At 33.2% G+C, this 57671-nt stretch carries 54 protein-coding genes and 2 pseudogenes (2 of these 56 cut by a window edge); 21 read left to right on the forward strand and 35 right to left on the reverse strand.

Annotation, left to right across the window (positions count from 1 at the left end; translation table 11 throughout):
- Together CIT01_07780 and CIT01_07785 are read right to left on the reverse strand one after the other, a co-directional pair.
- Positions 1–1349, reverse strand: the 5' portion of a protein-coding gene (locus tag CIT01_07780) for a hypothetical protein (GenBank protein ID AXV38102.1). It extends 469 nt beyond the left edge of the window; 1349 of the gene's 1818 nt are visible here — the first part of the coding sequence; the start codon lies at positions 1347–1349; its stop codon lies beyond the left edge, outside the window.
- Positions 1350–1673: 324 nt separating this feature from the next.
- Positions 1674–4427: a hypothetical protein gene (locus tag CIT01_07785; protein ID AXV38103.1), complete on the reverse strand. Its 2754-nt coding sequence runs from the start codon at positions 4425–4427 to the stop codon at positions 1674–1676.
- 613 nt (positions 4428–5040) lie between these two features.
- Here CIT01_07785 and CIT01_07790 point away from each other — a divergent pair.
- Positions 5041–6150, forward strand: coding sequence for a hypothetical protein (locus CIT01_07790; GenBank protein ID AXV38104.1), 1110 nt, complete (start codon positions 5041–5043; stop codon positions 6148–6150).
- 123 nt (positions 6151–6273) lie between these two features.
- On the opposite strand, the gene rfbB is transcribed toward CIT01_07790, so the two are convergent.
- The 4 genes from rfbB to rfbD form a co-directional block, all read right to left on the reverse strand.
- Entirely contained in the window at positions 6274–7242 is a 969-nt protein-coding gene (gene rfbB, locus CIT01_07795; GenBank protein ID AXV38105.1) for a dTDP-glucose 4,6-dehydratase, read from the reverse strand.
- A gap of 63 nt (positions 7243–7305) precedes the next feature.
- On the reverse strand, positions 7306–7863 hold the full coding sequence (gene rfbC, locus CIT01_07800; GenBank protein AXV38106.1) for a dTDP-4-dehydrorhamnose 3,5-epimerase: 558 nt from the start codon (positions 7861–7863) through the stop codon (positions 7306–7308).
- Between the two features lie 32 nt (positions 7864–7895).
- Entirely contained in the window at positions 7896–8771 is an 876-nt protein-coding gene (rfbA, locus tag CIT01_07805) for a glucose-1-phosphate thymidylyltransferase (GenBank protein ID AXV38107.1), read from the reverse strand.
- A gap of 13 nt (positions 8772–8784) precedes the next feature.
- Positions 8785–9633, reverse strand: coding sequence for a dTDP-4-dehydrorhamnose reductase (gene rfbD / locus CIT01_07810; protein AXV38108.1), 849 nt, complete (start codon positions 9631–9633; stop codon positions 8785–8787).
- 270 nt (positions 9634–9903) lie between these two features.
- On the opposite strand from rfbD, the gene CIT01_07815 reads away from it, so the two are divergent.
- The 4 genes from CIT01_07815 to CIT01_07830 all read left to right on the forward strand — a co-directional run bounded on the left by CIT01_07815 (position 9904) and on the right by CIT01_07830 (position 13855).
- Complete coding sequence (locus CIT01_07815) at positions 9904–10896, forward strand: glucosamine--fructose-6-phosphate aminotransferase (protein ID AXV38763.1); 993 nt, start codon at positions 9904–9906, stop codon at positions 10894–10896.
- A 45-nt stretch (positions 10897–10941) separates the two neighbouring features.
- The gene (locus CIT01_07820) at positions 10942–11208 is read left to right on the forward strand and encodes a hypothetical protein (GenBank protein AXV38109.1); all 267 of its coding nucleotides are present in this window, start codon (positions 10942–10944) and stop codon (positions 11206–11208) included.
- Between the two features lie 154 nt (positions 11209–11362).
- A complete protein-coding gene (locus CIT01_07825; GenBank protein ID AXV38110.1) occupies positions 11363–11857 on the forward strand; it encodes an NUDIX hydrolase in 495 nt (164 codons plus the stop codon).
- A gap of 222 nt (positions 11858–12079) precedes the next feature.
- Complete coding sequence (locus CIT01_07830; GenBank protein ID AXV38111.1) at positions 12080–13855, forward strand: cation:proton antiporter; 1776 nt, start codon at positions 12080–12082, stop codon at positions 13853–13855.
- Between the two features lie 18 nt (positions 13856–13873).
- On the opposite strand, the gene CIT01_07835 is transcribed toward CIT01_07830, so the two are convergent.
- From CIT01_07835 to CIT01_07855, 5 genes are all read right to left on the reverse strand, one after another.
- A complete protein-coding gene (locus tag CIT01_07835) occupies positions 13874–15025 on the reverse strand; it encodes a hypothetical protein (protein ID AXV38112.1) in 1152 nt (383 codons plus the stop codon).
- A gap of 155 nt (positions 15026–15180) precedes the next feature.
- A complete protein-coding gene (locus tag CIT01_07840) occupies positions 15181–15951 on the reverse strand; it encodes a hypothetical protein (GenBank protein AXV38113.1) in 771 nt (256 codons plus the stop codon).
- Positions 15952–16090: 139 nt separating this feature from the next.
- Complete coding sequence (locus tag CIT01_07845) at positions 16091–16789, reverse strand: hypothetical protein (GenBank protein ID AXV38114.1); 699 nt, start codon at positions 16787–16789, stop codon at positions 16091–16093.
- Between the two features lie 85 nt (positions 16790–16874).
- The gene (locus tag CIT01_07850; GenBank protein ID AXV38115.1) at positions 16875–17864 is read right to left on the reverse strand and encodes an ATP phosphoribosyltransferase; all 990 of its coding nucleotides are present in this window, start codon (positions 17862–17864) and stop codon (positions 16875–16877) included.
- A gap of 402 nt (positions 17865–18266) precedes the next feature.
- On the reverse strand, positions 18267–18977 hold the full coding sequence (locus CIT01_07855; GenBank protein AXV38116.1) for a hypothetical protein: 711 nt from the start codon (positions 18975–18977) through the stop codon (positions 18267–18269).
- Positions 18978–19482: 505 nt separating this feature from the next.
- Here CIT01_07855 and CIT01_07860 point away from each other — a divergent pair.
- Positions 19483–20241: a thioester oxidase gene (locus CIT01_07860; protein AXV38117.1), complete on the forward strand. Its 759-nt coding sequence runs from the start codon at positions 19483–19485 to the stop codon at positions 20239–20241.
- A gap of 131 nt (positions 20242–20372) precedes the next feature.
- On the opposite strand, the gene CIT01_07865 is transcribed toward CIT01_07860, so the two are convergent.
- Positions 20373–20558 (reverse strand): hypothetical protein, encoded by a 186-nt coding sequence (locus CIT01_07865; protein ID AXV38118.1) that lies wholly within the window; start codon positions 20556–20558, stop codon positions 20373–20375.
- Between the two features lie 51 nt (positions 20559–20609).
- On the reverse strand, positions 20610–20813 hold the full coding sequence (locus tag CIT01_07870; GenBank protein ID AXV38119.1) for a hypothetical protein: 204 nt from the start codon (positions 20811–20813) through the stop codon (positions 20610–20612).
- Between the two features lie 148 nt (positions 20814–20961).
- Between CIT01_07870 and CIT01_07875 the strand changes: the two are divergent.
- Positions 20962–21189: pseudogene (locus tag CIT01_07875) on the forward strand (photosystem reaction center subunit H).
- Between the two features lie 302 nt (positions 21190–21491).
- Here CIT01_07875 and CIT01_07880 read toward each other — a convergent pair.
- On the reverse strand, positions 21492–22004 hold the full coding sequence (locus CIT01_07880; protein AXV38120.1) for a hypothetical protein: 513 nt from the start codon (positions 22002–22004) through the stop codon (positions 21492–21494).
- Positions 22005–22156: 152 nt separating this feature from the next.
- Here CIT01_07880 and tsaA point away from each other — a divergent pair, with 152 nt between their 5' ends.
- The 5 genes from tsaA (at position 22157) to CIT01_07905 (ending at position 25646) form a co-directional block, all read left to right on the forward strand.
- The gene (gene tsaA / locus CIT01_07885) at positions 22157–22555 is read left to right on the forward strand and encodes a tRNA (N6-threonylcarbamoyladenosine(37)-N6)-methyltransferase TrmO (GenBank protein AXV38121.1); all 399 of its coding nucleotides are present in this window, start codon (positions 22157–22159) and stop codon (positions 22553–22555) included.
- Between the two features lie 79 nt (positions 22556–22634).
- A complete protein-coding gene (locus tag CIT01_07890) occupies positions 22635–23312 on the forward strand; it encodes a cyclase (GenBank protein ID AXV38122.1) in 678 nt (225 codons plus the stop codon).
- Positions 23313–23542: 230 nt separating this feature from the next.
- Positions 23543–24028: a hypothetical protein gene (locus tag CIT01_07895; GenBank protein ID AXV38123.1), complete on the forward strand. Its 486-nt coding sequence runs from the start codon at positions 23543–23545 to the stop codon at positions 24026–24028.
- Between the two features lie 176 nt (positions 24029–24204).
- Positions 24205–24825 (forward strand): pilus assembly protein PilF, encoded by a 621-nt coding sequence (locus CIT01_07900; protein AXV38124.1) that lies wholly within the window; start codon positions 24205–24207, stop codon positions 24823–24825.
- 32 nt (positions 24826–24857) lie between these two features.
- Positions 24858–25646, forward strand: a complete 789-nt coding sequence (locus tag CIT01_07905) for a hypothetical protein (protein ID AXV38125.1) — start codon at positions 24858–24860, stop codon at positions 25644–25646.
- Positions 25647–26115: 469 nt separating this feature from the next.
- On the opposite strand, the gene CIT01_07910 is transcribed toward CIT01_07905, so the two are convergent.
- The 3 genes from CIT01_07910 to CIT01_07920 all read right to left on the reverse strand — a co-directional run bounded on the left by CIT01_07910 (position 26116) and on the right by CIT01_07920 (position 27636).
- The gene (locus tag CIT01_07910; protein AXV38126.1) at positions 26116–26490 is read right to left on the reverse strand and encodes a hypothetical protein; all 375 of its coding nucleotides are present in this window, start codon (positions 26488–26490) and stop codon (positions 26116–26118) included.
- Between the two features lie 247 nt (positions 26491–26737).
- A complete protein-coding gene (locus tag CIT01_07915; GenBank protein ID AXV38127.1) occupies positions 26738–27259 on the reverse strand; it encodes a hypothetical protein in 522 nt (173 codons plus the stop codon).
- On the reverse strand, positions 27256–27636 hold the full coding sequence (locus CIT01_07920; GenBank protein AXV38128.1) for a hypothetical protein: 381 nt from the start codon (positions 27634–27636) through the stop codon (positions 27256–27258). Before CIT01_07920 ends, CIT01_07915 begins: the two co-directional genes overlap by 4 nt.
- Positions 27637–27909: 273 nt before the next feature.
- Here CIT01_07920 and CIT01_07925 point away from each other — a divergent pair, with 273 nt between their 5' ends.
- Positions 27910–28533: a hypothetical protein gene (locus tag CIT01_07925; protein AXV38129.1), complete on the forward strand. Its 624-nt coding sequence runs from the start codon at positions 27910–27912 to the stop codon at positions 28531–28533.
- Positions 28534–28565: 32 nt separating this feature from the next.
- On the opposite strand, the gene CIT01_07930 is transcribed toward CIT01_07925, so the two are convergent.
- Positions 28566–29633, reverse strand: a complete 1068-nt coding sequence (locus CIT01_07930) for a hypothetical protein (protein AXV38130.1) — start codon at positions 29631–29633, stop codon at positions 28566–28568.
- 148 nt (positions 29634–29781) lie between these two features.
- Here CIT01_07930 and CIT01_07935 point away from each other — a divergent pair, with 148 nt between their 5' ends.
- Entirely contained in the window at positions 29782–31287 is a 1506-nt protein-coding gene (locus CIT01_07935; protein ID AXV38131.1) for a hypothetical protein, read from the forward strand.
- Between the two features lie 7 nt (positions 31288–31294).
- Here the strand turns inward: CIT01_07935 and CIT01_07940 are convergent, their stop codons facing one another.
- The 3 genes from CIT01_07940 to CIT01_07950 are packed head-to-tail and all read right to left on the reverse strand — an operon-like array spanning position 31295 to position 34499.
- Positions 31295–31492 carry a hypothetical protein gene (locus CIT01_07940; GenBank protein ID AXV38132.1) on the reverse strand — a complete coding sequence of 66 codons (198 nt, stop codon included), beginning with the start codon at positions 31490–31492 and terminating at the stop codon, positions 31295–31297.
- Positions 31493–31518: 26 nt separating this feature from the next.
- Entirely contained in the window at positions 31519–33588 is a 2070-nt protein-coding gene (locus CIT01_07945) for a hypothetical protein (protein AXV38133.1), read from the reverse strand.
- Positions 33589–33647: 59 nt separating this feature from the next.
- Positions 33648–34499 (reverse strand): MBL fold metallo-hydrolase, encoded by an 852-nt coding sequence (locus tag CIT01_07950; GenBank protein AXV38134.1) that lies wholly within the window; start codon positions 34497–34499, stop codon positions 33648–33650.
- A 157-nt stretch (positions 34500–34656) separates the two neighbouring features.
- Between CIT01_07950 and CIT01_07955 the strand changes: the two genes are divergently transcribed.
- Positions 34657–35553 (forward strand): hypothetical protein, encoded by an 897-nt coding sequence (locus CIT01_07955; GenBank protein ID AXV38135.1) that lies wholly within the window; start codon positions 34657–34659, stop codon positions 35551–35553.
- A gap of 129 nt (positions 35554–35682) precedes the next feature.
- On the opposite strand, the gene bchH is transcribed toward CIT01_07955, so the two are convergent.
- The 5 genes from bchH to hcp all read right to left on the reverse strand — a co-directional run bounded on the left by bchH (position 35683) and on the right by hcp (position 43494).
- The gene (gene bchH / locus CIT01_07960; protein AXV38136.1) at positions 35683–39321 is read right to left on the reverse strand and encodes a magnesium chelatase subunit H; all 3639 of its coding nucleotides are present in this window, start codon (positions 39319–39321) and stop codon (positions 35683–35685) included.
- An 85-nt stretch (positions 39322–39406) separates the two neighbouring features.
- A complete protein-coding gene (locus CIT01_07965) occupies positions 39407–41203 on the reverse strand; it encodes a hypothetical protein (protein ID AXV38137.1) in 1797 nt (598 codons plus the stop codon).
- Between the two features lie 253 nt (positions 41204–41456).
- Entirely contained in the window at positions 41457–41780 is a 324-nt protein-coding gene (locus CIT01_07970) for a cupin (GenBank protein AXV38138.1), read from the reverse strand.
- 63 nt (positions 41781–41843) lie between these two features.
- Positions 41844–42047 carry a hypothetical protein gene (locus CIT01_07975; protein ID AXV38139.1) on the reverse strand — a complete coding sequence of 68 codons (204 nt, stop codon included), beginning with the start codon at positions 42045–42047 and terminating at the stop codon, positions 41844–41846.
- 157 nt (positions 42048–42204) lie between these two features.
- Positions 42205–43494 (reverse strand): hydroxylamine reductase, encoded by a 1290-nt coding sequence (hcp, locus tag CIT01_07980; GenBank protein ID AXV38764.1) that lies wholly within the window; start codon positions 43492–43494, stop codon positions 42205–42207.
- Positions 43495–43822: 328 nt separating this feature from the next.
- Here hcp and CIT01_07985 point away from each other — a divergent pair, with 328 nt between their 5' ends.
- Entirely contained in the window at positions 43823–44587 is a 765-nt protein-coding gene (locus tag CIT01_07985) for a 4-vinyl reductase (protein AXV38140.1), read from the forward strand.
- 19 nt (positions 44588–44606) lie between these two features.
- Here CIT01_07985 and CIT01_07990 read toward each other — a convergent pair whose 3' ends face one another.
- The 3 genes from CIT01_07990 to CIT01_08000 form a co-directional block, all read right to left on the reverse strand.
- Entirely contained in the window at positions 44607–45071 is a 465-nt protein-coding gene (locus CIT01_07990) for a tRNA-specific adenosine deaminase (GenBank protein AXV38141.1), read from the reverse strand.
- Between the two features lie 36 nt (positions 45072–45107).
- Positions 45108–47696, reverse strand: coding sequence for an ATP-dependent helicase (locus CIT01_07995; protein AXV38142.1), 2589 nt, complete (start codon positions 47694–47696; stop codon positions 45108–45110).
- Between the two features lie 75 nt (positions 47697–47771).
- Positions 47772–48518 (reverse strand): phosphoesterase, encoded by a 747-nt coding sequence (locus tag CIT01_08000; protein AXV38143.1) that lies wholly within the window; start codon positions 48516–48518, stop codon positions 47772–47774.
- Positions 48519–48777: 259 nt separating this feature from the next.
- Here CIT01_08000 and CIT01_08005 point away from each other — a divergent pair, with 259 nt between their 5' ends.
- From CIT01_08005 to CIT01_08015, 3 genes are all read left to right on the forward strand, one after another.
- A complete protein-coding gene (locus tag CIT01_08005) occupies positions 48778–49362 on the forward strand; it encodes a PBS lyase (GenBank protein ID AXV38144.1) in 585 nt (194 codons plus the stop codon).
- A gap of 29 nt (positions 49363–49391) precedes the next feature.
- Entirely contained in the window at positions 49392–49610 is a 219-nt protein-coding gene (locus tag CIT01_08010) for a hypothetical protein (GenBank protein AXV38145.1), read from the forward strand.
- A 68-nt stretch (positions 49611–49678) separates the two neighbouring features.
- Positions 49679–50023 carry a hypothetical protein gene (locus tag CIT01_08015; GenBank protein ID AXV38146.1) on the forward strand — a complete coding sequence of 115 codons (345 nt, stop codon included), beginning with the start codon at positions 49679–49681 and terminating at the stop codon, positions 50021–50023.
- A 42-nt stretch (positions 50024–50065) separates the two neighbouring features.
- Here the strand turns inward: CIT01_08015 and CIT01_08020 are convergent, their stop codons facing one another.
- The 4 genes from CIT01_08020 to CIT01_08035 all read right to left on the reverse strand — a co-directional run bounded on the left by CIT01_08020 (position 50066) and on the right by CIT01_08035 (position 53589).
- A complete protein-coding gene (locus CIT01_08020; protein AXV38765.1) occupies positions 50066–51406 on the reverse strand; it encodes a glutamine synthetase in 1341 nt (446 codons plus the stop codon).
- 107 nt (positions 51407–51513) lie between these two features.
- The gene (locus CIT01_08025) at positions 51514–52311 is read right to left on the reverse strand and encodes a carbon-nitrogen hydrolase (protein AXV38147.1); all 798 of its coding nucleotides are present in this window, start codon (positions 52309–52311) and stop codon (positions 51514–51516) included.
- A gap of 95 nt (positions 52312–52406) precedes the next feature.
- Positions 52407–52616, reverse strand: coding sequence for a hypothetical protein (locus tag CIT01_08030; GenBank protein AXV38148.1), 210 nt, complete (start codon positions 52614–52616; stop codon positions 52407–52409).
- A gap of 94 nt (positions 52617–52710) precedes the next feature.
- The gene (locus tag CIT01_08035; GenBank protein ID AXV38149.1) at positions 52711–53589 is read right to left on the reverse strand and encodes a hypothetical protein; all 879 of its coding nucleotides are present in this window, start codon (positions 53587–53589) and stop codon (positions 52711–52713) included.
- A 264-nt stretch (positions 53590–53853) separates the two neighbouring features.
- Here CIT01_08035 and CIT01_08040 point away from each other — a divergent pair, with 264 nt between their 5' ends.
- The gene (locus CIT01_08040; GenBank protein ID AXV38150.1) at positions 53854–54702 is read left to right on the forward strand and encodes an AAA family ATPase; all 849 of its coding nucleotides are present in this window, start codon (positions 53854–53856) and stop codon (positions 54700–54702) included.
- A gap of 35 nt (positions 54703–54737) precedes the next feature.
- Positions 54738–55879 (forward strand): annotated as a pseudogene (locus tag CIT01_08045) (VWA containing CoxE family protein).
- 150 nt (positions 55880–56029) lie between these two features.
- On the opposite strand, the gene CIT01_08050 reads toward CIT01_08045, so the two are convergent.
- Together CIT01_08050 and CIT01_08055 are read right to left on the reverse strand one after the other, a co-directional pair.
- Entirely contained in the window at positions 56030–56740 is a 711-nt protein-coding gene (locus CIT01_08050; protein AXV38151.1) for a hypothetical protein, read from the reverse strand.
- Between the two features lie 599 nt (positions 56741–57339).
- On the reverse strand, positions 57340–57671 hold the 3' portion of the coding sequence (locus CIT01_08055; GenBank protein ID AXV38152.1) for a phosphatase PAP2 family protein. It continues 268 nt past the right edge of the window; 332 of the gene's 600 nt are visible here — the last part of the coding sequence; its start codon lies off the right edge, out of view; the stop codon is at positions 57340–57342.

A 57671-nucleotide genomic window follows, 5' to 3' on the forward strand; every position in this document is an offset into this window, starting at 1 on the left:
AATTTTGGTTCTGATCGTTTCAGTATCTCATAAACAAATTCTTTATAGGTTTCTTTTCCCTCTTCACCATATAGCAATGCAAACCACATTTCATATTCGGTGAAAAATAATGGAAAAACAAAGTTTTGATGGGATATAACTCTTCTAGCAAACCACCTGCAACCAGAATGTATCTTGTTCTGGTTATACCTTTTATAACCGTCAAATCCTATCTGATATATTTCAGATTCATTTACAGGGAAAGCACCTATTGCTGGTTCTACTTTACTATCAATTAGTGGCGAAAGCCTTGATGACATTTCACGATAATATTTGGGTATATAATCTTTTGAATTCCAATCTCCTTGAGCTAAATAAAATGTTAAAGCATAATCATTATAACTTTTAGTATTGGAAAAATCCTTATTAGGGGGGATATGATGAAAATGGGGAATATTAAGAATTTTAGCCACTTTTTTAGCTAAAATTACATCCGGATGATTATCACGACCCGCAGTATATGATATTAACGGAATATGATGTTTTTTACATATTTTTGAAAGTATTGCTGCGTTTAATCTAGAATCAAATCCACCAGTCAGTCCTATGATTATATTTTTAATGTTAGGTTTTAAGCTAACTAAACTTTTTTCTGTAATATTTAACAGGAATTTATAGTAATCATCATACAATCCATTTTTATCTTTATTAAAAGCATTAATAAACCATTCAGGGATATCTATTGAATTTATTTCTATGATTATTCTTCCTTCATTAAAATATTTGATATCTTGGGGAAATATTCTTTTTATCTCTTTAAAAATTGTATTTTTCGGGAATTTTCTGGGTTTCCATTCTCTGAAAATTGAATCTTCCATAAAATCAATATCAAAATGGTGAACGAAGGTTTTTTCTCTGAATTTTTGTATTCCATCTACTATTAGTTTTATTTCAGTTGCAAGCACTTGGCAGTTTTCGTCTTCATAATAGAATAACTGTCTTAAACTTAGAGGCGGAGTTTTAAGAAAACCATTACCATCTTTATCTATGGAAATAAGTTGATAATCTCCAAAGTAGGTTGAATTAGTATTATCATCAAAAAATTTACATATATCCCGATCTCTTTGAGAGTTATTAATATAAACAAGCCCATTACAGATTAATAACCTACCTGTGTCGTTGTAATATGAATAATCACGAACTTCATGATCAATATGGTCATATGGATAAACATAAACAATAAAATTAGAAATTTCCATCTTAACTGTTTCCCTAGATATTAAAGATGGAGCAGTGGATGAATTTAATAAATCTTGGTTTATATATTCATCTTTAAAACATTCCTTTTTTGATATTAAAATAAAATGCATTTATGACCTCTTTATTTGATTTTCTTTTTATTCCATATAACCTGTACTGAATTACTGGGTTCTAATTTGGATTTTTGACATTTTTAATGTTTTTGAATAATTATCAGCATAATGAAAGGATTAGGTCCTCTGCTCTCTTAACGTCATATATAGTTTAGGGTATTCCTATATCCCTACTGTAAATTTTAACCCTGTTGTTATATTTAGTAGCACCATATCAGTAATTATATTAAAACAATTTTTATGTTCTTTTCCATTAAAAGTATAAAAAGGGATAAATTTAGAGATAATTTTCCGATTGATAATTTCTTATTAAAGGAATTATCAGGTTTTTTTGAATTTTGCAGTAATAATTCCATACCTTTTCTTTTTATTAGAATGATCATAAGGAACATTTTCAATTAAACTTTGATATACGCCCTGTTTTATCTTTTCAAAATGTTTTTCTTCTAGTAAAAGTAATGGTTTAAACTTTTTTATAATATCAAAAGAAAAAACTATGGGCTCACAGGGTGTAGGGTCATGATTTACATCACTTATTAACAAAAATAGTCCTCCTTTCTTTATCACTCGTTTTATTTCGGTAATGGATTTGTCCAAGTTGTCCAGATGGTCTAATGAATTAAAACTGCAAACAACATCAAAATAATTATCTGGGAAAGGCATATCTTCGCTACCTGAACAAACGTATTTCATTTCATGTTTTGTTGTCCCTAAGTTAGTGTATGAATCTACTAAAGGATCTAATCCTATTCTTTCTTTTGCACCATCTGCCCATTCTAAACTCCCTCTCGGTCCACAACCAATGTCAAGTATTTTTTTATCAAAAAAAAACTCTTTATCTAAACCGAAAAATCCTGTGTAAAAATATTCGTAGTGTTCATTTTTAAGAACGCCTTCTTCATTTTTTTTCCTTAACCAAAAATTAAGTTCACTTTCTGCTTTAGAATCTAGATTTTCATCTGAATATTCTTTGGATGAGGTTTTATCAAGATTTATAGATTTTTTAGCTTCAACCACCCAAGGCCATTTATTAATTTCATTTAAAACAATATTTGAATCTTTTATTTCTTTAGACTTTCGCAGTAATTCAGCGTTGTTTTTTGTTCGAATTTGAGGCCGGTGGTGATAAAGGTGGTATAATGTGTCATCTATTCGGTACATTTTTAGGTTGAATAGATTTGCTCTTGTCATTAATTCATTATCTTCTCCACCCCATCCACTAAAATTCTCATTTTGCATTCCAATTGATATAAAAGAGTTTTTGTTCCAAAAAACTATTCCTCCATCTGCCCAGGGTCTATTTTGTTCTTCAGATTTCACAGTCTTAAAATCATATTTTTTATCAAATTCATTTTTGTCTATAATGTCGGTTACACGATATTTAAAGGGATGCACAACATCATAATTTCTTCTTAGCAAAAATAAAGACAATGCAATATTTTTTCTTTTAGTTAAACAGTCAATATCAGAATATCCAATATATTTTGTTTCAGATTCAATAACGCCGTTATTTATTGATTTTGCTAAATTGAAGGGTTTTCCGTAGGAAGGAGTATTTAAAACTTTAAATGATTTGAATAAATCCTCATAATTTCTTTTTAAAAACTCCTTATTGGAAATGTCTGAATGTTCAGATATTATTATGTTGGGAATACCTATATGTCCTAAATATTTCAAACTAATATCTAAATTCATCTCCCTTTCAGGATCATTTGTTTTACGATAGGGTAGAATTAATGTCAGATCTTTAAAATTTTCGAATGGGTTTAAATTTACTATTTCTTTCTTTAAATTTTCTTTGTTAAAATTAGAGAAGGTAGTATCATTGATTTTTTCTTTTGTACTGGTTAATTTTAATTTAAATAAAACTTTATTTATACTTCTAAAAAAGATATTTTTTGATTTGTAAGTTAAATAACCTTTAATGGGAGAAATCTGCGCTAAATTCTTTTTTTCAGTTTTTAATCGATTCTTTAACTTCGATTTTTCTCTTTCACTGGAAATTATAATTTCTTTTAATGCATCGGCAATTAATATTGCCTCATCATATTTCTTTTCATGAATTTTGTTAAATAAAATGTTAATATACTGTTTGGTTGAGTTAAATTCTTCAAATTCTTCAAATAGACAATTTACCTCTTCTAAAAGTTCTTTTTTTTCTGTAGATGTGGTTTTGCTTAGTATGAATCCTTCCATCCAGAATTGTAGATGATTTTTAAATATAAAATCGGAATATTCTACTTTTTTGTACTTTTTCAACAATTCATATGCTTTTTTATAGGCTTGAATCATGCCCATTAGGTTTTTCTTGTTTTTGTCACGACTTATGGATTCGTCTCCTTTAGAATCCCGGATTCTATTATAGTTAAACAGAAATTGGTTATTTAAAAATAGTATTCCATTTGCTTCTAGGAAACTCTTTACTACAAAATATAAATCCTGGCCAGGTATGCCTTCTGGAAATTTAATATCGTTTTTTTCAATGAATTCTCTTTTAAATATCTTGGTCCAAACAGAGGGAGGAAGAGTAAATAAACGGGGTTCTTCTTGTATATTATCTATTTTCACTTCATTTAATTCTTCAAAAACGCTGAAACATTTAGTTTTTCTATCTTCAAAGATGTATCTGTATCTGCTGAAAACAATATCCACATCTTCCTTTTCTATTTTATTATATAAAACTTCACAGGCATTAGGTTCGTATGAATCATCAGGATCAAGAAACATTAAATATTTGCCATGTGCATTAGCCATACCAACATTGCGCGGTTTTCCAGCAGCACCACTATTATTATCTAGATGTAAAGCTTTAAAATTATTATATTTAGCAGCATATTCATTTATTATCTTTCCACTTTTGTCAGTAGAACAGTCATTGACCATTAAAACTTCTAGATTTTCCAAACCAATTGTTTGCGTTACAATAGAATCTAAAGCAGCTCTAATATAATTTTCTACATTATAAACTGGAATGATTACACTTATTTTAAATTTACAGTTGTTTATAATTGATTTCATGTATTTAATTTGTTCACGTGTATTAGCTGGATATTTATTCGACTTTTCGTTATTCATAAGAATCGACCAAGAGTTTAATTAAGAAAATTATTTACCAATTAATTGCATTAATAAACATTTTAATGAATATTCACAGCAAATTGTTTTTGATATTCATTTAATGTTTTAATGGACTTTCATTTATATTATAAATTTTTTATTATTGCTTGTTTTTATGTACTTTATATTAGTATAGTAATAGTTATGGGAGCTTATTTATCACTTATTTTTGAAAGAAGTTTTGTATAACAGTTTGGATTCCTTGAGGGTATTTTAATATTGATTTGGGTTGCTATAATAAATGGCACTTTTCTTTGATTGTGTTTAATTTAATAATAAAAATTATTTTTGAATAATAGTTTTCGATTTTTTAATTATTTATTATACATCAATAACTAATTTTAAATTCTAATCAAATATATTACCAAATTTATAATTATACTCCAAATTTCATTTTATTGTATTTTAATAATTGATTTAAAGAATTTTTTAAATCTTTAGTTCTCCATACAATCTCCGCATAGAATAATTTAATAATCCATTGATGAACAATATTATTAACCGTGTAAAATCTATATAGTTTTAGTAATTATTTGTCTAATTAAATAAAAATCAATCTTGGAGATAAATTATGAATTTTTTTAAAAATCCTTTTAATTTTATTAAAAAGGCTAATAAAACTTTTAATTTATATTTAGCAAATCACAAAAAATTAGAAGCCTTTTTAGGATCATATGGAGAAAATCGGAAGAAAACCGAAGCTTTTTGGAATGCTTTTTTGGATATTTATGGGGAAAATCAAGAAAAAACAGAAGCTTTTATAGATTATGTACAAGAAGATCTAAAAATGGCCATAGAAACATTCAATAAAAATTATAATAGCTGTAAAGAATATTTCTTTAACGGAAACGAGGATTTATTTAAACATATGGATACTGATCAATTCTTCCAGATGTGCTTTTTCAATAACATTAAGCTGTTATCATACTCACCTGCTGAAAATAGAATTTATCTAAAAACTGAAGATGGCCTTTTACTAATAACGAATAATAGATTTTACACAATTAAAGAAATTTTTGCTAAAGACGGATATTCCGTACCTCAACTTCATCTTTTTAAGGAATTTGTCGTTTTTGACATAGGAATGAATAGGGGCTATGCTGCACTGAAATTTGCAAATTTTGATGCATGTAAGGCAGTATATGGGTTTGAAATAAATGATGAAACTTATAATTTTGCTCTAGAGAACCTTGAGGTTAATCCAAGCATATCTCACAAGATAAAACCCTATAATTTTGGACTTTCTGATGAAAATGCAGATGTGGATATCTATTGTCTTCCAGGTTCAGATGGAGTTACTACCACAGAATTGCAGTTTACAGATACTCAATCGGAATGGTTAAAGAGAAAAGAGAAAATGGAGATTAAAAAAGCTAAAGTAAAAGAAGCAAGTTTGGTTATAGAGGATATTATCAAAAATGAGGACATAAATTCTAATATCGTATTAAAAATTGATACTGAAGGTTCAGAACATAAAATTATTGATAACTTAATAAATAAAGACATTTTGGACAAAGTAGATTTAATTATGGGCGAAAATCATCTTGAATCAGAAGATTTAGACAAAAAGCTAGTTGGATTTAAAAATGTCTACAAAATATACCATAATGATACCATCTATAGCTTTTGTTATGTTAAAGATAAATATTATAAAGTATTACCTCTATCTGAAGTTTATTAGTTCTAAATTTCCTTTATAAATAAAAATTCTAAAAAATTAAAAGTCAAAAATTAAATTCAATACACTAAAAAAAATAATTTAATGGATTTAAAAATAATAAAAAAATTTCAAGTGATTAAGACATTATCTACCTTTAATTTTCGTCCACCATTTTTTATTTTCACAATACCATTTTATAGTTTTTACTATTCCCTTTTCAAAAGTATATTTTGGCTTCCAACCCAACTCTTTTCGTATTTTAGTAGAATCAATAGCATAACGCCGGTCATGGCCAGGACGATCTTCAACATATTTAATAAGAGATTCGGGTTTGTTCAGATTTTCAAGAATTAATTTAACAATCTCTATATTTTTTTTCTCATTATTTCCCCCGATGTTATAAATTTCGCCATCTCTTCCTTTATGAAGAACCAAATCTATTGCTGTACAATGATCATAAACGTGTAACCAGTCCCTCACATTCAAACCATCACCATAAACTGGTAATTCTTTATCATCAAGGGCATTGTAAATCATTAATGGAATTAATTTCTCTGGGTATTGATAAGGGCCGTAATTATTAGAGCAGCGAGTAATGTTTACTGGTAATTTATAGGTTTTATGATACGCTCTAACCATTAGATCAGCACCGGCTTTGCTAGCAGAATAAGGACTGTTGGGAGATAGTGGAGTATCTTCTTGGAAATATCCATTTTTACCAAGTGTTCCGTATACTTCGTCTGTGGAAATTTGGAGGAATTTTTTCACGTCATTTTCTTTTGCTGACTCTAAAAGAACTTGAGTTCCCATAATATTAGATTTGATAAATATGCTGGGATCATTTATGCTACGGTCTACATGCGTTTCAGCTGCAAAATTAATTATATAATCCATATTTTTAGTTATTTGGTTTACCAATTCTTTATTAGTTATATCCCCTTTAATGAATGTATAATTAAGACTATCCTCAATTTCTCTCAAATTTTCTAAATTTCCACAGTAAGTTAGGGCATCTAAATTGGTTATTTCATAATTTTGATATTTATTTATCATGTATCTTAGAAAATTGCTACCTATGAAGCCTGCTCCACCAGTAATAAGAATTTTTGTCATTTTTTACCTCAACATAATTGATAAATTATACTTTAGATAATTGTTATAAAGCACATGAATTTATCAAAAATAAACGCTGGTTTCTTCAAGTGTTTTCAACTTTTTATCTTTATCTGATAAAATAACTTCATCAATATCGTTTATAGGCCATTTGATACCTACATCTGGGTCATTCCAGATTATCCCACCTTCATTTTTTCCATCATAGAAATTGGTGCATTTATATGTAAATTCTGCTTCTTCAGATAGCACTAAAAAACCGTGAGCAAATCCTTCTGGGATATAGAATTGTTTTTTATTTTTTTCAGAGAGTATAACTCCTTCCCATTTTCCATATGTTGATGAATCTGATCTTAAATCAACACCCACGTCAAATACTTCTCCTTTAATGACTCGAACTAATTTTCCCTGCGGTACTTTATATTGAAAATGAAGTCCTCTAAGAACACCTTTTTTTGATTTAGATTGATTATCCTGAACAAAATTGAAATCAAGACCGGCATCTCTAAATTCACCAGCATGATATGTCTCCATAAAATATCCTCGTTCATCCCCAAATACGGTCGGTTCTATTATGAAAACACCTTCGATACTGGTTTTTGTGAATTTAAATTTTCCCATGGAAAAGCTCCCTTAATATGTATAAATTTCAATTAAAAATGTTCATTTTTTATTATATCAGTTAAATATTTACTATAATCAGTTTTTTCCAGTGTTTTAGCTAATTTTAATACTTTAGTCTCATCTATCCAGCCGTTGTTGAATGCAATTTCCTCTAGACAAGCTATATAAAATCCTTGTCTTTTTTGTATGGCTTCAACAAAATTGCTGGCCTCTAAAAGCCCGATATGTGTACCTGTGTCCAGCCAGGCCATCCCCCGACCTAATAATTCCACCCTCAAATTTTTTCTTTTTAAATAAACGTCATTTATACTGGTAATTTCAAGTTCTCCTCTATCTGAAGGTTTCACATTTTTAGCTATTTCAATAACATCATTGTCATAGAAATAAAGACCTGGAACTACATAATTTGATTTGGGATGTTCTGGTTTCTCTTCTAGAGATAACACATTACCATCTTCATCAAATTCAACCACACCAAAAGGCCGGGGATCTCTAACATAGTAACCAAAAATAACTGCACCTTCCTTTAGAGAAGCCGCTCTTTTAAGTATTTCGCTGAACCGATGCCCGTGGAAAATGTTATCACCCAGAACTAAAGCCACGTTACTATCCCCAATGAAGTCTTCTCCTACTATAAATGCATCTGCAAGACCTCGGGGTTCATTTTGTTCAACATATGAAAAAGACACTCCAAGATTACTTCCATCACCCAGTAATTCCCTGTATTGGGGAAGATCCCTCGGGGTGGATATGATTAGTATTTCCTTAATTCCAGCAAGCATTAGCACAGATAAAGGATAATAGATCATTGGTTTATCATAGATGGGCAGTAATTGTTTAGAAACAGCTTTAGTAATGGGATAAAGTCTGGTGCCTGATCCTCCAGCAAGAATTATTCCTTTCATATGAAATCTCCTTTTATTTTTCAAGTTGTAATAATTTCATGTAATCTTTTAAAGCCTCTTTATAGCTCCTAATTTTATTAAATCCTTCCATTTTCCAATTATAATTTTCTAAAACCGAATATTTTGGTCTTGGCGCGGGACGTGGAAATTCTTCAGTTTTAACCGGAGTCAAATCCACTTCAATTCCAGCCACATTGAAAATTTCCCGGGCAAACTCGTACCATGAGCAATGTTCACTATTGGTGATATGATAAATACCGTACAACGGCTTTTTTATTAACTCAGCAATAGCAGTAGCAAGATCCACAGTGTAAGTAGGTGAACCTATCTGGTCATTGACTACGCTGATTTTATCTGTGGTTTTGGCTAAATCTAACATGGTTTTGACAAAATTAGGGCCATGGTGCCCATATAACCATGATGTTCGAACAATATAAAATTTGCTTAGAATATCCCGAATGTAAATTTCTCCTGCAAGCTTGGTTTTACCATAAATACTCTGAGGATTGGTTTGATCGTATTCATAGTAGGAACTGCCCTTAGTACCGTCAAAGACATAGTCAGTGCATATATACACCATGGCACTATCAATTTCTTTGCAGGCTACAGCCACATTTCTGGTTCCTAATGAATTGACTTTATAAGCGAGATCCGCTTTGGATTCACTTTCATCCACATCGGTAAAAGCAGCTGCATGTACAACTACATCAGGGTTAATCTCTTGCACGGTTTTAATTGTTTTTTCAATATCTGTAATGTCTAATGTGTAAATTGTTGTAGTGTTAATTTCATTTTCTTTAGATAAAATATCTACTAAATCGTGGCCCAACATTCCTTCGGAGCCAATAATCATTACTTTCATTTTTATCCAGTCCCTATGATTAATTAAGATAGATTTAATTCATTTATTATTGCTAAAATCATAATCATTAAATTATTATATTAAAATTTATCATATATATTTTAAGTCAGTAACATTATTATTATATCAAACCTAATCAATGGTTATTTGGAAGAAATTGAGTAATCTGGTTTTTATTAAATTAAATCTTAAATTTTTAAATAATAGTTAATATAAAATGAATTTAATCAAAAATATAAGATGGAAGTGATATTTTTGTCTACTTATCAAATGCACAAAGAAATACTAGAGCAACCTAATGCAATGGAACTTACTTTAGAATCTGAAAGAGATAACCTAGATAAAATAGCAGAAAAAATATCACAACTAGATAAAATTTACTTGATAGGTTGCGGAAGTTCACTTTCAACCTGTTATTCAGCCAAATCTGCCATAGAAATGGTGTGTGATGTGGATATTCAAGTTATGACCGGTTATGAATTTTATTACCATAAAAAATTAACCAATACGAATGTTGCAGCTATTTTCACCTCTCAATCAGGAGAAACTGCTGATACTCTAGCCTCTCTAAGAAGAGCCAACGAAAAAGGAATTTATACTGTAGTCATTACCAATGAAAAAGACAGTACCATGGCCCAAGAAGCAGCCAACCCCATCATAACCGAAGGTGGTAGAGAAGAAGCAATACTTGGAACAAAAACTTATATCACTCAGTTGCTGTGTTTATATTACATTCTATTTAGTGCATTTGAAACCTCAGTTTCAGGGGAGATATTAAGACAATTAGAAGAACTTCCCATCATAATTAGTAATCTGATTAAAACTACTGAAGAAGAGAATAAGGATCTTGCCTACCAGTTCAAGGATGATGACATATTTTATTGTATGGGCAGTGGCCCTAACTTCGGGCTTTCTTATAAATTAGCCATGACTATGCTGATGGAGGGCTCTTTAAAACATGCATGTCCTTTGTATTCAGGAGAATTTCGCCACGGCCTTATTGAAAGGGTAGAAAAGGATGTGCCAGTTATTTTCTTAAATGCTGATTACCCGGGGGATGAGTTAACCCAGAAATCTATAGAATTCTGTGAAAAGATAGAGACCAAAAATATCATATTTAACATGAAGGATTATGCCTCAATCAACAACCTGCTTTCACCATTCATCCTGGTTATTCCACTAGAATGGTTTGTCTATTACCAGGCCCATTTCAATGCCGAAGACCCTGGAAGTACCAGACACATTGGGAAGGTAAGATACTAAAATTTGTTTTATACTAATTTTTTACAAACTTTAAATGGTAATCAAATGGAAAATGACAATAAATTAGAAGAATTAACAGAGTCCCTGAAAGATAGGGACTGTAAAATAAATAAACAGGAAAAAGTAATGGAAATAGTATTTAACAAGGCTGAAGACGCTGATTGGTTTGAAGATCTAATGGAATCACATCGTGGAAGCTCAAGTGTAAGTTGTGTAATGTCCATGAGGCCCTTGGGACAGGATAAAAACCATAAGTTTGTTTTCAATATAAAAGATCTGGATAAATTTATAGAACTGATAAAAAATGGTTAAATTTATTTTCAGAAAATTTTTCAATAACTTTTTTTCTATCAAACATCATCAGTATTTAAATAATACTATTTTTTCTCTAAAAAAGTGAACTTATTTTTAAAAAACCCTTTAAAAATGTAATATATTTTTATACTAAACCCCAATATTATGTGTGATGATCAACAGAATATTTGGCTTAGCAGTGCGGGTAATAATCACCGATGATGAGGGGAAAATATTAATAATTAAAAGATCCTCCCATTCCAAGACCAACCCTGGAAGATGGGAGTTGCCCGGTGGAAAAGTAGATCAGGGCGAATCATTTGATCAAGCACTACTTAGAGAAGTCTACGAGGAGACCGGACTTAAAATATCCCTGGATCATGTGGTGGGAGTTTCAGAACAGAATCTCCATATTATAAGAGCTGTGCATATTATCATGGCTGGAACAGTAACTGGCGGTGAACTGAACCTGAGCAGTGAACATGATGGCTATGCCTGGGTTTATATAGATAACCTGTCCCAGTATGAACTGGCCGATTGGATGGAGCTATTTGTTCATAATTATTATAAACAGGAAACAAATGACGATCAACCAAAAGAAAATATATTAAAACCATGGATTGGATCAATGAAAAATTCTATAGACAAAATATTGAAAAATAGATAAATTTTTTAGAAAAACTTGTCTTGCTTATTACTCCAATTACCTGTTACTATTTTGGAAATGTTTTGACACACTATTTTTTGAGAGTATATTTTATTGGGCTAACCCTTACTAATCTGATTTATAAGGTTGGACTTTTAATAATAATAAATAACAACATTAAAAATAGATATTAATAGATATCCAGCATTTAAAAACTTCATTAGTTCTATGAATGGTGATGTGATGAATATTGATCCAATTATTCTGGGAATAGGTATTATTATATCATTGGGGATCTTTTTACAATGGATAGCCCGAATCATAAAGATCCCGGGTATAATACTGCTTTTACCAGCAGGGATGCTGGTGGGTCCAGTTCTGGGATTGGTTAAACCATTTGATATATTTGGCAATGCTCTTTTTCCAATAATAACACTTGGAGTGGGTTTACTCCTTTTAAAAGGTGGATTTGAGTTAAAAATAAGGGATCTAAATCCCGATGTTGGAAAAGCAGTATGGAGATTGGTGACCATGGGAGTTATCATTACCCTGGCTATTGGAGCTTTAACTGTTCAAATCTTTTTGGGCATTCCCCTTAAACTAGCCCTTCTACTGGCAGCCCTTTTAGTAGTGTCCGGACCAACCGTGGTTGGCCCTATATTGAATTTTGCCCGCCCCAAAGAACCGGTAGGGCCGGTATTACTTTGGGAGGGAATAATCATTGATCCTATCGGGGCCAGTTTGGCTGTTGCAGTTTTAAGTCTTTTAACGGCCACGGACCCAAATCCTATTTTTGAGTTAATTTTAACAATTGTTACAGGTGTGGTTATAGGGGGTATAACTTCACTGTTGTACATGATTTCAGAACGTTCTGGTCGGGTGCCTATTACTCTTAGTGCTCTGGTAGCCTTGATGTTTGGAGTTGTGGCCATAGTTGCAGGGGAGCTGGTTCTTTCAGAGGCAGGACTTTTTGCTGCAGTGACCATGGGATTAATTCTTGCTAATCAGAAACTTATATCACCTATTGGGATTCAAGCCCTTACTGAAACTCTGGAACCATTGATAATTGGTATTTTATTCATTATACTAGCAGCTCTGGTAGATCTATCTGCTCTAATACAGTACTTTGTACCTGCTCTGGGATTGGCTGCAGTTTACATTCTAATTGCCCGTCCACTGGTAGCATTAATGGCTACCTGGGGACTTAATTTCAGTCCCGCACAAAAAATCTTTATAGGATTTATGGCTCCCCGGGGTATTGTAGCTGCTGCTACTGCATCTCTATTTGTAATAAGTCTAGCCAGTGCTAATATAGATTTTCCACAGTTAATACCAGTGGTATTTCTGATAATTTTGTTTACAGTGGGAGTATATGGTTTATTTGCACCTTTACTTTCACGTAAACTGAAAATTTCCAAACCCAGTCCCCATGCTGTGGCTCTGGTTGGTGATCAGCCTTGGGCTTTTGCCCTAGCAGATGCTCTTTATAAAGCAGGTGTAGCTGTAATGCTTTTAAAACCAAATGATGAAGGTTCTAATGATTATGAAACTCCTTTTATAATTTATAACGGGGCTATCGCTGATCTTGCTGATGAAGAGATAGTGGATGAGGCTCATGAATTCAAAAGCAGGGTTAAATACTTAGTCGTTGCCACCAATGATCACGACCGAATATTAATTGCCATTGAATCATTCATATTTTCTGTAGGTTTGCATGGATTTATAATTTTTGGAAGGGAAAGATCAAGACAGGACGCGGCTGTTTTTGGAGGCAAAGATGATATACTGGCAAAGACTCCATTCGGGCTTTTTGGCCGTGATGAAGATGAACTACTGGACATCCTGGATGCAGGCGGAACTTTTGATATTGTGGATAGAACTCAACAACCAGAACAAGGTGGAGTACCAGAAGGAACGAAACCATTTTTAAGAGTGCTTAAAGGAGGAGAACTAGCAGTCCCAGGTACGGATGCTCCTTTAAGCGAAGGGGAATATTTAATTGTTATAAAGCCTAGTTAAAATTGATTCAATGAAAACTTATTCACTAATTGAACTCTGGTTTTTAAAACTTCTATTCATCCTAATTGTACCTTGAATCAAAAATAAAATAATTCCTAAATAGTATATCCACATAGCTAAATCCATTGGCCCGGTTTCAACCCAAATTATGGTTTGAGCTATTCCTATAGCATAAACGCCAGTATATATCCCTTTTTTCACTTTTTCCACAATGTGGAATAATTCCAGAACCAATCCCATGAAAAACATCTGCAATCCCAATCCAATAAATCCCAGCTCCAGAACGGCCGGACCGAATATAGTGGAGGTAATAGACACATCATACTTAAATACAAAGCCCCCTAAAACAAGACGAGGATCTACATTTGTGAAAAATCCAGTAAGAACTGTATAAGTTAATAGTCCGGGATGAGGATTGTGCAGGTGAATGATCTTGTCAAGGACAGTCAGAGTGTATCCTGCCCGTATAAAAATGAGACTCATGGGATTCACGTGCCAGTTCTGCCATTCAATAGACATACAGGTTATATATCCGAGAATTAATCCTAAAATAAGTATTACGGGAGTTAAAATCAGGAAATATCTAAATCTGTTTCCATTAATATAATAAGTGGTTATTAAAACGCTTAAAACAATGGCCAATGTAGTGGCCCGGTATCCTGTGGCTGCAAACAGCAGAACACCAATAAAAACAATCAAGAAATATCTTTTTTTATAGAACTTGGCAATAAGGATGTTTATGGCAGGTAAGAATATGATAAAGGAGATAACAGTCAAGAAATTAAAGGCCTGAGCCTTTAAAACCCCGCTAAAAAGGGGTATGCCACCCATCAAATACAAATTAACCAATTGTAAACATAAAGGAATGAATACCAAAATAAGCATAATTTTCCTGGTAAAATATCGGTTACGGTTTATTCTATCAAGAAGGGTGTTAAAATTACTTTCAAAGTTTTTTCTCTTGAATATACGTTTTTCTATGACTTTAGCAACAATAATTCCAATAATAAATATGGAAACTCCATAAATAATATAAATATAGGTGAGGCTAGAAACTTGTTTTAAACCCATCATACCATAAAAAATGCCCAGTTGGGCTAATACTAGAAAGCAGAATATCACGCCCACTATAACCAGAGGCGAAAATATATCAATATTCCTTAACTTCATATTAAATCAATTATACACTTCTTATATAAATAATAATACTAAAATTGTATAATGTTCAAAATTTCTAATACAATTCTTTCATGGAATGTACTTATGTTTTCAAATATTTGGTTAGGTCCATCATTTTTTAGAAGATGAATTATTTTCATTTACGATTATCCAAGTTGAAATTGATCTTCAGAGGATACAGAATCTAACAGCTTTTTAGCAGATATTAACTCTTCTTTAGATCCTTCGAGTAATAACCAGACTGAACCTTCCGCTCCAGAAACTCCCCCACCAGCAATCAGATCTGCACTGCAACCTGTTAATTGTTTTATTGCTTCTATTTCAGTGAATAGCTTACCATTAACAGTTAACATGCGGGGCCCTTCCTGGGCGGGATCATTCAATTTCATCGATATCTTTTTAAGGTCAGTGTTAACACGTTTTTCCAATCCTGCAGGCAATATTAACCGGACTCTACGCCCTACAACGGCTTGTAATGAGGCAACTATAGTTCCACCTTTAGGATCCCCTATATAAATTGCAGCTTCTTTTTTTAAAGGATCAATAGCATTGACACCCTTTAAAATAATGTCTCCGGGACTTAGATCATCCACCACATCAAAAATAGTTTTTCCCCTCTCCCAGATTCCATTGGTGATTGTCACGTCACCTGGAAATCCACTCTCATCTTTAAGCCGGCCACTCTTTTTAACCGGAATTTTAGGGGGAAGAACCACTCCTCTAAAAAATCTTTCACGACTAAATCCTTTTACTTGCCCAATATTAGTTAATATTTCTTCGGCCACATATCCATTGGTTGTACCAGCAATTATGACTATTGTACCTGATTTCAGGGCATCAATTACGTGGGGATGTTCTGATAGGGCCTTTCCAATTAAACGTTTTCCTGCAGAGGGTGTTATTAAAAATTGATTCATAGAAATGCTCCTTAAAACTAATAAATCCTTTAAGTTGTTGTTTATTATTATGAAGTTTAAGTAATTAAATAATATTGATTTAATTTTTAGTTTGGAAAGATAATCAATTTAATTTTTGATAAAATTTAGAAAGATACTTTTACCACAGTAAGGGAAACAACCTGTATTTCACCTTATTAGAATATTCATGATATCCTTCCAACTCCCTTTTTAGGGTCTGATCCTCGAGGTAGGTCCTAACTATTAGTATGATGATAATTAGTCCAGAGTAGACCAAGGCCAGCGATGATCCTAATATCAAAGATACAGAAAGGTGCCACAGAATTCCAGAAAGGTATCCTGGATGCCTAATAATCTGATAGGGTCCTGAACTTATAACTCTCTGACCTCTTTCCTTTTGTAATCGTACAGTTGGTTCAAAAAAAGGATTTTTAATCATAGCCCATACAATCAGGGCACATGATACTACATAAAGAATTAAACCTATCCCTAAATAATCTAAACCTAATGGCAGCCAGTGAATACGGCCTACATCATATCCAGCAACAAAAAACTGCCCATAAACACCTAAAATAGTGTATGTTAATAATATTGGTTTATCCCATGATTTGGTGTCTTTTCTAAAAGCTTCTCCACCTCTATGGTACATCAAATCAGGTGTTGTTCTGTAGATGATAAAAATACTTGAAATATAATAGAAAATGGTTATAATAAAAAATAGCCATGCTCTTGGAATATAGAATACTTCTGCTGCAGAAAAAAAGATTATAGCCTGGGCTAACAAGCTTAAAAACATTCTTAAGATGTATCTAATTATATTTTTCTTTTTCTGGTCCATAAAGATCTAATCAGTATTCACTTTAAATTAATAATGTAATCTTCAATTTATAAAAAAAATTTGTAGAAATGTTAATATGTAAGATCTATTTCACATACTGCTTAACATCTTCTCTAACCACTGCTGAGGCACCTAAACCTTTAATTCCCCTTAACATTTGGGGGAATCTATTTTTTGGAATTAGAACATTTACCTGTGAAAAACTATTCCCTGAAACAATGGTTGGCTCATCCGAGCAGAACTTGTTAGATAGCAGGAAGTCTTTAACTTCTTCCATGTTCTGATTGGATATATTGAATTTAACATCAAAAAAGGTTCTAGCTGTGGTGGCCCCGAACAATTGTTCGTAGATCATCTGCGCCTTTTTCATTTTCTTATTTACACAGCTGGGCCCAGCATATAAGCCGGCACTGGATTCCATGATAGTTTCCAGTATCTTTAATCCTGCTTTCTTCAAACTGCTCCCTGTCTGGGTGTTATCTACGATTAGATCAGCACCTTTGGCAATGTAGACCTCGGTGGCACCGTCGGAATTTATTATCTGTACCTGTTGATTTTCTCCATCAATTAAACCTCGAACCTGGACCACAGGAATGCTGTCACCAAAAACTTCCTGGTATCCTGGGTTGGCCATAATGTGTTGTCGGGTTAAGTTTGGATACTCGGTAAAGCACAATATTGGTTTTTCACGGTTTTTATTAGCTTTGAAAAATTCAGTCAGCGAATCGTAAGGGTCTTCCTGGGGAACAGCCACAATCAGCCGGGTTTGCCCATAATCCAAGTCTCCCATTTTTACTATCTGATCCTTTTTATAGTTTACAGATTCTTCCATAACCCAGTCTTCACCTACTATGGCTATGTCTATCATTTGACGATTCAATTCTACAGGAGCACTTTGAGGCCTTGTTAGGAATGCTTTAATTTCTGGATCGTTTGCTATGGTAATTTCATAAGATTCATTACCTGGCTCGTATCCTTTAACTTCATAACCAGCATCCACGAATAATTGATAAGTATTTCCTCTGTTGACGTTATTTAAGCTCCCTTTTGGCAGTCCTAGTACTATCTTCTCCATACTTTAAGCAAAGAGAAATAACTATATAAATATTTCGATTTTTAAAGAGAAGGTTATTAAAATGATTTAACCAGATAATAAACTTAAAAATGGATTTAATGTGCACAATTCCTCATAATTTTTAATATTTTGTTATAATTGTTTCTCAAATAGTAACTATATCAAATATCAGTAGGGGATGTAAAGATGGTGTTACTTTTCTTAAAAGGAAATTTTTGATGATATTGTAAGGAAAGATGTTAAAAAACATAATATTACAATTATTTAGGTGGTGGATAATATAAAAATATTAGAAAGTCTCTGAATTAGAATAAGGTGGATTTATTATCAATAAATTATTGGATAAAACTTAGTTTAAAAGTTAAGAGGATTATTAACTGAGAATTAATTTTAAAAATTAAACTACTTTTTTCTGGATTTAATTCGAACTATGGCATCCTTTAGTGCTTTTTCAAAACCTTCTGATTCTCCTTTTGAAAGTGTTAAAGCTTCTTCAAGGTAGGGAATTGCTGATTCATCCCCAATCATTCCCAGGGCATTAGCTGCATTAACTCTGACAAAGAAATTTTCATCAGCTAAAGCAGATACCAGTGATTGAACTGCTCGATCATCCCCTAATTTACCCAGAGAAATAGCAGTACACGCCCTTAATATGTAATCGTCCTCTTTCAATATTTTAGTTAACGGTTCAACAGCCTTTTTATTCCCTAAATTTGCTAGTGCATCAACTATTTCACATCTAACATTTATACACCCATCTTCCAAAGTTTTTATAATGGGATCGACTGCCCTTTCATCACCAATCATACCCAGCGATAATGCTGCAATCTCTCGAACATGCCAGTAATCATCTCTTAAAAGATTTATTAATGGTTCAACTGCTCTTTCATCGCCAATACGCCCAAGAGAAAGTGCAGATGCCTTTCGAATCGACCATTTTCCATGTCTTAAAAACTTGAGGAGGGGTTCTACTGCTTGGGAATCACAAACATCTCCCAGGAGATAAATAACATTTTCCTGAATCTTATAATCATTTGATGTTTTTAAAACGTTTATGAGTCCCTCAACATCCTTTTTGTCCCTCATAATCTCTAGATCTGATTCATTGATCATTTTTAGCACCAATGTAGACTTTGCATTAATAAAAGCTGGTTTAAACCAACGTCAATTATTTACAAAGAAATATATAATCCTTCTTTTGAATATTCCTTAACTGCACCCACACCTGACAAGCGGAAATGGGAGACTGAAACAGCTAAAATAACGTTATCTGTTACAATTTCTCCATTTATTAGATAAGGTTACATCTATTTTTGCTGATGAACTAATGATATTGATTACCTTTTTTTCATTAATCTTTTATTTAATTATCTAAAAAATTTTTAACTCTTCAGATTTTAAAATAAATTTTCAAAATCTTTATCCCAAAATATATGCGGTTACTTATTTAATTGATGATCAATCAATAAATTCTGCTAACTAAATGGGTGCAGAATCATCAACAGTTAAATCCAAAGAGATTATAAAATAATAGCATATACCCAATGATTAGTCGCCAGCCATCATTAATACATTATTTTTATTATTCAAAAAAAACTAATTATAGGGGGATGATTTAATGAAAGATAGTAAAAAAGTTTATCAGAAGTATAGATACTTCCTAAAGGATAGTATCAGAAAAACCATTGATTTTTCCCAAACTGATCAAAACAGGGGTATCACAGCCCCGCCCTTAGAAAAACCTTATCCAAAAGACGCTGAAAAGGTAAATCTAATTATAGAAGATTGGGAAACTAGATATGATTACAGCCTGGCAGAGGCTATAAAAAATAGGAAGAGCCAACGTTCATTTACTAAAACTGAAATTTCACTAGAGGAACTTTCATTTCTTTTGTGGGCCACCCAGGGAGTCAGACAGGTAGCAGGACCCTACGCATTTCGTAATGTACCATCTGCGGGATGTCGACATGCTCTGGAGACTTATCTAGCAGTATTCAACGTGGAACATTTGGATATGGGTGTTTATCGATATCTGCCCTTAACTCATCAGTTACTCTTAGAGTTTAGAAAAGAGGATCTAAGAAATGAGATGATCACTGCTACATTTGGTCAGAGATTTGCCGGTGAATCTGCAGTGACCTTTATATGGACTGCCATACCTTACCGGATGGAATGGAGATATGGACTTGATTCCCACAAAGTTATTGCCATGGATGCTGGACATGTAGGCCAGAATATGTATCTAACCTGTGAAGCCATTGGTGCTGGAACATGTACCATAGGGGCCTATGATCAGGAATATCTTGATGAACTTTTGGGAGTAGATGGAGAAGATGAATTTGCAATTTACTTGGCAGCAGTAGGTAAAAAAGATTAATTGATAATTGAGATTAGTTTATGATGTTTTTAAGAGTTATTAATATCCAAAATTAATCTAAGTGGGTTTTAATATATCTTAAAAATAAGTTTAAGGAAGATTATAATTTATTAAACAAAAAATAAAGTATTTCAATCAATAATGCCAACTGGTTTGCCGTATTGTCTTCTTTCTATATTACCGCATGAACAACATTTATAATCAATTAAAACAAAATTAACACTGTGTTGATAACTTCCCTCAATTTCTTTAGATTCCTTTCCACATTTACTGCATTTTATGGTTTCAGGTATTTCATCTAAGTTATACAAGGCCATTTAAATCTCTCCGAAATTAAGGCGTTTACTATTAATTAGTAAAGGTGGTAGTCATTTTTGCTGTGTTCCTTCATCATCACCAGATGAATCTTCCTGTCCATCATTATCCTGTCCCTCAGATGCGTCCTGGGTTTGTCCATCTTCTTGCTGATCTCCACTTTGGTCTTCACCATCAGATTGTGAGTTTGTGCAACCAAAAGTAAAAGAAACTGCTAAAAATATGGCCAAAACCAGTATTATGGTTTTTTTATTCATAAAATGTCCCCCCTCATGTTATTTATTAAACATTTCAATTCCATTTTATAGAACACCTTAGCAAAATATAATTTGTTCAAACAACAAAATATAGTTTAGGATTAATATGAATTATTTAAAAGTTAGTGGTTTTGAAAGGGGAATAAAAATGAAGGCGAGTGAATTTATAGGAAAAACTGTAATTGATAATGATGGTGTAGAAATAGGTAAAATTGAGGATCTGGTCATTAAACCCGAGAAATGTTTAATTGATCGTGTGATTATATCCACTGGCGGTGCTATAAGAAAAGACTATTTTAGCATAGATGAAAGCGATATAGCAAATATTGGAGATTACATACTATTAAATATAGATAAACAAGCTGCTGAAGTAAAATTCGGCACTGAGGATCTGGGAAAAATTAAGAAATTAGAAATAAACTACAACAAATTTATTGGAAAAACAGTTATTGCCAAGAAAGGTGTGGATGCAGGGAAAGTTGAAGATCTGATTATAGAACCTAAAGAATGTCTCATAAACAATGTAATTGTTAAAGGCAGTACTAGATTTAAGAAAAAAAATTTTACAGTAGGTGAAGGAGAAATTACAGACATCGGTGACTATGTTCTAATTAACATTGAACCTTCAGATATTTTAGAAAGAATAATTTAATTTAAATTTTAGACATTTTCCTTTTTTTAATCTTCTTTAGAATCTTTAAAACGATCCAGGATCCTTCCCATAAAACCTTTATCTTCTAATTCTTTTATAATCTCATTTTTTGATTCTAACTCTTTTTTGACCTTAACCAGTTCCTTAACCTTGTGTTTATAATCTTCATTTAACTGGTTGAGTTTAAGTTCTATTTGTTCCAGTTTTTTTAATTTAGAATCTACATCCTTTTTTTCAAATTTTCTTAATCGAGTTTTAAGGTTTTTAATCTCAATTTCCTGTTGATTCAATTTTTCCAGAAACTCGTTGTATTCCTGTTTCTGTTTACTTAGCCGGTCATCTATTCTGAAATAATCTTCAGATTTAATTATGCTAACATCATCCTCACATTCGAAGGGTTGGTCATGTTTAAGGATGATAACGTACTGTGTAACAGTATATGTATGTGTTTCTCCTGATCTGGTTTTCTTTTTCTGCTTCCTTTGGTAGCATCTAATCTTGGAGTGGCTGATTTTTATTAAAGGCTCATGGGTTAGCATAAAGAGTCCTCTTCTTTCTATATTTACTATATGCAGAACCAGATAAAAATATTATCATAAAAAATGATACTGTCTCTAAAGAGGACTTGGCCGTTTTATTCTAAAAAATGTTTTAAAAAGTTTTATAAATTCTATTCCACAAATATGAAAATATGAATCTTAAACCTATAGGAATTATACATTCTCCCTATAAAAAAAGGGGTGATGCACCTCGACAGGGAAGAAATTCTGAGAATTTAAGTAAAATTGAAGTATTTCCTGAATTTATTAAAGGGTTAGATAATATCGGTGCATATAAAAATTTAATAATCCTCTATTGGCAGGATCGTTCATCCAGAGATATTTTAAAGGTTATTCCACCAGGACAAACAGAAAAAAGGGGTGTTTTTGCTACAAGAGCCCCTAGCCGGCCCAATCCAATTGCCTTCTGTATGGTTGATCTATTAGAAACGAAAGATGATATTTTAACAGTAAGAGGACTTGATGCACTTGATGGTTCTTCCCTGGTAGATATAAAACCGCACATACCTGACCTGGATTGTGTAAAGTAACTAAATTCAATTTAAATAAATCCCTAATTTTAGACCAATAAATTATTTACTAAATCATACAGATTAATTAAGGGATATCATGAAATACAAAACACTTTCTTACATGATAGCTGAAAACTCACCAGTTCACATAGGACTGAAAAAACCAGTCATAATACCTAATAATCAAATATCAAGGGGAGATGGTTATAACACATTTATCATAACTGTTGAAAACCATTCAGGCACCCACATCGATGCCCCTGGACATTTTATCAAGGGAGCGAAGAATATAATGGAATACTCTGCCACTGAGTTTATTTTTACCAATCCATTAATCATTGAAATTATTAAAGAGGAAAGAGAACTTATAGAAATTATTGATATTACTGATGTTGATCTCGACGGTTTTGATTGTATACTATTTAAAACAGGATTTTGCAGGTTCAGGGAAAGCGACAAGGAGAAATATCTTACACTAAATCCTGGAATATCACCAGAGGTAATAGAATATATTAGAAAAAATTTTCCTAAAATCCGCTGCATGGGCATAGATAGTGTATCTATTTCACCTTATGCTGACACAGAAACATCCATAAAATCGCATATCACTGCATTTAAGGAAGAAGAAAGTTTTGGAGAACCTGTACTGTTAATTGAAGATTTGGATTTTAATGATATTTCTGCCAGTGATAAAATCAAAACCTTAATTGTCTGCCCTTGGCAGATAAAAAATATTGACAGTGCGCCATGTTCTATTGTGGCCGAAATTGAGTAATTTAATAGAATTTAACTCAGATTCTAATCTATTTTTTAAATTTTAATGGTTTGAAAATATTTAAAGAAAATTATTTCATTATAACGAAGTTAATAGAAGATTTTTGGATAGGTATTCTTTCTATTTTAGTATTATTGATTAAATCATCAATCTATTTATGTTAGAAATAATATAATGGAAAATAACATAGAATTAGATGGGCTTGTTGAAACTTTGGGGAGGTGTATATTATGAACAATAAACTTTTCGGTATTTTAGCAATAATACTAGGTCTTATAGTAATAGCATTCCCGATTGCGGGAGTAGTAGCTGCTAGCATTCTCACTGGATTTATAATACTTTTAATTGGTATTTGGCTCCTTTTAGCTGGAATTAATGTATGGAGTGACAGTAAAGCTGCTGCAGCATTGAACTTGATAGTTGGAATTATAGCCTTGGTAATAGGTGTTGACTTACTGCTGAATATCTTGTTATTCAGCTTTTTAGCAGGATTCTTACTTTACCTGGCTGGTATATTCCTGATAATATCAGGTATAGTTTCATTATTTGCTCGTGAACGAAAATATGCCCTTTGGGGTGGTGTGATCAGTATAATTCTTGGTATACTATACATTATACTAGGTACTTATGCCTTTGATCCGCTATATCTTGGAATACTAATTGGATTATGGTTAGTTATAAATGGAATATTCCTTTTCGTGGAACCAGAAGAATAAAACCTGAAAATCAACAAGCCCATTTTTTTTAACCTTTTTTTTATTTAGATTTATTCTTATTAACAGATCATCTAATAATAACAGAAATAATTTACAGATCATCTAATACTTGCAGATATAGTTACAGATCATCTAAATCGTAGTTAAATCTAAAATTTACCAGATAAGTGTTAAAAATGAACAAATCCAATGATAATGATAATGAAAAACTAGAAAAAGTCAGATCATATTTGAGAGCTGCCAATGAGCATCTTAAAATGGATGAGGTAAGGGCGGCAGTTTACCATTATGATCGAGCAATAGAAGTCGATCCAGACAATTCTCGAATCTGGGACAATCGGGGAGTGGCATTGTCTAGAGCCAAAAAATTCGAAGAAGCACTAGAATCCTTTGAAATATCTTTAGATCTAGATCCAGCAAATTCCAAGGCATGGATCAATATGGGTGTCACTTTAGCTACTCTTAAACGATTTGAAGAGGCTATAAACTCGTTTAACCATGCAATTGAAATAGATGGTGATGATGATGAAGCATGGAATAATAAAGGTTCGGCATTATTTAGTTTAGAAAGGTATGAAGAAGCACTTTCATGTTATGATGAAGCCTTGAGATTAAATCCCAACAATATAATGGCTTGGGCAGGTAAAGGTTCCACCTTAAGATTCATGGATAAGCATGAAGAGGCCATAGAATGTCTGGAAAAATTCATCAGTTTAGCTTCCTCTGAACTCTCACCCCAAGTTGAAGAAGCCTGGTCCATGATATTTAACTTAAAACTTCAGTTAAACAAAGAATAATCAATGTAACTAATCAAATCACGGTTATATTTATGTCTGGGGAAACCAACTACGTTAAGATATATTACAATGATGAAGGTAGTGGTGAAACTGTTTTATTGTTGCACGGGCTTAGTGATAGTGCTGACATTTGGCAAATAATTAAAGGAGACTTAATCCAAGATTATCGCGTAATTTCAATGGATTTAAGAGGACACGGAAGATCAGATAAACCAGAAACTCCTTATTCCATTAAAAAATTCTCCAACGATGTTGAAAACTTATTAAATGCTTTAAATGTGAAAAAAGTGCACATCGTGGGATTTTCATTGGGAGGTGTAGTAGCTCAACAATTTGCACTGGATAATCCCGAAAAAGTTATTTCTCTGATTTTACTGTCAACATTTAGTTATGTGGATGGGGATCTGGAAAAAAACTTTCGAATACTCAGGGACAAACTATTAAATGGAGGCTGTGGATCTTTCTATGATGAAGCCATCAAACTAGTACTTACACCTCAGTTTCTAAATAAACATGAATCAGAATTAGATGCTGGCAGAAAATTATGTTTGGAAATGAATTCTGCCTCTGCATTGATTAATATAATTGATGCACTTATCAGATTCAATTTAAAAAATGAAATAGAATTTATATCCCAACCTACATTAATTATTTCTGGTAAGAATGATATTTTCACACCACCACATTTTTCTCGGCAATTGCACAATTCGATCATTAACTCACAATTAAAAATTGTGGATAATGTTGGACATAATCTGTTGGTTCCTGAAAATATTCCCTATCTATTGGAATTAATATTGAATTTTTTAAATAAACATTAAATAGATAAAAATCAGAGATATTATTCGATTAATATTTAATTTGATCCTTAAAATTATTTAATTTTAATTTTTATTGGTAAATTTGTATAAAATTAGTTTTTAAGCAGCATATCATGCTTTAATATAGAGACTTCCAGAGAAAAGATTTTTTAGGAGGGAAAAAATGGACTCTTTGTCTCTGGAAGTTAAATATCTGGTTTCAACTCGAAAAAAAGTAGTTTTTAATGGTTGAAACCATTTTTATGTATTTAGGGGGGGTGTGATGTGTGCATACTACACACATATATATACTTATCTAAAGTAGTATATAAACTTGATCTTTTCTCAAGAAATATTTAACAAAATAAAGACAGATAAAATGTTTAAACAAATATTACTCAGTAAAAAAAGGTGTTTCATGATTAAATAATATTAAATTCACTTTTTACTATTCTTAATCTTAATAATCCTTTTAAAATTTTATGATAATTTACTTAAAAAATTCACTTAAAGCTTTTTTCAGTTTCTCTAAATTTTCCTTTTTCAAGGGAATTACAATCCTTTTTTGATCATAATTGAATATGAATCTTGAAACTGGATCACCATACTCTACATTCTCTATTTTCTCCAAATAATATTTATTAACTTTGCCTGTTCTTTCTTTTCCCCAGAATTTTTTCCGGTACTCTAAAATAGCTTTCTTGTTAAGTTCCAGATCAAAAGAGTCATCTTCCAGAAATAGGATTACTTCATCTAAATTTTTCTCACAAAAAAGACAGATTTTAGCCTCTTCAGGATTTCCAACACCACATTCAGGACAGATTTGATTAAAAGAAATTATAGGTTCCTCTTTTTCATTAAACACAAAAGCACCATTGCAATATTAATAAAAAAATTTAATAAATTTTATAGGCAATTTTTACCAATTTATATGCCCATTCGTATTTCTATCTTTCATGGTATTTGTACCATTTCTTTTCTTTTTTAGTATAGTATTTAACAATTTTCACATCTTTAGGCTTACTAGTTGTAGTTATACCATATCTGAAGATAACAGTACCAATAGCTCCATTAACCTGGGCTATTTTAATATCCTAATTTACTGCAAGTGTTTATAATGGTTTGAAACTAGGATTTAGACTGTAATTTTCTAAACCAGCAATTACTGGTGTTCCATTAGTTTTTGATACAATATACTTGGTGGTTGTAGCTATCCATGAAGTATCTTTATCATTGTTGCTTTTGTAAATCATGGGAACCATCAAATCGAGCCAGTTAGCAAGTGCCCCATAATCCTGTCCATAATATTTCTTACTTGCTGATATTTCAGCTTTAATAACTGCTGATACAGCCACGTTACTTTTAATGGATTTGACTTTTTGATAAGCTTTACGGACAAAATCAGTTATAATTTCTGCCCCGTGGGGTGTTTGTTGATAGGCAGCACGATTTTTAGATGCAACACCAGAATACCGTACATAATCAAGATGAATACCATTTACGTTATAGTTTTTAGTAACGTTTGAAATAATATTTAGCAAATAATTTTGATAATCAGTGTTGCTGGGGTTAATCCAGCCGGTTGAAGATTTGCTATCATCTTTAAAACAAACTATCCAGGCATGAACTCTTATTCCACTTCCTTTGCCTTATTGATAATGGTACTCAAAGCACTATAATTTATTTCACCCGGAGATCCTTTAGTTAAAATATATATATCAGTAAAACCCTGTTTCTTTAAACTGGCAATGTTAACAGAATTGGCATAGCTGGACCACACCCAGTATCCTTTAGAATTTAAATATTGACTTTTAACAGTAGTAGAAGTTGATGATTGAATTGAATAAGTTTTGTTTAAAGTAGTGTTAGCTTCTGAAGTATTAGTTTCAGTACCAGAATCACTTTTTTCTTGAGCAGGTGGTGGAGATGTATCATCTGTCTGTTCCAGATTATTTACAGTATCTGTTTCATTGACAGCATGGGATAGGTTAAAACTAATCAGAATCCCCATAGTCAATACAGATATAATTAAAATGAGTTCTTTATAAAAGAACCCCCATCACCAAATGGTCAATTACTGGTATGCGTACCCCAAATATAAATATATTTGATCTAAATGTCAAAAAGATTGTTAGATACAGTTTTTATTAGACCTGTTTCATTTTAATACAAGTAAAAATCGGAAAAAATATTATTTAATAAATTATACTCGGATAATATGGGTAATAACTCAAAAATTAAGGGGCCACTTTTTATTGGGAGGAGCTGGCAGGAGTATATGAAAATGTTCAATTTAACCACCTCCATCCTAAAAAAGGGAAAGATTCTGGACTGTGCATCAGGTGCCAGTTCTTTTGCTGCGAAAATGAACCAGCAGGGATATGATGTAACTGCTTTAGACGTTTTATATGATAAAAAACCGGAATATCTGGAGGATAAATGTATAAACCATCTGAACATTCTTGTAGAGGCCTTAAATGATATGGAAAATCACTTTTTATGGGGATATTTCAAAGATTTGGATGATCTTAAAAGACAGAGAACTTTGGTCTGCCACGAATTTGCAGAAGATTATAAACAAAACCAGAAAAAAAGTTATATTAAAGCTGATTTAATTAATATGCCGTTTAATGATGATTTTTTTTCTTTGATTTTGTGTTCACATTTTCTTTTTATTTATGATCACCGTTTAAGCTATGAATTCCATAAAAAATCAATTTTTGAGATGTTAAGGGTGGCCAGGGAAATTAGAATTTATCCCTTAGTTAAAAGCCGTAGTATGAAGTCTGAATATGTTTCACGTATTATGGATGAATTAGGAGATACGGCAGATTTTGAGTTGGTTAATGTGGATTATGAATTTAGAAAAGGTGGTAATGAGATGATGAAATTAATCAAGAAAAATTGATTTTATAACAGATCAAGATATTAAAAAAATTTTTAATCTATTCCATCTTTAAATCTTTTAATAAATTTTTCAAAAGCATTTATGGCATTATAAGCGTTTTTTTCTAATTTATAGGCATACTCTTTTCCATGAACACTTATATTTCTTTTAGCTCTTATTATAGAAATTAATTCTTTAAGCTTATCATAATCATTGAATGGTTGGCAGTTATGGCATTTTTTCAAAATTTGATAGACAGATGGAGGTTCATTTTTAATGATTCCTTCATGAGTAGCTTTATCAAATGAGTCTTTATTAATATAGTCTTTTAAGAAAAATTCATCATAATCTGGTTTTCCATGTAAAAAAGTATCAATTTCGTCTTCGTCTAAACTTTTTTTCATTCTTTTATTAGCTTCTATTTTAAGGAAATTTTCTAAGGCACCATTAATTGCATAAATTGCTTCACGATAATGGCCTCGTAGCTGATAATCCTTAGCATCCATTAATAAAGATTTCCATAATGGAAGATTTTCATTTTTCAGGTATTTTTTCAATTTTTGCAACTCAAAATCAGATAAGTATTCAGGTTGGCTTTTAATACAGTAAATATTTGGATTTTCAATATGTCCCTTGTCTAATTTTTCTATGTCTACAATTAGTTTAAACCGGTAACTGGTTATCATCTTATAAAAAACAGTTTCAACCCAGTATTTACCAGAAACAATTCTATATCTTTCAATAAAATAGTTTAAAGCATCAATACTGTGTTGTAATAATTCAGGTATTGTACGGCAAGGGGATATAATGTTCATCTCAACTAATGTGGAGGGATCAATATGCTTTCCAATATAAAGCGTCACCAACGAACGGTTAACTATCCCATATTTGTCCTCCATAATTTCCATAAATTCTGATTCGGCCTTTTTAAAAGGGTTAAGAGGACTTTCAATCAATTTGAAGGTTATAATATGTTGAATATTTTTGTAAATAAATTTGATGGGAACATCCTCATGGATTGTAATGGGTGAGGGAATTTCAATTTCAACAATAGTCCAGTTCTTATTTTTTCCCAGTATTTCAAGGTTTGAAACTTTATTTTCACTTTTATTAAAGCTCAAATTAATCAACCTGATCGTACATTTTAATAAGTCTTTGTAGACAATTTTTATATTAATCTGTTCTGCTTAAAATCATTATCAATAAAGATATTAATAACTGAAAATAAAAAAAATATTATATAATCTTTAAATTTCGGGGATATTTCATATGACGGGCTCAGAAGAAGAAAAACTTTATGATAAACGTTGGTGGGCTTTAGGCGCAATCTGCATACCACTGATCATAGTTAGTATTGACGGTACCATCCTTAACGTGGCCTTACCTACTATTGCTACAGCATTACATACCACATCTGCCCAGTTGGTCTGGATTAACGCAGCATATATCATAATTTTTGGAAGTACTATTCTGCTGGGAGGATCACTAGGAGATAAATATGGTCGTAAATGGGCGCTTTTAATTGGTATGATCATCTTCGGCGCCGGATCCTTTGGGGCAGGATTATCTACTAATCCCCTCACCTTAATATTAATGCGGGGTATTATGGGTATTGGGGGAGGACTGCTTATGCCTGCAACATTGAGTCTCATTACCAATATATTCCCTGATAATGAGCGACAAAAAGCCATAGGAACCTGGGCTGGAATGTCAGGTATTGGAGTTGCAGTAGGACCTTTAGCAGGTGGTGTGATTTTAACCTACTTCCATTGGAGCTGGGTATTCTATGTGAACATCCCCATTGTAATCATAGGACTAGTGGCCATATCCTTACTAGTACCACACTCAAAAGCTTCTGAGGCTCCTGCACTAGATTTAAAAGGAGCTTTAATATCATTTATAGCATTAATGAGTCTGTTTTATGGGATAATCCAGGGTCCGGAGATAGGATGGTTAAATATAAGTGTTATATTTGCGTTCATACTTTCTGCAGTTCTGGTATATCTATTTATATGGTACGAGGGACGACTCAAACATCCGTTACTGGATATTAATTTTTTTAAGATCCCTGAATTTAGTTCAGGAGTAATCTCCATAGCCATATCTTTTTTCGCTCTTTTTGGTCTGATTTACATGTTAACACAGTACCTTCAATTTGTACAGGATTTTACTCCGTTCCAAGCAGGTTTAGCTCTTTTCCCATTCGCATTGGTCCTTCTATATGGTTCTCCTAAAATACCATTGTTGGTTAATAAATTTTCTAAAAGAAAAGTTGTAATTGGTGGATTTATCATCATGGCAGCGGGTTTATTTTTATTTGGAATAGAAAGAACCAGTTCTACCTATTTGATTGTTCTAGTTGGTCTTATTCTGGTGAGTCTGGGGATGACCATGGTACAGGTTCCTGCATCAGATGCGATAATGGGTTCTATCCCCCGGGATAGGGCTGGACAGGGTTCAGCTACCAATGCAGCTATAAGACAGATCGGGTCATCATTTGGGATTGCCATAATTGGTTCAATATCCCAGTCACTCTATGTCCTAAAATTATCTGGATCACAGATTCTACAGAGTTTACCCCCTGATCTAGCAAGCAGTGCACTTTTAGGGATCCCCCGGGCAATCAATATTGGCAAAGAATTAGGAAACTCAGGAGATGCACTTATAAATGCAGCATCCCAGGCATTTGTATATGGTATGGACGTAAGCTTAATATTGACGGCTTTTATTGCAGTTGCAGGGGCGCTTATTGCTCATAAATATCTTCCTGAATAGTTTAATATCAATAAAGCCATGAAAAAATAGATCCCATCATAACTTTATTGTATTCATCTTCCAAACCAAATTCATTTAACTCTTGATTTTGTAATCTCAAGATTTGTAATGAGAAGAAGAGCATAATGACTGTTACAAGAATGGTGAAATTATCCGAGCTATGGGGAAAAACTCCCCAAGCGACCAAATCGATAAAAATTCCCATTATACATTAAAATCTAAAAATGGTAATTAAAACCTTTTTCCATACTCTAATTCTTTGAATTTAATACAGAATGTTGTTCCATTTTTACTCTCAAAAGTTAATTTACCATCAAGCTGCTGAATTAGGGCTTGAATCAATTTCAGTCCAAATTTTTTGATGGAATCTATATCACTATCTTTAGGTAAACCCACACCATCGTCACTAACCATTAAAATCAAGTTTTCATCAGAATCTATCTCTAGTTTAACCATGATTTTACCTTTTTTATCAGGGAAGGCGTGTTTTATTGAATTGGATACCATCTCATTAATTATAAGACCTAATGGTATGGCCGTTTCCAGGTTTACTTCAATAGAGGGTACCTCAATTTCTGTTTCGATAGCATTGCTTACTCCATAAGAGTAAATTAGATCTTCTACTAGATTTTGAACATATTGTGATAAACCAATATGTGAAAGATCATGTGATTGGTAAAGATTTTCATGGACCAGAGCCATAGAGTGTATCCTGTTCTCAGTTTCTTTGTAAAGACTGACCAGTTTTTCATCAGAAACTTCGGCAGACTGAAGCGATATGAGACTGGATATTATCTGCATATTATTTTTAACACGGTGATGTATCTCTCGAAGAAGTGCTTCCTTCTCTTTTAAAGAAGATTTAATCTCATTTTCTGCTTTTTTACGATCAGATATGTCGATCAGGGATACTAAAATTCTTTCAGTATTGGGTATATTATTAAATGTCGCTAAGAAATCCCCTATCTCTCCTCTTTTATTCTTTAATTCTAATTCATAGGTTTCGGGAATTTTGCTAATTTTTCGTTCATTTAATATTTTATTGTGATAATTCCATATTTTATCATTATCAGGATAGGCAATCAAATCAATCCAATTCATTTTGGCTTCTAATTTTTTTTCAAAGAAACCGAAAACATTTTCAAATTCTTTGTTTACCAGAAAAACATTCAAATCTTCATCCAGTATTAACATTGAAGTTCCAGTATTTTCAAAGATATTTCGGTATCTCTCTTCACTCTCTCTTAATTTATATTCAGATTTTTCAAGAGAATCAAATGTTTCATTGATGGATCGGCCTAGATTAGCTAATTCATCATCACCTTCTGCATACACTCTTTTTGATAGATCATCGGTTTCACCTATCTTTACAACTCCGCTTACTATTTTTTCCAGTCGGTTTAAAATGTTTTTATCCAAATAATATAAGGTCAAGACTCCAAATAAAAGTCCCAACAATATAAGGGAAGCAATTAAGTAGATAATACTGCCCTGATAATCTTGATAAATTACTCTTGGTATTTCAGTTTTTAAAATAAGAGCAGGATTTCCATAAATATCATTTAAAGAAATGTATCCTGCAATAGAATTTGGCCCTAGTGCCTGTACAAATATAGGATTAGTTGTTGTAAGTGAAAAACGCGCTTTTTGGAAATCAGGGGGCATATTAGAATCATTATAATTTTCTAATGACACAGAACTATTAGTTATATTTGATAAACGGTTTAATTCAGTTTGACCTAAAAAACGTCCCATTATAAGGGTCCCTTGGGCAGGGCCGTCACCAGAACTGGTTAAAATCGGTTGAGAACTGATGATCATAGGGCCGTACTGGGTTATGATAATCCCTGCTGTACCTTCACTTGAATTACTGCCAATAAGAGGATCGTCAGATGATAACGTTCTATTAAGATTTGAAGGAAAGCTAATTTCTTTATTTTCTTCCAAATTAACGGCTTTTCCATAAACAATCTGCCTATCCTTATCCAAAAATAGTATGAGGTTAACATTTAGACGTTCAAATGTTTCGGGAAGCACGTTATTTTCAACAAATCCAGGGTAATCGCCTCCGACAAATGAGTAGGTGTCATCCCATTCGGCCCAATCCATATTTATTTTCTTTAAATTGGATATTTCATTGTTTAAAGTGTAATTAACATCTGTAACTTCTAAAGATGTGTATTGTTTTTCATGTTCATTGAATGTATTGAGAAATATGGTTTGCGAAATAACAAATAAAACCAAAATTAAGGTCATAAATAAAATTCCAATTAACATTAATGTTTTGATCCTTAATTTCATTTTAACCTCGCTTAATATCACAAACCTAATAATTATTTGGATTTTAGGTTATACTCTATTTAAATATGCTTAAGATGTGACTTTAGTGATCTGTAAATTAAAGGATTAGCTGCTGATTCTGGCAAAGCCAACTCTTTTAACACATATTTACACAGTTGGGATGCATCTATCGACTCATTTTCTTTTTTAAACTCAGAAACTAGTTGATCTATGTACTCCAAATATTCAATACTATCATCTATTGATTTTTGAGCTTCTTTAAATGTTTTAGGGTTATCCCACGATCCTAGGACGAAATCAATATTTTCCAGATCCTTTAACTTCTTAAGGGTATCAATTGATTCATTAAAATCGTCATAAATAGGCATTTCACCGGCAACAGGTAGGGCATCCCCTGTAAAGAGGACCTTCTTCTCTGGAATTATTAGTGAAATAGAGCCAGGGGAGTGCCCTGGAGTATGGATAACCTCTATATGGAGATTTTCTTCTAATTCAATAACATCATGATCTTCCAGGGCCATATCTACCTTGACTGATCCCTCAACCAGTTCATGAAATCCTGGTACAGGCCGTTCCCTAAACTGTTTTTCTGTATCTTCCAGCCAGGATGTTTCTTGGGGATGAATGGCAATAGCCAAATTGGATACTTCTTTTAAAGATTTAGTAGCTCCAATGTGATCAGGATGCGCGTGGGTATGGATTATAAGGGCCAAATCTTCACAATTTTTCCCTGTTTTTTTTAGATAACCGCAAATTAGTTCTTGAGATGATGAAACACCACTGTCAATAAGATATACTGCTTCTTTGCCATAAATTAGGTAAACATAAACAAACCTATCAAGTAGAGCACCAGTTTCCATCTTTATTTGGAATGGTATTTTTATGGCATGAACTTCTTCATTAATTTTCATTTGTATTCCTCTGAACTCTAAAAGATTTAGGATATAAATTATTTAAATATTAACTAAAATCTAACAGTAAATTGGTATTGATTCCACCACTATTAAATAGTATAACCTTAATCGAAATAAAAAAGAAAAATAAGTTATTATCTAAAAAAGGGATTTTATGAATAATTATGAAGCTTCGGAAATGTTAAACATAATAAATCAACAATTTTCTCTACAAAAAGAAAATATTGACGAGTTACGCCGGGATTTTGAAGAATTTTACCTCAAATTCAGTTCCAATCAGGTACTTGAACTGGAAAACTACTGTATTAACCACATTCATTTCTACAAAATAAAAGCCAACAATACAAAACCAGATTATGCCATCCTATTCTTTCATGGGGGCGGTTTTAATATGGGTTCTACCAAAAGTCATCTAGATTTATGTGGAAAATTATCTAAAGCATCAGGACTTAGTGTTTTCAGTCCAGATTATCGTTTGGCTCCAGAACAACCGTTCCCAGCTGCAGTTGACGATTGTTTAGACTCATATTTATGGCTTGTAAAACAGGGGATGGAACCTTCCCATATTATTTTAGCTGGTATATCAGCAGGAGGAACTCTAGCCTTAGCCACATTACTATCTCTTAAAAATAAAGGCCAGAAACTACCAGCTGCAACAGTTTGTATGTCACCTGCAGTGGACATGCTCTTTCCAGGTGATTCAATAAAAACCAATGAAGACAATGATTGGATCAGTAAGGACAGACTGGACAGGGTAAGAGAATTCTATCTCGAAGGAGAAGATCCCAAAAATCCCCTAGTGTCTCCTATTTATGCTGATTTGGAGGGTTTACCTCCAATATATTTGCAGGTGGGAGGCCATGAAATACTCAGGGACAGTATCTACAAATTTTACAATAAAGCATCTGATTCGGGCGTTGACATTTCTTTAGAAGAATGGCCTGAAATGTTTCACTGCTGGCAGATCTTTTCTTCCAGTTTAAATGAGGGCCAAGAGGCTATTGAAAGTGCAGGTGAATATATAAAAAAAATAATCCTTTCAGCTTTTTAACAGGTTTGTGATTATTTTCATTGATATTCATTGTTTGTCACATTGTTTTTTCTTAGGCTTTTGATAATGTTATATATAATATATATCCTCTAGAAGAAGATAATATAAATAATGAAGTTAAAAGCAATATTATTCCAGATTTGACTCCATATTTATTATTAAATTCCTCAACTCCTTTATTTTTTCTTCGTTTGTTCTCCAGTAACCTCGTTTTTCAGTTTCTAGCAATGTTTCTCCCATTTTCACTGCAGCGTAAGGATTGTTTTCTTGGATTTTCTTCCGCATGTCATCATCGAAGAGAAGTTTATCTGCTGCTTCATCAAACAGCCAGCTTTCCACCTGATGAGTTGTTGCAGCAAAGCCTAAAAGATGCTCTAAACTATTTTGAACCTTTTGTGCACCATGAAACTCATGTTTTAACATTCCTTCTATCCAGTTAGGATTTAAAAGACGGGTTCTAGTGGCTCTTTGTATGGTTTTTGCTAAATTTTCAACATGTATTTCCTCTTCGGTGCTGTCTACCACCATGATCTCTACCTGTTCACCTTTTTGACTTTCTATAGTACTGGAAAGACCTCCCAGGAATTCGTAGTAATGGTCCAGATCTGTAACTTCATATTCACTGTTATCTCTTTCCTGGCTGACCAGATCTACTCCTTCCATGGCACTATTAAATGCTTTCACATTTTCCTGAGCTCCATCTTCCTGATAGACATAGCACATGCTTTCTCTGTAGTTTTCTACTAATTCTTCTTCTTTTTGCCAGTTTCCATTTTCCACCAGTGACCTTATACTGGTGGCGTATTCAGTTGGAGCAGGGCCGAATACTCGTGCCAATGCCAGATTTCCAAGTTCTTCCTGATCCTCTAAATAATGCTGTCTTACATAATTTTTTCCTGAAGGTTCCTCAAGATGAGCTACCATACGCACGGCCCTATTTATCCACTCTATATGGGTGGCAAGGGTATCCCTGAAAATTCCGCAAATGGTGACGGTAACATCTATTCTGGGCCTTCCAATCTCATCTAAGGGTATTATTTCCAGATTTTTAAACCATGGCCCCTTTTGGTGTTTAATTCGAACGCCCATTAAGGCCAGTATAGTAGCCAGGGAATCACCCCCTGTTTTCATGGTTTCAAAGCCCCAAAGAACAATTCCCACCCTTTGAGGGTATTGTCCATACTTCTTATGATACGAGTCCAGCAACAGTTCAGCAGCTCTTTGACCCCTAATTTCAGCAGTTACAGTAGGTATCTGACGGGGATCAAATGCATACATGGCTTTACCGGTGGGATAGACATCCGGATCTCTTATTGGGTCACCACCCCTGCTTGGCGTGATATAACATCCATCCAGAGCATTTAAAAGTCCTTCTGCTTCTTTTGAGTTATCAATATTACTTGTTATTTCATTGATATAATCTCCATATCCTTCTGGAAGCCAAGGTGTAGCCACTCCATTTATTACATCTTCTATAATCTTTTTTGCCCTATTTTCGACTTTAACAATCATGGGAGTGTTTTTTACATTTTCCCAGATTAATCCTTCATGTTGGGCCTGTAATTTTAGGATAGAAGGGTATTCTCTATCCATACGAAGAACTCCAAGCAGATAATTAATGAGATCTTCGCCCTGAATTTGCCTATTCATAATATGAAATCCATTAGGTATGAGCTTTCTTTTCATTTTATAGATTTCATGACTTATTTCATCAATTTTAGGGGGTATATGAAGTTCATCTGCTATTTCAAAAATTAAATTCTTTGTTTTTTCATCTTTTTCTTCCATATACTGGTTTAAAAGCTCTTCCAAGGTTAAATAATCTTCATACAATCCCGAAATTTTCATAGGTGGTGATGCATATGATATGCACTGGGCATAACTGCGTCTTTTTGCTATAGTGGATTCTGACGTGTTTCCCACCCAGTAATAATAAATGTGGGGCATTGTTCCAATCAAAAGATCAGGGAAACAACAAGAAGAGAGACCGACCTGTTTTCCGGGGGTGAACTCCAGAGTTCCATGCATTCCAAAATGTAATAACGCATCTGCACGAAATATTTCCTCCAGAAAACAATAATATGCCAAGTACTGATGGTGAGGTGGTAAATTCTTGTCATGATACGAATTTGCCAGATCTTCATGAACTCCTCTGCTGGGCTGTACTCCTAAAAAGACATTACCCAAAGAAAATCCCGGGAGAATAATTTCATCTCCTTCAACCATAATATCACCTGGTGGCTCACCCCAATTTGAAATAACTGATTTTTGCACAATTTTAGGGAGTTGATTAAACCATGAAATATAATCTTGAGTTTTAAACCTTAGACCAGACTTTTGGTGATATTTAGGATTATTTACACCACCTTCCTCCAGGAAAAGATCCTTAATCTTGCCTTCAGGAAGCTTTATCTGATACCCTTTATCATGAAGTTTTTCCAGAAAAATCCCTAAACTGGAAAAAACATCGAGATAGCCACTAATGCCAAGATTTTCCTCTCCAGGAGGATAATTATAGGTTAAAATAGCCAGATGTTTATATTTGTTTTCTTTTTTTCTTAATGTCAACCATTTTCTAATCCTTGCAGCCAGTTTTTCTATTCTATCTGGCAGAACCTTGATAAATTTTACCCGCCCCATTTCTGGATCTATCACAGTTTCCAGGCCAGCTATAAAAATAGGTTCAATTCCTCCATCCAGTTCTGGTAGAGTTACTCCCAAAATAATTTCCAGTGGATTGAGTTCATATTCCTGCTTTTTCCATTCATGTACATTGGTTTCATAGCCCCTGAGGCCTATGATGTAAGGCGCATTCTCTTTCTGAAAGTAATGGATTGTGTGTTTAGGGTTTCCTCCCAGTGGTCCTCCATTTATCTGGAAATACTGCAGGTTGATGAAGAGGTCAATATCCTGTAAATACTTGTTGATAGTCTTAATATTATCCTCCACATTGGAGAATACAACTAAAATATTGGCATCATCTCGAAGATGTTCATAGATGGCCTCAGCCAGTGGTCTGGTGTCGTCAAAATGCATTCCACTATAAAATAGTACTCCTATACTTGGTTTTTCAGAGTTGTAATCTATTTTCTCTTTATAATCTTCCAGATCATGATAGATACCTTGATAGGGAAGGTAAAGTCCGTTTGATGGGTTTTGAGCTGGATCATCAATTTTTTTCAGACCATCAATATCTGTGTAATTTTTAAGGAGGAACAGGAGAAAATTTTTCAGGTTTTCAGATTCACTCTGACGGTAATATTCTCTGGCCTGAAGCCAGTGTTTGACATCTTCCATAACATCTTGATCTAGAAGTTCCTCTGTTTTTTCCCGTAGCTCATTTTCCTTACTTTTTTGCAAGTACTGGTCAAAGTTAAGTCCTTTTTCATGGAAAACTTGTAGGAGATCTAAACCTTTAAGTTTACCCATAGAAAGTAGATGAATCAATGGACTGGGCCCAAAAGCTAGAACGACCACGGTCTTGTTTTTTCCTTCTAAAAGACCAGGAAGTTCCCGAGTTAGGCGAACATCACCCATAATTTCTATTATTATTATATCAGATTCATTTATACTCTTTACAATATCATCCAGCGGCATGGCAGGATCTTCATACTCTTCCAAGTATATCTTCCTGATCTGCAATAGATCAGTGTATTGTTTTTTGATCTTATCTATTGCTTCTTTGAGAGAGAGGGTGTTGTTAATGGTTGTTATGGCAAGTATTTTCTTCATAAAAACTCTTCCTCCATTTAATGTTTTTTTACCCATCAAAAAAAATCCAATTGGTTCAAATACATTTTATTAAAGATATTAAATCCTCTGCTAGTTCCCAGTTTATCCTTTTAACTGTTTTTTATATTATTTCTTCCATGTAGAAATGAGGTGCATTGAAAGTAGAGGATATATCTTCTAAAATCCTAATACTACGTTTTTTACTTTCTGCATTAACAAAAACCAGGTTTATACCATTCACCATATTTTCAATTAATTTTAAATCATTTTCCAGGTTTTCTTCAAGGAAAACATTTCCTCTACCATCGCTGATAACGATTATGGTGGGTGTGGCTCTTTTTTCTTTACTGGCCATCTCAAGGGCCTGATAAAGAGCAGGTGTAAGAGGTGTTTTCCCTCCAGTAGGTAATCCTTCAAGAGATTCTTCTATCCTGTTTAAATTAGAGGTAGGATGTGCCAGTACTTCAGCTTCATCGCCTCTAAAAGCTAATAATGCTACTTTGTTCTTTTTTTCATACGATTCTTTCAGTAAAAGCCAGGAAAGACTTTTAGCAAATCCTATCTTTTTATCCAAACGCATAGATGAAGAAGAGTCAAGTAATATGATATAAAGCGCTTTGCCTGTATTGACTCGAATTTTCTCCATTATATGTTCTGGAAGAACCACAAATTTGCCTATTTCTTTACTTTCTCTGGCAGCCTTACGTACTGTAGCATCCACTGCAATATTTCGAGGTTTCCTACTTTCTCCGGCTTTAAAGTACATGCCCCTGTTACCTGTCACTTTAGAGCTATTTTTACCTTGTAAAGCATCCATAGCTTTCTGTCTGGTTATATTTTTTTTGAGATTGTAGTTATGGTCTATTTCAAAGACTTCTTCCTGTGGTTCGTTCTGCAAAAGAGTTTCTACGATTTCCGGGGTGAAAACTTCTTCTTTTTGAAATGGGAGCTGTTTAATCCGGTGGGGCAACGCCATTAGAGCAGCTTCCTTTATATCATTCGTATTGACTTCTTTCCGGTTATCCAATGCTGATAACACCTTTGAAGTTTTTTCCAGTACAATATCTGCCCTGTGGGTTTTGATTCCCAATTCAGTTGTGATTTTCACCATTTTTTCCAGCATTTCCAGAGACACATGAACTGTAGGTAAAATTTTTTGGGCATTTATTATTTCTTTTTCAAGCGTTTTCTGTTTTTTTTGGAATTTTTTTTCAAAATTCCGGGGTTTCTGGTCAAATTCTCGCCGATACTTCATTATTTTAAGGCGTTCCTTCTTTAACTCAAGGGCCCGGATCTCAACAGATAATCCAAAACGATCCAGTATTTGGGGACGCAGTTCGCCCTCTTCAGGGTTCATGGTCCCAATCATTATAAATTTGGATGGATGATAAAGTGATATTCCTTCCCTTTCCACGATGTTGACTCCCATTGCTGCACTGTCAAGGAGTATGTTCACAAGATGATCATCTAAAAGGTTGATTTCGTCAATATAAAGAATATTCCGATTTGCCCTGGCAAGAATACCGGGTTCTAAAGCTTTAATTCCTTTTTTAATAGCTTTTTTAATGTCAATAGTGCCTATAACCATATCTTCAGTGGCTGATAAGGGCATTTCCACGATTTCCATGTGTTTTTTCACTGAAGGAAGTCTTCCATGTTGTTGATATTTCTGCTGACAGGATCTACACATGAGTTTTTCATCCTGTGGATGACAGTTAAATGGACACCCTTCAACGATCTGGATCTCTGGCAGAATATAAGAAAGAGATCTGACTGCAGTAGATTTTCCTGTACCCTTATCCCCTTTAATAAGAACTCCACCAATATAAGGATCAATAGCATTTATCAACAAGGATTTTTTAAGGGTTTCCTGTCCAACTATGGCCGTGAAAGGAAAAATAGCAAATTTATGATGCATACATAGATCACCATCGTTATGAACTAACACTTTAAACTTTAATACTTTTTTTAAATTTTATTTTATAAATATTCAAGTTTAGTTTAAAAATGTAGAGTATAAAAAGTTTTCTCTAATTATCCAAAATCAGTATTTTTGAAATAAATGAGCCTATTGTGATATTATTCAAAATTAATAATGCAAAAATTAAGGATTACATAAATATATTAAAAATAAGTTATTTAAAAAAATAAAAGACGAATGAGTTACTGTATCAGGATTTTATCATAGTTAATATCATTTTGTATTTTTGGACAGCATGTAGGGCATGGGGAATATTGGCAGGCATAATAATCATATTTCCTGCTTTTAAATGATTTTTATCACCGGCGATGGTAATCTGGGCTTCACCATCAATAATCTGAACCATGGCATCAAATGGGGCTGTATGTTCGCTTAAGCCCTCGCCTTGGTCAAAGGCAAATATGGTGACAGTTCCAGTTTCTTTTTTTATAATTTCATTACTTACTACTGCTCCTTTCTGATAATCTATTAAATCTGCAATTTTAATAACTTTAGATAGTAATTCCTCTTTCATAATATCACCTACAACTACCTACAACTTCTTTGATAATATATTTCTTTCACTGAACATCTAATATTATTTTTTTAGTTTAATTCCACAATCGAAACAATATTCTGTTTCGCGATTGGTTTTGAATACCTTTCCACATCCCTTACAGGTCACCTGTTTTAGTTCAGTTTTTTTATCTACTACATCCAGTGAACATGCACATTTCCAGCCCATTTTACCTTTTAATTGGGCTTCAAATTCTTTATCTATTTTTCCTGAATTTTCAACCATATACTCACCATTTAAAAATTTATTTTACTTACTTAATGAGTTTTTCATTTTAGATTCAACATAGTATAATGTTATGCCCTAAAAATTTTGTTTAAAAAATGAAAAAGGTGGTATGCCTTTTGGAGAAATACCTTTTTTTTCGGATTTGTTTATTTAACTAACTTCCCATTATTTCTTTAATATCTTCTTTAGGATCGCCGATTGCTTTTAAATCATAGTTTTCAACCAATACCTTCAATATGTCGTCATTAGCCCATCCTGGGAGTATTGGGCCAAGATAGATTCCTTTCAGATCTAAGGCCAGCAGACTCCATAATATAGCTACTGCTTTTTGTTCCATCCAGCTGCATACTATGGTTAATGGTAGTTCATTTAATTCTACGCCGAATAATTCAGTTAAAGCCACGGCCACATCAACTGCAACAATGGCATCGTTACATTGTCCCACATCGATTAGTCGTGGTACTCCTTCTATATCTCCAAGATCAAGGTCATTGAAACGGTACTTACCACAGGCTAAGGTTAGGACCACAACATCTTGGGGTAAGTTTTCTACAAATTCAGTGTAGTATTTGGCATTAGGGTGAGGGGAGTCGCATCCACCTACTAAAATGAATCTTTTTATTTTTCCAGCTTCTACTAATTCTTTAATTTTAGGTGCTAAAGATAGTATGGTTGATGCTCCAAATCCAGTAGTTAAAACTGTATCTCGAGGTTCTTCTTCCAGGTCTCCCAGTTCCAGCGCTTTTTCTATTACTGGTGTAAAATCATAATCTTCTAGGTGTTGAACTCCTGGTAATTCAGCTACGCCGCTGGTAAACATTCTATCTTCGTATTCACTTTTTGGTATTAATACGCAGTTTGATGTTCCAAGTATTGCTACAGGATATTTAGAGAAGGTTTCTCTTTGATCAAACCAGGGTCCTCCTAACTGCCCTACCAAGTGTTTGTACTTTTTCAGTTCAGGATATCCGTGGGCAGGTAATAGTTCTGAATGAGTGTAAACATTTATTCCTTTTCCCTCGGTCTGTTTTAGAAGTTCTTCCAATGCTTTTAGGCTGTGTCCGGTGGCTATTATTCCAGGGCCTTTTACTGCACCTACTGGTACTTCAGTTGGAACTGGCTCGCCATAAGTTTCGATGTGTGCTTTTTTTAGAAGTTGCATGGTTTTTATGTTCATTCTTCCTGCTTCAAGGGCCAGTTCTACAAATTTTTGCGGGTCGAAGTTTACATTAGTTAATGTTGAATAAAATCCTTTTTCCAGAAAGGCATCTATTTCTGGGTCACTATATCCTAATTCTCGGGCGTGGTACAGGTATGCTGATATTCCTTTTATGGCAAATAACAGGTTATCCTGCATGCGAGCCACGGTTGGTACTTTTCCACATACACCTCTAATGGTACATCCAGTGCCTCTTGCAGTTTGGGAGCACTGGTAACAAAACATGTCTAATCCTTCTTTATTCATAATATCTCTCCCTTTTTAATTTTTCAACGAATTAATTTGGATATCCAAGATGTTAATTGTTCGAATCATCTCGAACATTCTATTATCTTCGAACAATACTATAAATAATTTTTGGTTTATCGGCTTTGTTGTTCGACTTATCTCGAACATTCTTATTATGTTAACAGCATTATTTATAAATTATGCTTATTTTGTTCGGCTGATTATGAACATTCTATCTGGATCGAACAATAGTATTTATATGTTTTCAAGATCATAATTTAATAAAAAAATTTTAACTAAGAGAGATAACTAAGAGAGATTCTTCATGAATAGTTCTAATAACGAAAAATATGCTAATAATACCCAAATAGAATTATTTGCTTCATCAACAGGGATAGTCGCTATAAAAAGTCCTATGAGACTTAAAATTTTATCAATGCTTAAAAATAATGAATTAAGCTTTGATCAAATTGTGTCCAATTCGGGTAAAGTCAAGTCAACAGTTTCTAGCCATCTAAAAAAATTGGTAGAAGATGGAATAATTGATTCAAAAAAAGACCCTAAAGATGCTAGGAAAAAGATTTTTTATATAAAATCAGAATATTTAGGAGAATTATCCCAAGTAAATCCATTTAAAGACGAAATTGAAAACTATGTATCCAGTTATCTATCCAAAGACGGCGATCCATTCGAATTTTTTAGACTAATGTTTAAAACCATCAGGATGGGTTTGATCAGTCAAGGGATCAATATTGATCCCATACTTCATGACGCAGGAATAAGAGTAGGAAAAGAACTATACCCACAACTGGCAGATGAAAAATTAGACCAATTTTTAGGGAATATTGCCACATTTTGGGATGATCATAAATTAGGTAGAGTGGAAGTTAAAAATATTAAACCGTTAGAAATCAATGTATATGATTGTTTTGAGTGCAGAGGACTTCCTAACCTGGGTAAACCTGCATGTAGTTTTGATGCAGGAATATTAAAAGCTCTTTTCACGGAATATTTCAAAAATAATGTTCTTGTTGATGAAACCAAGTGTTATGCCATGGGCGATGATCACTGCTGTTTTGTAATCGAATAAATTTAATTTTTTTATTCGTTTAAAATTTTTTTTTCTCTATACAAATATCTTCTTGCCATAATCTAGGATTTTCCTGGATAAAATTGCCCAGCATCAATTTACAATATTCAAGGTCCAGGTTTACTAAATTTACACCATTTCCTTTTAAATAATCCTCAGGACCCCTAAAATTTTCATTTTCGCCAATAACCACTTTTGGAATCTTATATAATAATATGGCCCCGGAACACATTTCACAAGGAGATAAAGTGCTGTACAATGTGCATTGTTGATAATCCTCTGCTTTCAACCTTCCAGCATTTTCAAAACAACTCATTTCTGCATGTAATATAACAGAACTATTTTGAACACGTCTATTGTGTCCCCTACCAATAATTTGACTATTTTTAACCAGTACAGAGCCAATTGGAATTCCACCATTTTTCAGTCCTAATTCAGATTCTTTTATAGCCTCGTCCATAAAATAGAAATCATCTTTTTTCATCTTACTCCTCTCTAAAATGTTCTATTAATTTGAAATTTAGGGATTTTTTGTTGATATTTCATTGATAATAGCTTGATGCATCCTTTTTATAAATTCCATTCGTTCTTCATATTTTAAAACATCCAGGTAACTCTGGGCCACCAGATTAAAGGCAAACGGGGAAGGTATTTTGGTATCAATCTGGTTGATCTCCATTTTACCAGTTTCTATTAATTCCAATACTTTTTTAGCATTTTTAACATCCATATAATCTTCCATAACCTCTCTTCGAGCTTCCTTTAGAATTGAAAAATTTTTATCAATCTCTTTAATAAAACTCAATAATATCTTCCCTTTAACTTGTTGTTTGGATACACTTTTTTCTTTACCTTTATAGCGTCGTAGAATCATTAGAGATCTTCCAGCACAATGCCGAAACCGTCCTGCAAGTGTTTCAGTCTTATCAATGGCTTCAGTCAGTATTTCTTCTATATTTTCTGAGCTGAGTTCACTGAATGATTCAAGACCACCAATTTTCCCTTCAGAGCTGAGATAAAATCCATTATCTGATACAGATATCATCACATCTCTCCTGTATTTTCGGGCGATAATGTAAGCTACAGCTCTAGACAATGCATCGTTCACCCTTCTACCAAAGAGTGTGTGGAAAACCACGAATTTCCGGTTACCGAATCCAGTGTAAAATTCAATAAGCAAATTTTTAAGGCTGGGGATCTGGGCATACAAGTACTGTTCCTGGAAATAATTATAAATGGAGTTGGCTGAGTTGAAATCAACATAAAGGTATTCATGGATAAAATCTATTATTTCTTCTTTAGTTCGCCCATATCTAAATTTACCTTCCATAATTGATCTAAATCTTTGTATTGACACTGCTAAATCAAATGCTAGAGGCAATTGTTCGGAAAACCAGGAAGGTATGGTGGGAGGTCCAGATGAAGGGGTAACATTTACCACCATGCCCCGGGCATAGTTGAAACGATAAATCCGCCCTCCCAGAACAAAGGTGTCACCTTTCCTGAGTTTTTCCATGAAATCTTCCTCGACGCGACCTACAATCTGGTCCTTCCACTTAACTACTGCAGCTGATCGATCAGGAATAGTACCGATGTTGGTAGAATAAAGCATCCTGGCCAATTTTCCCCTTTTTCCAAACATGTTCTGATCATAATCAACCCAGATCTTGGCGTATACATATCTATCCTCCAGACTGGTGTATTCCCCGGCAAGGTAACTCAAGACACTTAGATAATCATTTTCAGTTAAATTTCTAAAACAATAACTGCTCTTTATTAGGTAAAATGCATTGTCTATATCCCATTTGTCCTCGATGGCCATGCCGTAAATGTGCTGGGAGAGAACATCCAGACAGTTTTGGGGAATATTGATCTCATCAATTTTTCCTTCCAATGCATTTTTAAGGATGAGGGAACATTCCACCAGATCATCACGGTCAACCACAATTAAACGGCCCTTAGATTTATCATGAAGCCGGTGTCCACTTCTCCCAATACGCTGTAAGGCCCTTGAAACTGATTTAGGCGAACTTAAAAGAATTACCAGGTCAATGTAACCTATATCTATTCCTAACTCCAGAGAAGTTGATGAAACAACCACCTTCAGCTCACCTTTTTTTAATTTATTTTCTGCTTCCAAACGCAGTTCCTTGGAAAGGGATGAATGATGGGCCATTACATTTTCATCATTGTATCTATCCTCAAATCTATTTTTAAGATTAAAAGAAACGCTTTCTGTTCCACTACGGGTGTTAGTAAATATTAAAGTGGTCTTGTGACTGCTTATTAGATCATCTAAAAGATTATACATAGCAATGTTGGTTTCATTAGGATCAGATTCAATAATGTCCTTTACAGGCGTTAGAACTTTCATGTCCAGCTTTTTTAGGTAATTAACATCCACAATTTTGCATTTACGCACCTTACCATAATCATATCCTACCAAAAACTGGGCAATCTTTTCAAGGGGATGTACCGTGGCACTGAGGCCAATGCGGGTGAACCTTCCGGCAAGATTTTGAAGTCTCTCCAGGCTCAAACTTAAGTGCACTCCCCTCTTGTTATCTGCCAGGGAATGTATTTCGTCTACAATCACGTATTTAACATCTTTTAATTTATCCCGGAATTTAGGAGCACATAAAAGGATAGAAAGAGATTCTGGGGTGGTAATTAAAATGTGGGGTGGCTTTTTAAGCATTAATGATCTCTGGTACTGAGTGGTATCACCAGTACGAACCGCTTTTCTGATTCCCAATTCCCTTCCAGAGATTTCTTCAATTTCAGATAATGGTTTTTCCAGGTTCTTTTCAATATCATTATCCAGAGCTTTAAGTGGAGAGATATAGATACAGTAAACCTTGTCTTCTAATTTTTCTTTTTCTGCCAGAGTTGTTAATTCACTTATAATGGATAAAAAGGCGGTCAGTGTTTTTCCGGAACCAGTGGGGGATGAAATTAAGGTGTTTTCGTTACTGTGAATGTGGGGAATGGCATATTTCTGTGATTCTGAAAAGGTTTCAAAATTATCTTTAAACCATTTTTCAACCCAAGGATGTAATATTTCATAGATTTCCTTATCTGAGTACTTTTTTGTCTGTTTTTCTATCATTTCCATCGATTATGTAAGTTTTTTTATTCAAATTTTCTTTATCATTTACAAAAATAATCAGGATCTTAAGGAGTATTATGGGTAAAAATCGTCATTAAATGATAATATATCTTTTATTTTATTGAAATGAAATATTTCAAAGTTTTCAACGGCAAAAACCTCAAATTCTTGCATTGATTTTAAATCTAAAAAAGGAGAAAGTAGTTTTTCATGCAATATGTCTGATCCTTCGGTTACAAAATTAAATGAAGGCATTACAATCAGTTTTATTTCCTTCCACTCACCCTTCAGGAAGCACTTGATCTTCTCTAAACGCTCTCCACTTCTAAGGCCGATACATGGATGTTCATGACCTATGATTATAATAAAATCTTCGAATTCTTCTGGATTTGGAGGCAGTTTATGACCGTGCATCAACACGTAATTTCCAATAGAATAAGTCTCATGAACTTCAAGATCGCATTTTTTGGCTATGAATCGGGTAAAATTGTCGTGATTCCCTTTTATTAAAATTATTTCCCGGAAATTCTTTTTCAAAAACTCGAGGAAATTCAATACTTCTTTCCATTCCTGCTTACTTATCTTACCAAACTCATGCTTTAAGTCACCATTTATAATAATGGTATTTACCTTTTCCAGATTTATACGGCTAAATATCTCTTCTAAACGAGTTATAATTTTCTCGTACTGAAATTTTGGAACCATTACACCTTCAGCATTTAAGGCCTGTTCATATCCTAAGTGTAGATCAGAAATAATTAAATTATTTTCAATTAAAATGGCCAAATCAATAATCTTGGCATTATATATTTCATCTTTCATAACTTTTCCTAATTTTATTTGATAAGTTGATTTATTATTATTGTTATAAGTTATTGGTGATAGATATTTTTCTGAAGAAATTTAATAAAGATAAATTTTTTTGTAGTGGACATTGATCAATATTATAACACCATAAAAATTGATATAACAAAATAATTAAATTTCATATAAGACAAACTATTAGACAAATAGAACTCAAAATTGATCTTTGTTAGATTACTGTTTTGAATAAAAGTAGATATGATATTAAGGTGTAAAAATGAGTGATTCTAAGGTTATAGATGATAATGAACTTCAAACCCTAATAAATAATCTTAAAAATCCAGATAGTAACGTCAGAAAAGAATCTGTTGACAAGTTAGGTGAAACTAAAGACAAAAGAATTATTGAACCATTAATCTCGGTTCTAAACGATGAAAACCACCAGGTCAGATTTAAAGCTGCAGAATCCCTGGGAGGTATGGGAGAACCAGCAGTTGAACCTCTCATCAAGACCTTAAAAGAATGTGAAGGGGAATCTAAAAGATTTGTTACCTTTGCCCTTAAAAAGATTGGAGATGCCAATGTGGTAGATCACCTAATACAGTCCTTAAATGATGAGGATTGGGGTGTTAGGAAAGTTGCAGCCAGATCTCTTGGAGAGTTAGGAGATAAAAGAGCTGTCGAGCCATTATTTGAAGCTTTAAATGATGAGGATTGGGGTGTGCAGCTTGCTGCTCTTCGTTCTCTTGGTGATTTAGGAGATGAACGGGCCATTGACCCTATTAAAAAAGCCAGAAGAAAAGGTGACAAAGACTTTAAAAAAGCAGCTAACAAGGCATTAAAAAAGATAGGTAAAAAATAATCATTAAAAATTAATGGGGGTTTTTTTAAATGAGTTGTTACATCCGGCATTTAAAGGGTTTTCTATCAGATCTGGGTATTGAGCCACAAAATAAAGAAGAACGTAAAGCAGTAGATCTCTTTATAAGAGAAGCAATAGGTAAAAAAAGCGGCGATAAATGCAACGAGGTATGGAAAGAAGTTAAAACAGTGCTCCAAGATGATTCTAAAAAAGGATTACTGGCCACTCATTTAAAAGACAACTACTAAGTCTAAATTTCACTTTTTAATTAAATGATTTAAGAGTGATTCTAAAAAATGAGCAAGGGGGATAACTTATTAAATATCAAGTGGTTTTTCATTTAGATGAAGATGAAGATTATCGTGCTAATCTCACTTTCAATAATCTTGAAAATCTTTTAGCTGATCTGGGCCATGATGATGTTGAAATTGAATTAGTTACATATGCCCGTGGAGTTAACATCTTAAGAAAAAATTCCGTCTATTCTAATCGGATTGAAAAATTAATCAACATGGGTGTAACTTTTGCTGCCTGCCGTAACACCACCCGAGCCATGAATCTCCAAGAAAAGGATTTGATTGACGGTGTGGTAATTGTAACGTCAGGTATAGGGGAGCTGGTTCATAAACAGGCCCGGGGATGGTTATATGTTCGTCCATGATAAAAATTAAAATAATTACCTCTATCACTATTATCTCGTCAATTAATACCGGTCAAGTAATATATTCACTTCTTCTTCAAATTTAAGATTCTTAAAGAATTCATATTCTGCCTTTTTAACTGCAAGATATGCTTTTGAAAGATTTTCACCCATTGCATCCATAATAATTTTATCTTTCTTAAAATGAGTAATAGCTTCTTTTAGACTGGAAGGAAGAGGTTTAATCTCAGAATTTGTAATATTATCTTTGTTTAAATTAACAGGGTCAACTTGTACCGGCTTTGTCAGTTCTAATTTATTTTCAACTCCATCCAAACCCGCGGCAATAATGGCACCCAATGCCAGGTAAGGATTTGATGATGCATCCAGAGTCTTAACTTCAAAATGCTTAATGGTTTGATCTACTTCAGTTACAACCCTTATAGCTGCTTCCCTATTATCAAAACCCCAACACTGAAAAGCACCACACCAACTTTGAGGCTCTATTCTATGATAAGAATTGGGGATGGGTGTGGTTATGGCCATTAACGACGGTAAGTGATGTATTATACCTGCAATAAATCTCTGAGCAGTATCAGACAATTTTAATTCAGTATTTTTATCATAAAGAACATTTTTACCCTCATTCCAGATACTTAGGTGGAGATGACACCCACTACCGGCCCGGTTCAGATCAATTTTAGGAAGGAAGGAAGCAATTAAACCGTGTTGATAAGCAATGGATTTGACTGTCTCTCGAAAAGCGATCTGATTATCAGCTGCTTCAAGTGCATAAGCATACTTAATGGTGATTTCTTGCTGTCCGGGTCCAGATTCAGGATAATACTGTTCTACAGTTATCCCTTGTTTATTCAAAGAGTCTATGATGTGGTTTATGACGTCATAATTAATATCCATTGAATATACTGACGCAAATAAAGTATTTTCTACTGGTTCCAGTCCATTATTTTCCTTTTTCAGTAGATAAAACTCATTTTCAAATGATGCCTTAACCTGTAAACCCTCTATATTTGCCTTATCAATCATTTTCTTTAAAAATCCTCTTGGACAGTATTCCCAAGCACTTGAATTTTTAAACATATCTCCCATTACCCGGCCCTGCCCGGGGGCATAGCTTAAAGGAACAAAACTTTCCAGGTCACCTTTTAAATAAATTTCGCCGACAGGAGTTAAACCTGCCTCTGGCACAGGACCGTCATACATTATCGGTACAGCCTGTTGTGCCTCAGATATGCTGGTATAAACCTCAGTTTCATCTGATGATCTAAAGTTGATTAATTTTCCTCGTATCGTGTTGGCATTATCACACCACACAATACGAAGAAAATTTATATCAGAGGGAATATTTTCCTTATTTTTTTTATTCATTGCATGATCCCCTATTTCCATTGTTTTACGCTTACAATCAGTAATTAAAATATTATAGTTTAATGAAATTTATTTTTACTTATTCTGCCTAATGATTTCTTATAATTTAGAATTGGTACTCACTACTTTTTTATAACATCGTAAATATCGGTTCTACGATTTTTCAGTAGAGGAAGTTCACTGCGCACTTTTTCCACTTCAGAAAGTTTTAAATCAGCGTAGATTATTTCTTCTCCTTCTCCAGCACAGGTAATAACCTCTCCCCAGGGACCCACAATCATAGAATTACCATAAGCCACATAGGATAAATCCTCGTTTCTAGCAGGGGAGGCAGCTACAACAAAAACCTGATTATCAACTGCCCGAGAACGGGTGAGAACTTCCCAGTGGGCCGGGCCGGTTTTCATATTAAATGCACCAGGTACTATAATTAAATTAGCTCCATTTAGAGCCATTAAACGGAAAATTTCTGGAAATCTAAGGTCATAGCAGATTGCCACTCCAATTTTACCGTACTTACTATCAAAAACAGTTACTTTATCTCCAGCAGAAAGAGTATCTGATTCCATAAAATATATACTTCCAGGGATATTTATATCGAACAGATGAAGCTTTCTGTGGACGGCTATAACCTTGCCTTCTGGATTAAAAGTAAAACTAGTATTATAAATACGATCCCCTTGGGATTCAGGTATAGATCCAGCGATTATATAAACTCCACAATCTCCTGCAACCTCTGAAATTTTTTTTAGAGTCTTACTATTGGATTGTTCTTCAGAATATTCTACAAATTTCTGGTTATCATAGGGACAGTTGAACATTTCCGGTAAAATTACCATGTCAGAACTGTTTTTTCCAGCTTTTTTTATCATTTGCACGGCTTTTTTAATATTTTTATCTTTATTATCCACAACTTTCATCTGACAAACTGCAATTTTAAGTTTTTCCGTATTAAAAGCCCCTAGATTAGTTTATATAAGTAAATTAAAATAGAATTTAGGGAATAAATTCCCTTTTATTTTCCATATTTCATCCCAAAGGGTACCCATAGTAGTACTGTTACTGCGCCGACAATGACTATGGAAATAATAAAAATGGCCAGATTCTGGAAAAAACTGAAGTTAGTAATGTAAAAGAAAAACCATATACTTAAAAATACTAACCATCCCAATCCTAAAAATACAGTTAATAAAACTCTCCAAACTTCTGGTTTTGGTTCAGACATATTTTTACCCACCTCTAAAATCATTAAATTTTTTTCTATATTATTGTAAAGTATTTTGTATTACTTAAATATTATAATTTTCTTTCTTTTAAAGTTAGATTAACTGAAAACATGCATACAATAAATTTTCAGTCATATTATAAGCTTTAACATAACTGGTTAGGTGTGGCATCTCATATACAAATGCTTTATATCCATTGACAGCCAGAGGTTTAGTAAATAGGGTATTAGATGTGCTGGATTCACTGCTGTTACTTGATTTATAATATCGAAAATCGTAGATTGATCGATTCACATTTTCTGCAAGCAATACTGAAGATTCATCCATCTTAGGCGTGGCTATATAAAATCCTTCCCCATAACCAGGTGCATGATCATGACAAACAATGACCAGGTCATAATCTGATTTTAATATGTCTGGTAAAATATATCTGGCTGCAAGCTGTTCTCCATTACTTCTACCTTTATTGTAATCCAGTGGATTCTTTCTCACATCTATGGAATAGTGAACCAGTTCCTGATTGGAAGTTAGATGTAAATCTTTCACTAAATTATCCACAACCTTAATTGATAAATTCTCACGGGGATGGATACCGGTTACCAGAACGATTGTCTTTTTTTCTCCAGAAAATGCAGTTACAGGGGAATATACCTCTTTTGTGACGATACCTATATCATCTCTGCCAATGATTTCAGTATGAGAATTATATTCTAAACTGGAATACATAGAAGCAAATATTAAAGTAGGAACTAGAATAATGGATAAAACCAAAATGTACTTTTTTTTAATGGATTTTTTAGTATTATAATTATATACGTCATTATCTGATTCAACAGCACGGTTAAAATAATCTTCCAGATTATCGACGTATATAAGCTGGCCACCACAATTACAACTATCAAAATCTTCTATTGATTCTCCTTCCTGGATCTGGTAATATCCATTACAACTTTCACAGATCAAATAAGGCATATCACACCATTAATTAAATATTGTTCATCAAAACCTTTTTTATATTCAGCTCTGAACTGTTAAATATTATTGTTACAGTAATATATTATTAAAAGACATTTAAATGTTTTATGGGAAGATAAAGAAATATTAAAAAATTATTAGTTGGTTAAAAATTTGAATATCATATTGATAGGTTTTAATAAAATTGATCCATTAAAATAGTTGTCAAAATAAAATAAATTCATTGAAAACTTATGTATTGAACATTAAAGGAAAGTAATTATGAATTCAGTAGAATTAGATTTGGATGAGATAAGCGGTGCATTAACTAAAAATAGATATATACCTGATGATAAAATTGCCACCATTATTTTTTTATCTTTAAAACTACAAAAACCGATTTTAATTGAAGGACCTCCTGGTACTGGTAAGACTGAACTCCCAAAAGCTATTTCAAAGGCTTTAGACAGAGATTTTTACAGGATACAATGTTATGAGGGTATAACATTTGAACAAATTGTAGGGGAGTGGAATTACCAGAAACAGCTGCTTCACCTTGAAATGTCCCGGATAAAGGATTTAGATGAAGATGTTTTTAATGAACAATTTTTCATAAAAAGGCCATTATTATCGGCTTTTATCAACAAAAAACCGTCTATAATCCTGATAGATGAAATTGATAAGGCAGACGAGGAGGTTGAAAGTTTTCTTCTACAGGCCCTGGGAGAAAAACAGATAACTGTTAATGATCTAGGTACATTCGATCTGCAAAATGATTTAATGGTGGTGATGACCTCCAATTCCCAGAGAATACTTTTAGATGAAACTAAAGACCGTTGTTTATATTTATATATTGATTATCCTTCATTTGAGAGGGAAATAGAAATTGTAAAATCACAGGTGCCTGGTGCTTCCGATGAATTAATAGAAAAAGTGGTAAGTATCATCCATAAAATCAGGGACCTGAATTTACTTAAAAAACCGTCTATAAGGGCCACTATTGATTGGGTAAAAACACTTTTAGCTTTTGACAAAGATGAACTGGATGATGAGACTTTAACCCGGACTATGGGAGTAATCGTAAAAAATCAGGAAGATAAAGAAAAAGTATCCAAGCAGATATTCAAATAAAACTTTCAATCCATTTACAGTCTAAGTGAAATTTTATGAAAAATATTGTTGAATTTTCTGGACTTTTGAGGAAAAACGGTATCCCTGCAAGTATAAGAAGCACCCAAACAGCATTAGAAGCATCAAAAGTCATTGATGATAGTGAGAACATGTTAAGGGAGGCTCTGGCTTCTATCTACATCAAAGATCAAAGGCAGAGAGACAAATTTGACAAGTTATTTGACTCAGTCTTTGTTGAAGGCACCCCACAAGATGATGAAAAAGATGAAAAATCATCAGAAGACGATGATTCCAAGGTAAAACGTTTTATAAAAAAGTATAAGGTTTCTTTGAAAACTCAAGATACTCAAACTAAGATTAAAGACGTAAAAATTAATGAAATTGATTATAATCCCTCACTCAATGATTATGTTAATCCAGAACCCACAGATGTGGAGTTGCTGGAACAGGATATAACCACCCTCACTTCATTTCAACCGGAACTATATGACTTATGCCAAAAACTTGGAAGAAAAATTGCCAATAAAAGGGTTAGAAGACTTAAACAATCGAAAAATAAGAAACCAGATATTAGAAGAACCATTAGGAAGAATTTGAAATATGGTGGTACGTTAATTGATCTGGTGAAAAGCAAACCTAGAATAAAAAAGAGCAACCATTTCTTTCTAAACGACGTAAGCGGCTCCTGTGACTGGATAAGTAACTGGTTTTTTTTCTTAATATACAGTGCTCAAAATTCATTCCACAAAGCAAGGGTCTTTGATTATGATAACAAAACAGTGGAGATAACATCAGCATTAAGTGAATCCAGCCTATTGTCAGCTTTTATTAAGGTTAGAGAATCAAGACAGAAAAACTTGATGATTCATGGAACCTCCAACATGTACCAATCATTCAAAAGCTTTGTTGAAAAGACTAATCTAAATAATAAGTCCAATGTTATAATTTTGAGTGATTGCAGAGATTGGGCCGGCCCTAAATCAGACGGAAAACCATTAAGCGCAGATATAATTGAAGACATGGTAAAGAGGTCTAGGAAAGTTTTTATCCTGAATCCAGAGCCAAAAAACAAGTGGAATGTAGTAGACAGCTGTGTATCTTATTATGAAGATGCTGGAGCCAATTTTTCGAAGTTAGGAATCTAAACCAGCTGGCAGAATTTATCTCGGAAATATAAAATAAAACTTAACTTTTCAATATCCACATTAAAAAAGGAAAAAAATGGTTTGGTATTCTAAAAAGTTGGATTATGGTGCAATTAACCCAACTAATTAAGAATCCTATTGTAGTTATATAAATTTCTGGTGAACTTTTCATTTAGTGTTCATTAAATCTGTTTAACATCACCTTGTCCATTTATATTTTGTTTAATTGTTGGATTTCCTGAATATGAAACTTTTCCACTACCAGTAATATTTATTTCAAGGTTTTGGCTAGTATTAACTTCAGCAGAACCTGAACCATCTATAGTTATCACCGTTTTTTCACTTTGCAGATTTTTGGTTTTATATTCACCAGAACCCTCAATATTTATGTTCTGACTACTGGTTTTTCCAGTCAACTCAATTTTACCAGATCCTGAAATACTGGCTTTCAAATTATTTGCAGTTAAATTTTCTATGGCACTGGTTCCTGAACCACTAATACTCAAATCTAAATTGTTAGTATTAATATTTGAACCTTCGACTTTACCGCTTCCAGAAATTTCAATAGAATTAATGTCTTTAACCGTTACATAGACATTTATGGGCTTGGTGGGGCGGATCATTGAAGAGGCCCCTTCATGACTGATCATCAGTTTATTACCGGTGACCTGGGTTTTTATGTCGGATATAATATTATCTTCTGCTTCTACTTCTACAGATTCCACATCGCCCTGTTTTAAAATGAGGTTAATGTCTCCATTTAAACTGATCTCTTTAAAACCAGATAAATCCCTGTTTTCTTTAACTACATTTCCAGATCCAGTACCTACACATCCTGAGGCCATTACCACCATAATTAATATTCCAATTATTCCCCATAACGATTTTTTCAAATTCAACACCCCTTATACTTTTTTATTAACCCAATAACTTCTTTTTATACTGTATATTATGTTATGGCCCTTATAAATTTGTTTAGTTTTAATTGCAAGGTCCACTATTTAAATAGTGACCATGAAGACAAAATTAGTCAGTAAAGTAAAACTTATCTTTTTTATCAAAAACTGATTCTCCTATAGTAATATGTTGAGTAAATAGTATATATTTATTACTAATTATTATAGGGAAAACATTATTGAATTGTTATCAAAAGAAGGAGAAATTAAAATTAAAAGGCTAGGTGAAGGAATTATCTGGAACGGATCTTAACTATGTTAGCAGCCATCCTAATCTATTGAAAAAATTTAATTCTGGGAGGAATTCTGTTTTTAAGAAAATGAGTTACTTAATGATACGAGGGAAAATAATAAGCTATGGAACAATCTTTTGAGATAATAAAAAAATTCGACAATACAAGATTAATTATTATTCAAAAAATTACATTGTATCAATCTAAAAACAAAAAATACGTGAATTATCTAATCAAAATAGGTATTATTACAATATTGGTTATGCAAAATAAAAAAAGTTTTTATTGTATTCGTATTAATTATTATCTGTAGTACTTTTTCCAAATAGTTTTAATCCAAGTAGTAAGTAGTTTTTCATATTTTAAAACGATCATTGCAGATGCGACACCAATGATTGCCCCGCAAAGTACGTCAAGTGGATAGTGTTCTCCAACATATATCCTTGAAAATGATATGATAGCAGCAAAGACCATTAATGGGTAAATGAGTCTGTATTTATTGTCTCCAAGATTAAAATTGTATTTTAATCCAATAATAGTTGCAATGGCAAATGAGGAAGCTGCATGAGAGGAAGGAAAAGCGTAACTGTTATTTGGAGAAACTAATAAATTTACATTGCTTAAAGTTACAGATG

The sequence above is a fragment of the Methanobacterium sp. BRmetb2 genome, from assembly GCA_003491285.1.
Classification (GTDB): domain Archaea; phylum Methanobacteriota; class Methanobacteria; order Methanobacteriales; family Methanobacteriaceae; genus UBA117.

Coding starts and splice junctions, on each gene's coding strand:
- rfbA (AXV38107.1), bottom strand. CDS start 8,771: ATGAAAGGAATAATTCTTGCTGGAGGATCAGGCACCAGACTTTATCCC.
- CIT01_07970 (AXV38138.1), bottom strand. CDS start 41,780: ATGAAAGAGGAATTACTATCTAAAGTTATTAAAATTGCAGATTTAATA.
- CIT01_08035 (AXV38149.1), bottom strand. CDS start 53,589: ATGCCTTATTTGATCTGTGAAAGTTGTAATGGATATTACCAGATCCAG.
- CIT01_07785 (AXV38103.1), bottom strand. CDS start 4,427: ATGAATAACGAAAAGTCGAATAAATATCCAGCTAATACACGTGAACAA.
- CIT01_07935 (AXV38131.1), top strand. CDS start 29,782: ATGACGGGCTCAGAAGAAGAAAAACTTTATGATAAACGTTGGTGGGCT.
- CIT01_07940 (AXV38132.1), bottom strand. CDS start 31,492: ATGGGAATTTTTATCGATTTGGTCGCTTGGGGAGTTTTTCCCCATAGC.
- CIT01_07850 (AXV38115.1), bottom strand. CDS start 17,864: ATGGAGAAGATAGTACTAGGACTGCCAAAAGGGAGCTTAAATAACGTC.
- CIT01_07855 (AXV38116.1), bottom strand. CDS start 18,977: ATGATCAATGAATCAGATCTAGAGATTATGAGGGACAAAAAGGATGTT.
- CIT01_08000 (AXV38143.1), bottom strand. CDS start 48,518: ATGAAAGATGAAATATATAATGCCAAGATTATTGATTTGGCCATTTTA.
- CIT01_07790 (AXV38104.1), top strand. CDS start 5,041: ATGAATTTTTTTAAAAATCCTTTTAATTTTATTAAAAAGGCTAATAAA.
- CIT01_07945 (AXV38133.1), bottom strand. CDS start 33,588: ATGAAATTAAGGATCAAAACATTAATGTTAATTGGAATTTTATTTATG.
- CIT01_07845 (AXV38114.1), bottom strand. CDS start 16,789: ATGGACCAGAAAAAGAAAAATATAATTAGATACATCTTAAGAATGTTT.
- CIT01_07815 (AXV38763.1), top strand. CDS start 9,904: ATGCACAAAGAAATACTAGAGCAACCTAATGCAATGGAACTTACTTTA.
- CIT01_07985 (AXV38140.1), top strand. CDS start 43,823: ATGAATAGTTCTAATAACGAAAAATATGCTAATAATACCCAAATAGAA.
- CIT01_07825 (AXV38110.1), top strand. CDS start 11,363: ATGATCAACAGAATATTTGGCTTAGCAGTGCGGGTAATAATCACCGAT.
- CIT01_07995 (AXV38142.1), bottom strand. CDS start 47,696: ATGATAGAAAAACAGACAAAAAAGTACTCAGATAAGGAAATCTATGAA.
- CIT01_07835 (AXV38112.1), bottom strand. CDS start 15,025: ATGAAGTTAAGGAATATTGATATATTTTCGCCTCTGGTTATAGTGGGC.
- CIT01_07865 (AXV38118.1), bottom strand. CDS start 20,558: ATGGCCTTGTATAACTTAGATGAAATACCTGAAACCATAAAATGCAGT.
- CIT01_07990 (AXV38141.1), bottom strand. CDS start 45,071: ATGAAAAAAGATGATTTCTATTTTATGGACGAGGCTATAAAAGAATCT.
- CIT01_07975 (AXV38139.1), bottom strand. CDS start 42,047: ATGGTTGAAAATTCAGGAAAAATAGATAAAGAATTTGAAGCCCAATTA.
- CIT01_07890 (AXV38122.1), top strand. CDS start 22,635: ATGAAATACAAAACACTTTCTTACATGATAGCTGAAAACTCACCAGTT.
- hcp (AXV38764.1), bottom strand. CDS start 43,494: ATGTTTTGTTACCAGTGCTCCCAAACTGCAAGAGGCACTGGATGTACC.
- CIT01_07900 (AXV38124.1), top strand. CDS start 24,205: ATGAACAAATCCAATGATAATGATAATGAAAAACTAGAAAAAGTCAGA.
- CIT01_08010 (AXV38145.1), top strand. CDS start 49,392: ATGAGTTGTTACATCCGGCATTTAAAGGGTTTTCTATCAGATCTGGGT.
- rfbB (AXV38105.1), bottom strand. CDS start 7,242: ATGACAAAAATTCTTATTACTGGTGGAGCAGGCTTCATAGGTAGCAAT.
- CIT01_07820 (AXV38109.1), top strand. CDS start 10,942: ATGGAAAATGACAATAAATTAGAAGAATTAACAGAGTCCCTGAAAGAT.
- rfbD (AXV38108.1), bottom strand. CDS start 9,633: ATGAAAGTAATGATTATTGGCTCCGAAGGAATGTTGGGCCACGATTTA.
- rfbC (AXV38106.1), bottom strand. CDS start 7,863: ATGGGAAAATTTAAATTCACAAAAACCAGTATCGAAGGTGTTTTCATA.
- CIT01_07920 (AXV38128.1), bottom strand. CDS start 27,636: ATGGGGATTCTGATTAGTTTTAACCTATCCCATGCTGTCAATGAAACA.
- CIT01_08005 (AXV38144.1), top strand. CDS start 48,778: ATGAGTGATTCTAAGGTTATAGATGATAATGAACTTCAAACCCTAATA.
- CIT01_07905 (AXV38125.1), top strand. CDS start 24,858: ATGTCTGGGGAAACCAACTACGTTAAGATATATTACAATGATGAAGGT.
- CIT01_07870 (AXV38119.1), bottom strand. CDS start 20,813: ATGAATAAAAAAACCATAATACTGGTTTTGGCCATATTTTTAGCAGTT.
- tsaA (AXV38121.1), top strand. CDS start 22,157: ATGAATCTTAAACCTATAGGAATTATACATTCTCCCTATAAAAAAAGG.
- bchH (AXV38136.1), bottom strand. CDS start 39,321: ATGGGTAAAAAAACATTAAATGGAGGAAGAGTTTTTATGAAGAAAATA.
- CIT01_07950 (AXV38134.1), bottom strand. CDS start 34,499: ATGAAAATTAATGAAGAAGTTCATGCCATAAAAATACCATTCCAAATA.
- CIT01_07955 (AXV38135.1), top strand. CDS start 34,657: ATGAATAATTATGAAGCTTCGGAAATGTTAAACATAATAAATCAACAA.
- CIT01_08030 (AXV38148.1), bottom strand. CDS start 52,616: ATGTCTGAACCAAAACCAGAAGTTTGGAGAGTTTTATTAACTGTATTT.
- CIT01_07895 (AXV38123.1), top strand. CDS start 23,543: ATGAACAATAAACTTTTCGGTATTTTAGCAATAATACTAGGTCTTATA.
- CIT01_08025 (AXV38147.1), bottom strand. CDS start 52,311: ATGAAAGTTGTGGATAATAAAGATAAAAATATTAAAAAAGCCGTGCAA.
- CIT01_08040 (AXV38150.1), top strand. CDS start 53,854: ATGAATTCAGTAGAATTAGATTTGGATGAGATAAGCGGTGCATTAACT.
- CIT01_07830 (AXV38111.1), top strand. CDS start 12,080: ATGAATATTGATCCAATTATTCTGGGAATAGGTATTATTATATCATTG.
- CIT01_07860 (AXV38117.1), top strand. CDS start 19,483: ATGAAAGATAGTAAAAAAGTTTATCAGAAGTATAGATACTTCCTAAAG.
- CIT01_07965 (AXV38137.1), bottom strand. CDS start 41,203: ATGCATCATAAATTTGCTATTTTTCCTTTCACGGCCATAGTTGGACAG.
- CIT01_07925 (AXV38129.1), top strand. CDS start 27,910: ATGTTCAATTTAACCACCTCCATCCTAAAAAAGGGAAAGATTCTGGAC.
- CIT01_07840 (AXV38113.1), bottom strand. CDS start 15,951: ATGAATCAATTTTTAATAACACCCTCTGCAGGAAAACGTTTAATTGGA.
- CIT01_07880 (AXV38120.1), bottom strand. CDS start 22,004: ATGCTAACCCATGAGCCTTTAATAAAAATCAGCCACTCCAAGATTAGA.